Origin of the sequence: Burkholderia sp. AU4i, assembly GCF_000466765.1 — a bacterium.
GTDB classification, from domain to species: Bacteria; Pseudomonadota; Gammaproteobacteria; order Burkholderiales; family Burkholderiaceae; genus Burkholderia; species Burkholderia cepacia.
The window spans coordinates 1-40,744 of the sequence record NZ_ASSI01000126.1 but is presented as its reverse complement, the minus strand read 5'-3'; the positions used below and the strand labels follow the sequence as shown (position 1 = coordinate 40,744).

Annotated in this window: 40 protein-coding genes; 29 read left to right on the top strand and 11 right to left on the bottom strand. The window is 67.7% G+C overall.

The window, feature by feature from the left end:
• The 4 genes from L810_RS27165 to L810_RS27150 all read left to right on the top strand — a co-directional run.
• Positions 1 to 221 (top strand): PDZ domain-containing protein (locus L810_RS27165; protein ID WP_042976375.1); only part of this gene is annotated, 221 nt, incomplete at its 5' end.
• 98 nt (positions 222 to 319) lie between these two features.
• Positions 320 to 799, top strand: a complete 480-nt coding sequence (locus tag L810_RS27160) for a hypothetical protein (RefSeq protein ID WP_021161520.1) — start codon at positions 320 to 322, stop codon at positions 797 to 799.
• A 101-nt stretch (positions 800 to 900) separates the two neighbouring features.
• A complete protein-coding gene (tecA, locus tag L810_RS27155) occupies positions 901 to 1,380 on the top strand; it encodes a type 6 secretion system effector deamidase TecA (RefSeq protein ID WP_021161519.1) in 480 nt (159 codons plus the stop codon).
• Between the two features lie 268 nt (positions 1,381 to 1,648).
• Positions 1,649 to 2,542, top strand: coding sequence for an IclR family transcriptional regulator (locus L810_RS27150; RefSeq protein WP_042976374.1), 894 nt, complete (start codon positions 1,649 to 1,651; stop codon positions 2,540 to 2,542).
• Between the two features lie 103 nt (positions 2,543 to 2,645).
• On the opposite strand, the gene L810_RS27145 is transcribed toward L810_RS27150, so the two are convergent.
• Positions 2,646 to 3,725, bottom strand: coding sequence for a porin (locus tag L810_RS27145; protein ID WP_042976372.1), 1,080 nt, complete (start codon positions 3,723 to 3,725; stop codon positions 2,646 to 2,648).
• A gap of 24 nt (positions 3,726 to 3,749) precedes the next feature.
• Between L810_RS27145 and L810_RS47545 the strand changes: the two genes are divergently transcribed.
• From L810_RS47545 to L810_RS27070, 16 genes are all read left to right on the top strand, one after another.
• Positions 3,750 to 4,076, top strand: coding sequence for a hypothetical protein (locus L810_RS47545; protein WP_155836385.1), 327 nt, complete (start codon positions 3,750 to 3,752; stop codon positions 4,074 to 4,076).
• A 94-nt stretch (positions 4,077 to 4,170) separates the two neighbouring features.
• Positions 4,171 to 4,488, top strand: coding sequence for a non-heme iron oxygenase ferredoxin subunit (locus L810_RS27140; RefSeq protein ID WP_021161517.1), 318 nt, complete (start codon positions 4,171 to 4,173; stop codon positions 4,486 to 4,488).
• Positions 4,489 to 4,491: 3 nt separating this feature from the next.
• Positions 4,492 to 4,803 (top strand): recombinase-like helix-turn-helix domain-containing protein, encoded by a 312-nt coding sequence (locus L810_RS27135; RefSeq protein WP_021161516.1) that lies wholly within the window; start codon positions 4,492 to 4,494, stop codon positions 4,801 to 4,803.
• A gap of 68 nt (positions 4,804 to 4,871) precedes the next feature.
• Entirely contained in the window at positions 4,872 to 5,942 is a 1,071-nt protein-coding gene (locus L810_RS27130; protein ID WP_021161515.1) for an aromatic ring-hydroxylating dioxygenase subunit alpha, read from the top strand.
• Entirely contained in the window at positions 5,935 to 6,705 is a 771-nt protein-coding gene (locus L810_RS27125) for an SDR family oxidoreductase (protein ID WP_021161514.1), read from the top strand. The genes L810_RS27130 and L810_RS27125 overlap by 8 nt, the downstream gene beginning before the upstream one ends.
• Positions 6,706 to 6,738: 33 nt before the next feature.
• The gene (locus L810_RS27120) at positions 6,739 to 7,266 is read left to right on the top strand and encodes a cupin domain-containing protein (protein ID WP_021161513.1); all 528 of its coding nucleotides are present in this window, start codon (positions 6,739 to 6,741) and stop codon (positions 7,264 to 7,266) included.
• An 18-nt stretch (positions 7,267 to 7,284) separates the two neighbouring features.
• Positions 7,285 to 8,181, top strand: a complete 897-nt coding sequence (locus tag L810_RS27115; RefSeq protein ID WP_021161512.1) for an alpha/beta fold hydrolase — start codon at positions 7,285 to 7,287, stop codon at positions 8,179 to 8,181.
• Positions 8,178 to 9,035: an IclR family transcriptional regulator gene (locus L810_RS27110; protein ID WP_021161511.1), complete on the top strand. Its 858-nt coding sequence runs from the start codon at positions 8,178 to 8,180 to the stop codon at positions 9,033 to 9,035. Before L810_RS27115 ends, L810_RS27110 begins: the two co-directional genes overlap by 4 nt.
• A complete protein-coding gene (locus tag L810_RS27105; protein ID WP_021161510.1) occupies positions 9,032 to 9,829 on the top strand; it encodes an SDR family oxidoreductase in 798 nt (265 codons plus the stop codon). The genes L810_RS27110 and L810_RS27105 overlap by 4 nt, the downstream gene beginning before the upstream one ends.
• Complete coding sequence (locus L810_RS27100) at positions 9,822 to 11,489, top strand: thiamine pyrophosphate-binding protein (protein ID WP_021161509.1); 1,668 nt, start codon at positions 9,822 to 9,824, stop codon at positions 11,487 to 11,489. Before L810_RS27105 ends, L810_RS27100 begins: the two co-directional genes overlap by 8 nt.
• Complete coding sequence (locus L810_RS27095; protein ID WP_021161508.1) at positions 11,482 to 12,309, top strand: aspartate dehydrogenase; 828 nt, start codon at positions 11,482 to 11,484, stop codon at positions 12,307 to 12,309. The genes L810_RS27100 and L810_RS27095 overlap by 8 nt, the downstream gene beginning before the upstream one ends.
• 72 nt (positions 12,310 to 12,381) lie before the next feature.
• A complete protein-coding gene (locus tag L810_RS27090) occupies positions 12,382 to 13,872 on the top strand; it encodes an aldehyde dehydrogenase (RefSeq protein WP_021161507.1) in 1,491 nt (496 codons plus the stop codon).
• An 18-nt stretch (positions 13,873 to 13,890) separates the two neighbouring features.
• The gene (locus L810_RS27085) at positions 13,891 to 14,853 is read left to right on the top strand and encodes a VOC family protein (RefSeq protein WP_021161506.1); all 963 of its coding nucleotides are present in this window, start codon (positions 13,891 to 13,893) and stop codon (positions 14,851 to 14,853) included.
• Complete coding sequence (locus L810_RS27080; RefSeq protein WP_021161505.1) at positions 14,850 to 16,094, top strand: NAD(P)/FAD-dependent oxidoreductase; 1,245 nt, start codon at positions 14,850 to 14,852, stop codon at positions 16,092 to 16,094. Before L810_RS27085 ends, L810_RS27080 begins: the two co-directional genes overlap by 4 nt.
• Positions 16,095 to 16,124: 30 nt before the next feature.
• Complete coding sequence (locus tag L810_RS27075; RefSeq protein ID WP_021161504.1) at positions 16,125 to 17,525, top strand: MFS transporter; 1,401 nt, start codon at positions 16,125 to 16,127, stop codon at positions 17,523 to 17,525.
• A gap of 138 nt (positions 17,526 to 17,663) precedes the next feature.
• Complete coding sequence (locus tag L810_RS27070) at positions 17,664 to 18,212, top strand: GNAT family N-acetyltransferase (RefSeq protein ID WP_021161503.1); 549 nt, start codon at positions 17,664 to 17,666, stop codon at positions 18,210 to 18,212.
• A gap of 119 nt (positions 18,213 to 18,331) precedes the next feature.
• On the opposite strand, the gene L810_RS27065 is transcribed toward L810_RS27070, so the two are convergent.
• Entirely contained in the window at positions 18,332 to 19,258 is a 927-nt protein-coding gene (locus L810_RS27065; protein WP_021161502.1) for an ADP-ribosylglycohydrolase family protein, read from the bottom strand.
• A 169-nt stretch (positions 19,259 to 19,427) separates the two neighbouring features.
• Positions 19,428 to 20,330, bottom strand: a complete 903-nt coding sequence (locus tag L810_RS27060; protein WP_042976370.1) for a hypothetical protein — start codon at positions 20,328 to 20,330, stop codon at positions 19,428 to 19,430.
• Positions 20,331 to 20,644: 314 nt separating this feature from the next.
• On the opposite strand from L810_RS27060, the gene L810_RS27055 reads away from it, so the two are divergent.
• Positions 20,645 to 21,058, top strand: a complete 414-nt coding sequence (locus tag L810_RS27055) for a PPC domain-containing DNA-binding protein (RefSeq protein ID WP_042976367.1) — start codon at positions 20,645 to 20,647, stop codon at positions 21,056 to 21,058.
• 124 nt (positions 21,059 to 21,182) lie between these two features.
• On the opposite strand, the gene acnB is transcribed toward L810_RS27055, so the two are convergent.
• Entirely contained in the window at positions 21,183 to 23,768 is a 2,586-nt protein-coding gene (acnB, locus tag L810_RS27050; protein ID WP_042976365.1) for a bifunctional aconitate hydratase 2/2-methylisocitrate dehydratase, read from the bottom strand.
• A 709-nt stretch (positions 23,769 to 24,477) separates the two neighbouring features.
• On the opposite strand from acnB, the gene L810_RS27045 reads away from it, so the two are divergent.
• On the top strand, positions 24,478 to 25,233 hold the full coding sequence (locus tag L810_RS27045) for a BPL-N domain-containing protein (protein ID WP_021161499.1): 756 nt from the start codon (positions 24,478 to 24,480) through the stop codon (positions 25,231 to 25,233).
• An 11-nt stretch (positions 25,234 to 25,244) separates the two neighbouring features.
• On the opposite strand, the gene L810_RS27040 is transcribed toward L810_RS27045, so the two are convergent.
• The 3 genes from L810_RS27040 to L810_RS27030 form a co-directional block, all read right to left on the bottom strand.
• The gene (locus L810_RS27040; RefSeq protein ID WP_021161498.1) at positions 25,245 to 25,718 is read right to left on the bottom strand and encodes a nuclear transport factor 2 family protein; all 474 of its coding nucleotides are present in this window, start codon (positions 25,716 to 25,718) and stop codon (positions 25,245 to 25,247) included.
• A gap of 304 nt (positions 25,719 to 26,022) precedes the next feature.
• The gene (locus L810_RS27035; protein ID WP_021161497.1) at positions 26,023 to 26,271 is read right to left on the bottom strand and encodes a hypothetical protein; all 249 of its coding nucleotides are present in this window, start codon (positions 26,269 to 26,271) and stop codon (positions 26,023 to 26,025) included.
• A gap of 604 nt (positions 26,272 to 26,875) precedes the next feature.
• Positions 26,876 to 27,310, bottom strand: a complete 435-nt coding sequence (locus tag L810_RS27030; RefSeq protein WP_021161496.1) for a universal stress protein — start codon at positions 27,308 to 27,310, stop codon at positions 26,876 to 26,878.
• Between the two features lie 368 nt (positions 27,311 to 27,678).
• Between L810_RS27030 and L810_RS27025 the strand changes: the two genes are divergently transcribed.
• The 6 genes from L810_RS27025 to L810_RS27000 all read left to right on the top strand — a co-directional run bounded on the left by L810_RS27025 (position 27,679) and on the right by L810_RS27000 (position 33,098).
• A complete protein-coding gene (locus L810_RS27025) occupies positions 27,679 to 29,163 on the top strand; it encodes an amidase (RefSeq protein WP_021161494.1) in 1,485 nt (494 codons plus the stop codon).
• Positions 29,164 to 29,976: 813 nt separating this feature from the next.
• A complete protein-coding gene (locus L810_RS27020) occupies positions 29,977 to 30,663 on the top strand; it encodes a hypothetical protein (RefSeq protein WP_042976363.1) in 687 nt (228 codons plus the stop codon).
• Between the two features lie 120 nt (positions 30,664 to 30,783).
• Complete coding sequence (locus tag L810_RS27015) at positions 30,784 to 31,614, top strand: arylamine N-acetyltransferase family protein (protein WP_042976361.1); 831 nt, start codon at positions 30,784 to 30,786, stop codon at positions 31,612 to 31,614.
• 87 nt (positions 31,615 to 31,701) lie between these two features.
• Positions 31,702 to 31,878 (top strand): ribbon-helix-helix protein, CopG family, encoded by a 177-nt coding sequence (locus tag L810_RS27010; RefSeq protein WP_021161490.1) that lies wholly within the window; start codon positions 31,702 to 31,704, stop codon positions 31,876 to 31,878.
• A 1-nt stretch (position 31,879) separates the two neighbouring features.
• A complete protein-coding gene (locus L810_RS27005; protein WP_021161489.1) occupies positions 31,880 to 32,230 on the top strand; it encodes a VOC family protein in 351 nt (116 codons plus the stop codon).
• A 7-nt stretch (positions 32,231 to 32,237) separates the two neighbouring features.
• On the top strand, positions 32,238 to 33,098 hold the full coding sequence (locus L810_RS27000; RefSeq protein WP_021161488.1) for a class I SAM-dependent methyltransferase: 861 nt from the start codon (positions 32,238 to 32,240) through the stop codon (positions 33,096 to 33,098).
• A 69-nt stretch (positions 33,099 to 33,167) separates the two neighbouring features.
• On the opposite strand, the gene L810_RS26995 is transcribed toward L810_RS27000, so the two are convergent.
• The 4 genes from L810_RS26995 to L810_RS26980 all read right to left on the bottom strand — a co-directional run bounded on the left by L810_RS26995 (position 33,168) and on the right by L810_RS26980 (position 40,095).
• The gene (locus L810_RS26995; RefSeq protein WP_021161487.1) at positions 33,168 to 38,009 is read right to left on the bottom strand and encodes an NAD-glutamate dehydrogenase; all 4,842 of its coding nucleotides are present in this window, start codon (positions 38,007 to 38,009) and stop codon (positions 33,168 to 33,170) included.
• A 196-nt stretch (positions 38,010 to 38,205) separates the two neighbouring features.
• On the bottom strand, positions 38,206 to 38,394 hold the full coding sequence (locus tag L810_RS26990) for a 4-oxalocrotonate tautomerase (protein WP_021161485.1): 189 nt from the start codon (positions 38,392 to 38,394) through the stop codon (positions 38,206 to 38,208).
• A gap of 56 nt (positions 38,395 to 38,450) precedes the next feature.
• Positions 38,451 to 39,227, bottom strand: coding sequence for a class II aldolase/adducin family protein (locus L810_RS26985; protein WP_021161484.1), 777 nt, complete (start codon positions 39,225 to 39,227; stop codon positions 38,451 to 38,453).
• Positions 39,202 to 40,095: an urea transporter gene (locus L810_RS26980; RefSeq protein WP_021161483.1), complete on the bottom strand. Its 894-nt coding sequence runs from the start codon at positions 40,093 to 40,095 to the stop codon at positions 39,202 to 39,204. The genes L810_RS26985 and L810_RS26980 overlap by 26 nt, the downstream gene beginning before the upstream one ends.
• A gap of 256 nt (positions 40,096 to 40,351) precedes the next feature.
• On the opposite strand from L810_RS26980, the gene L810_RS26975 reads away from it, so the two are divergent.
• On the top strand, positions 40,352 to 40,744 hold a 393-nt coding region (locus L810_RS26975), incomplete at its 3' end, for a putative glycolipid-binding domain-containing protein (RefSeq protein ID WP_042976378.1).

The window sequence follows — 40,744 nt, the reverse complement described above, 5'->3', positions numbered from 1 at the left end:
GCCAGCGGCTCGGCGTCGGCCAGGCGCTCGTCGTCGAGCAGGCGAGCGGCCAGGCCGCGCGCGCGGGGTTGCAGGCCGGCGATATCGTGCTGTCGGTCAACGGCACGCCGGTCGCGAACATTGGCGCGCTGATGACCGAGATCGATGCCGCGCGCGGCAACGTCGCGCTGCTCGTCCAGCGCGGCGGCACGCGTCTGTATGTGCCGATCGAGATCGGTTGAGCGGTTGATCGGGTGGGCGGTTGATCGGGTGGGCAGGTGGGCGGCTGCGCGGGCGATGTCACGCGGCACGACGGCTCATCGTCGAAACGGGAGGCGGAATGAAGCGAAGGCAGGAATGGCGCGTGTCCGGCGGGTGGCGGGCGATCGTCGTCGCGTGGGCGCTTGTTTTGGGTATCGCGCCGGCCGTCGCGCAGACGACCGACGTGCCGCAGGCATGGATGCGCTACGGACAGCTTGCCGGGCAGCAGTTCCAGACGTGGCTCGAAGCTGACGGCGACGCGGCCGATCGGCTGCACCGCTATCTCGAGGCGCGCGTGCTGAACGCGAGCGCCGCCGCGCCGCCGCCCGCGATCGTCGTGCGCGCGTGGATCGGCCCGAACGGCGCCGTCACGCGTGTCGAATTCGCGTCGCTCGGCGATCCCGATGCAGACGCGACACTGCGGCAACTGCTCACGGCCGGCCCGCTGGCGGAACCGCCGCCGCCCGACATGCTGCAGCCGTTGCGCGTGCGCCTGCGGCTCGCGCCGAATCCCGATGCGGCCGCTGCCGCGCCGGCATCGGCCACCCGCATGCCGTGACGCCCGGGCCGGAATGCCGGCGTGGCCGGATATCGTAATAACATATGACGTTATTGCGTCGGCAGGACGATGACGTCCTGCTTCTTCACGAGGAGCCACCCATGCAACTGAGCCAGTTAGGCGGGCATGTCGCCCAATCCGGTTTCGCCGAACGGCAGAAGCACGCGCAGGCGCTGATGTTCGGCATGGCCGACATCAACGAGTACGTGTCCGGCGGCGTCTGTTACGACGCCGCGGCCTATGTCCGGTATCTGCTGCGCAGCGACGCGATGATCGCGCCCGGTGCGCTGCTCGACACGATCGGCCAGCACTGGCGGACCCGCTTCAACTTCGAGACCGGCGGCGAATGGGACGGGCGCGCGAGCATTCCGGCCGGAACCGCGGTCGGCTTCTCGCGGGGCGGCACCGTTTTTCATGCCGCGATTGCCGTCGGCGGCAGCCGGATCCGGGCGATCAACGGGGGCCGTCTCGGCAGCGGCTGGATGTACGCGGTCGACCTTGCGCGGGTGCTCGAGCCGGACGCGGCCGGCGGATTCACGTATGACCGCGCGAACATCCGGGTTCACCTGTCGCGCCTGTAGGCGGCGCGGCTTCGGCTGCCACGCCGGCCGCCGCGCGCCGCGCCCACGGCCGGCATCGCGTCGTTCGGCGATTTCCGCATGGCGCCGCGCTGTCCATCGCTGCTATCCTCTCGACCGTGAATGACTATTCGTGGGGCCGTGGAAGCGCATGCTGCGCCGCGGCGATTCACGCGGGTGCGAGCCCGCGTGCGCGCCGGGGTCGCATGGCCGCCTGCCCACGACGATCCATGACCCGTTTCGTGATTGATTTCCTTCCGTCCATGTCCACATGGCCAAGACAACGATGAGCGACGCGCCTGAATCCGCGGCGCCCGGCGACGACGAATCGTCCGGCGGCGCATCGTCCTACCTGGTGCCGGGGCTCGAACGCGGGCTGCGGATCCTCGCCGAATTCTCCGCGCGCGAGCCCGTGCTCGGCGCGCCCGAGTTGTCGAAGCGCATCGGCATTCCGCGCACGACCACGTTCCGCCTGCTGCAGACGCTCGAAGCGCTCGGTTTCCTCGAGCGCGTGAACGGCGACCGTTATTTCCGGCTGGGCGTCGGCGTGCTGCGGCTCGGCTTCGAATACCTGAATTCGCTCGAACTGACCGATCTCGGCACGCCCGTGCTCGAGCGGCTGCGCGATACGACGGGCCTGTCGACGCATCTGCTGATCCGCGACCAGCGCGACGTCGTGTTCGTCGCGAAGGCGCAGAGCAACGCGTCGATGTTCGGTTCGGTGAAGGTGCACGTCGGCACGCGCCTGCCCGCGCATGCGACCGTGCACGGCCACGTGTTGATGGGCGACCTGACGCGCGACGCACTGCGCCAGCTCTATCCGGAGAAGAAACTCGAACAGTTCACCGAGCGCACGCCGGGCACCGTCGACGAACTGTACGAGCGCGTGCGTCATTACGCGCGGCTCGGTTATGCGGTCAGCGAGGCGGCGTTCGAGAGCGGCATTTCGGCGGTCACGGCGCCCGTGCGCGATCATTCGGGCTCGATCGTCGCGGCGATCACCGCGACGGTGCCGCGCTCGGAGATCGGCGAGGCCGGCGAGAAGGAACGGCTCGTCGAAGCCGTGTGCGGCGCGGCGGTCGACCTGTCCCAGCGCCTGAACTATCGTCCGCTCGAAAGCGACCCGACGTTCGCGCACGCGCGCCACAAGGTCGCGATGTTCTGACGCCGACTTGTCGGGCGGGCCGCCGCACGCGGCACCGCAATCAAAAAAACGAGGGGCCCGCGGGCCCCTCGTTTCGTTTCAGGCACCGGCTGCCTGGCGCCGTTCAGAACGAGTGGTGGATCCCGGTGAGCACGACCACCTGGTTCGCGGTGCTCGACACGCCGGCCGTGAAGAACGCGGCCTTTGCGCCGCCCGAACCGTGCTCGTACAGCACGTTCGCATAAAGCTGCGTGCGCTTCGACAGCGAATAGATGTCGCCGAGTTCGACCTGCGTCCAGCGGCGGCCGGCCAGCGTCGTGGTTGCCGCGCCGCCCGCGATCGTGTTGAACGCGCTGCTGCGATAGTTCACGCCCGCGTCGTAGCTCTGGAACGTGTCCGAATAGCCGTTCGACTGCATTTTCGTACGCGTGTACAGGCCATGCACGAGGAAGTCGCCGAACTGGTAGGACGCGCCCGCGCCGATGTTCTCGACCTTGTTCGCGATGTAGCCGTTCGCGGTGTTCTGCCCCTGGAAGGACGTGATGCCGGTCGTGCTGATCAGGATCGAACGGTCGTGCTCGTTCGAGTACACGGCCGACGCCTTGAACGGCCCGTTCGCATAGTTCAGCGCGACGCCGACCGACTTGCCGGTCGAGAAGTTCGTCGTGTTGCCGAGCGCCATCGTCGCCGCGGCCGAGAAGCCCGCGAAGGTCGGCGAACGATACTTGACCGCGTTGTTGTACGGCACGTTGCCGGTCGCGGCGAGCCCGTCGATGTTGCCGGGGTGGAACGCATACCAGCTCATCGCGAGGTAGGCCGTGCTGAGCGGATCGAGATAGTCGAACGACAGCGGCGTCTGGCGGCCGAGCGTCAGCGTGCCGTAGCGTTCCGAGCTGAGGCCGACGAAGGCCGCGCGGTTCCAGATCGTGTTCGCGGTCGCGAACTGGCCGTTGTTCGTATAGAAGCCGTTTTCGAGCTGGAAGATCGCCGACAGGCCGTCGCCGAGGTCTTCCTTGCCCTTCAGGCCCCACCGGTCGGGCTGCGTATTGCCCTGGATCATCGCCCATTTCGCATGGCCGCCGACGTTGTTCACGTACGCGACCCCCGCATCCATGCTGCCGTACAGCACCACGCTGCTCTGCGCCCACGCGCCCGACACGGCGCCCAATCCGATCACTGTTGCTGCTACCGCATGCTTGACCATTTGATCTCCTGAATCTCCAACCTGATGAAAACGTGCCGTGGCGGCCTGCGCGGGAACGGCCTGCCGTTGCGCGTCTTCGCCATCGAGCGGGCATTTTTTATGTTCCATACAAGGAACAACGTGCCTCTGATGGAATGGAGTATAGGGGCGTCGAGCGCCGTATCAAAAATAATTTTTTCGGGACGGATGGAATTCGTGCCGGTGCCCGGTTGCGGTGCACGACGCCCGAAAAAAGGCCGTAAATGCCCGCTACACAACAAAGAATTACATTTGGCAAGGCAGGCGGAAGTGACTGCCGACCCGATGGTCGGTGTTTTCCCTAGGGCGTGCAGCTTTTTGTTTTACTCGTGAAAAGTCGCTCCTATAATCACCATCCATAAACTGCTGTTCCGGGTATGGAACAAATCGGAACAAACCGAGAGTCGATCAGAAGGAAGGGTGTGAGATGTCTGAACAATGGGTTTGCGCCGGGCACGCCGGCGCGCTGTCGGAAGACACGCCGATCGAGTTCAAGCGGACCGACGGCGTCGAAATCGGGATCTACCGCGTCGGCGACGACGTGTATGCGCTCGAGAACGTGTGCCCGCATGCGTACGCGCTGCTGACGCAGGGGTTCGTCGACGAAGGCACGGTCGAATGCCCGCTGCACGAGGCCGTGTTCGACATCAGGACGGGCGAATGCCTGAAGGGTCCGGGCGGGCGCGCGCTGAAGCAGTACGCGGTGCGCCTTGCCGGCGAGGAAATCCAGATCAAGGTGGAGTAACCGATGAAAGAAGCGACCGTCAACTTCAATCCCTTCCTGAAGCCGTGGGTGGCGCCGCAGCCGAACAACGTCGCGGGCAAGGGGCAGATCGAGATCCCCGGCCAGGCCGAGAACCAGGTCTGGCAGAACCGCAAGGCCGCCCCGACCCAGTACGAAAACGACCTCGGCGATGCGCTCGAGCGCGTGTTCGAGAGCGGCGCGACCGAACTGGACGATGTCGTCGCGGGCCTGAACCGCATCGGCTTTCGCGCGCCGGACGGCACGGTTTGGACACCTGAGCGTTTCCGCGCCGAAATGGCCTCGCTGGCGGAATGAGCGCAGCGACCGCGCCGCGCGCGTGAGCGCCTGAGCGCCGACCCGACAACCGCATCCGGAGCACACTGATGACGTCCCCCGTACAACACGCAGTCCAACACGACCCGGTCCGCGACTATCTCGACCGCGGCATCAAGAACTACTGGTATCCCGTCGCGCCGAGCTGGCAGGTGTCGAACGCACCCGTCGGCCTCACGCGCCTGTCCGAGCAGATCGTGCTGTGGCGCGATCACGAGGGCAAGGTTCACGCACTCGAAGATCGCTGCCCGCACCGCGGCGCACGCCTGTCGCTCGGCTGGAACCTCGGCGGCAACATCGCGTGCTGGTATCACGGCATCGAAGTCGACGGCGGCGGCACGGTCAACCGCGTGCCGGCCGTGTCGAACTGTCCGCTCGAAGGCACGAAGTGCGTGAAGTCGTATCCGGTCGAGGAGAAGGCCGGCGCGATCTTCCTGTGGTTCGGCGATGAAGCGCACGGCGAGCCGGCGCCGCTGAACCTGCCCGAGGAACTGGTCGCCGACGAGTACGGCCACTTCCTGTGCGTGTCGAACTGGAAGTGCAATTACCAGTACGCGATCGACAACGTGATGGACCCGATGCATGGCGCGTACCTGCACGCGACGTCGCATTCGATGGCCGAAGGCGACAAGCAGGCCGACATGCGCGTGCGCAAGACGGAAACAGGCCTGATGTTCGAGAAGATCGGCCAGCGCGACGTGAATTTCGACTGGGTCGAGCTCGGCGAAACCGGCTGCCTGTGGATGCGCCTTGCGATTCCGTACAAGCAGAAGTTCGGCCCCGGCGGCAACTTCGGGATCATCGGCTTCGCGACGCCGGTCGACGGCGACAACTGCCAGGTCTATTTCTGGCGCACGCGCAAGGTCAGCGGCTGGCAGCGCGACGTGTGGCGCTTCATGTACCGCAACCGCCTCGAGGGCCTGCACTGGGACGTGCTCGAGCAGGACCGCTACGTCCTCGAAAGCCTCGCGCCGCACGCGCGCGATCACGAATACCTGTACCAGCACGACGTCGGCATCACGCGCGTGCGCCGGATGCTGCGCCAGCGTGCGCAGGAGCATCTTTCCGCGCTCGACGCGCATCGTGCGGCGCAGGCCGCGGCGGAGCCCTCGCATGGCTGAGCGCGCTCCGGTCGTGTCGCTGCCGGGGCGCCGCGTGCTCGTCACGGGCGGCGCGCGCGGGCTGGGCGCGGCGTTCGTGAAGGCGCTGGTCGCGGCGGGTGCGCAGGTCGCGTTCGGCGACGTGCTCGCCGAAGAAGGCCGCGCGCTGGCCGCGCAGCTCACGCAAGCCGGCCATACCGCGTTTTTCTTCACGCTCGACCTGGCCGATCCGGCGAGTGTCGACGCGTTTGTCGCGCAGGGCGCGGCGGCGCTCGGCGGCATCGACGCGCTGATCAACAACGCGGCGATCACGAATTCGGGCGGCAAATTGTCGACGGAGCTCGACGTGTCGACCTGGGACGACGTGATGAACGTGAACGTGCGCGGCGTGTGGCTCGTCAGCAATGCGGCGTTGCCGCACCTCGCGCAGTCGGGGCGCGGCGCGATCGTGAACCTCGCATCGGACACCGCGCTGTGGGGGGCGCCGAAGCTGCTCGCGTACGTCGCGAGCAAGGGCGCGGTGATCGCGATGACGCATGCGCAGGCGCGCGAATTCGGCGCGCACGGCGTGACGGTCAATGCGATCGCGCCGGGGCTGACGGAAGTCGAGGCGACCGCCTACGTGCCGGCCGAGCGCCACGCGTTCTACATGCAGGGCCGTGCGCTGACGCGCGCGCAGGTGCCCGACGACGTGACGGGCCCCGTGCTGTTCCTGCTGTCGGACGGCGCGCGCTTCGTGACGGGTCAATTGCTGCCGGTAAACGGCGGCTTCGTAATGAATTGAATTGAAGTTTTCACTCTGATGAAGGAGAGGACGATGGCGGACGCCGATCTCGAACGCAAGTCGTGGGACCAGCCGGAAGGCGCAAGCTTCAACGACTGGATGGAAGGGCGCGTTGCTCGCTACGCGACGCGGCGCTACGACTGGGACGCACTGAAGTTCCAGGCCGACTACGACCCGAAGTACCGCCGCGCGCAGATGCGCTACGTCGGCACGGGCGGCACGGGCGTCGCGAAGGACGTCAACACGGTGCCGGCCGGCAACTTCACGTTCTCGACGATGGTCATCCCGGCCGGCAACATTGGCCCGAGCCACATCCACATCGACGTGGAAGAAATCTTCTTCGTGCTGCGCGGCAAGATGAAGGTGATCTGCGAACGCGACGGCGAGACGTGGGAAGCGATCCTCGGCGAGCGCGACCTGATCTCGGTGCCGCCGGGCGTGTATCGCACGGAAATCAACATCGGCGAGGAAGATGCGCTGATGTGCGTGATGCTCGGTTCGCCGAAGCCGGTCACGCCGACGTATCCGCCCGATTCGCCGCTCGCGAAGATCAAGCGCTGAGACGGGACGGGTGAAGCAATGAGTGTCATCGACAAACGCGAGCGCGACCGCACCGCGGCGTTCGCCGCGCTGCTCGGGCAGTTTCCCGAGCAGCGTTGCGCGGCCGGCGCGGCGGGCACGATCGGTTACCGTGAGGCCGGCGCGCAGCATGCGGGCCGTGCGCTGCCCGTCGTGCTGCTGCACGGCATCGGCTCGGGCGCCGCATCGTGGGTCAGCCAGCTCGACACGCTCGGCGCATCGCGGCGCGTGCTCGCGTGGGACGCGCCCGGTTACGGCGTATCGACGCCCGTGCACGGCGCGTCGCCGGCCGCCGCCGATTACGCGGCATCGCTGAACGCGTGGCTCGAGGCACTCGGCATCGAACGCTGTGTGCTGGTCGGCCATTCGCTCGGCGCGATCGTGGCGGGCGGTCTCGCCCGCGTGATGCCCGCGCGGATCGCCGGCCTGCTGCTGGTGTCGCCCGCGGGCGGCTACGGCAGCGCACCGGCCGAAACGCGCGAATCGCGCCGCGACGCGCGGCTCGCGATGCTCGCCGAACTCGGCCCGGCCGGGCTCGCCGAGCAGCGCAGCGGCAACATGCTGTCCGGTTTCGCGAACGAGGACGCACGTGCGTGGGTGCGCTGGAACATGGCGCGCATCGTGCCGGCCGGCTATGCGCAGGCCACGCATCTGCTCGCGAACGCCGATCTCGCGGCCGATCTCGCCGGCTTTCGCGGTCGCACGGCCGTGGCCGTCGGTGCGAACGACGCGATCACGCCGCCCGCCGCGTGCGAGCGGATCGCCGCGGCTGCGCACGTCGGGCTGCAGGTGATTCCGCAAGCCGGTCATGCCGGTTATGTCGAGGCGCCGGCCGTCTATTCCGCGCTGATCGACACGTTCTGCCGTCAGTGCGACCAACAGCGGGGGCTGGCATGAACGAACCGCTGCAACGACCCGAACCCGAAAACGACAAGGCCGAAGCCAACTACGTGGTGCCCGGCCTCGAACGCGGGCTGCGGATCCTCGCCGAATTCTCGCCGCGCGAGCCCGTGCTCGGTGCGCCGGAGCTGTCGAAGCGGCTCGGCATTCCGCGCACGACGGTGTTCCGCCTGCTGCAGACGCTCGAATCGCTCGGCTTCCTCGAGCGCGCGGACAAGGATCGCAACTACAAGCTCGGCATCGCCGTGCTGCGGCTCGGCTTCGAATACCTGAGCTCGCTGGAGTTGACCGATCTCGGCCTGCCCGTGATCGAGAGCCTGCGCGACGCCACCGGCTTCACGACGCACATCGTGATCCGTGATGGCCGAGACGTGGTGTTCGTCGCGAAAGCACAGAGCCAGTCGCCGGTGTTCAGCTCGATCCGCGTGAACGTCGGCACGCGCTTGCCCGCGCATGCGACGACGCACGGCCACGTGCTGATGGGCGACCTGTCGCTGAAGGAGCTGCGCTCGCTGTATCCGGAAGGCACGCTGAACCGGATGACGAACGCGACACCGGAAACGGTCGACGCGCTGTACGAAGTGATCCGCGAGGATGCGCTGCGCGGCTACGGCGTCAGCAATTCGTCGTTCGAGCGCGGCATCTCGGTGGTCACGGCGCCGGTGCGCAACGAGACGCAGAAGATCGTCGCGTGCATCACGGTGACGGTGCCGCGTCCGGAAATCGACGCGGCGCTGATCGCGGACGGGCTGATCGACAAGGTGCAGCGCGCGGCGGCGGAACTGTCGCGGCGGCTCAATTACCGCTCGGATGACGAGCACACGTTCATGAAAGCATTAGGACTCCGATGATCCAGATCGATCTGACCGGGCAGGTGGCGGTGGTGACGGGCGGTTCGTCCGGCATCGGCCTCGCGACCGCCGAACGGTTCGTGCAGGCAGGCGCATCGGTCGCGATTTGCGGCCGCGACGGCGAGCGCCTGGCGCGCGCCGAGGCGATGCTCGACGAAAAATACCCGGGCGCGCAACTGCTCGCCGCGCGCTGCAACGTGCTCGACGAGCATGACGTCGCCGCGTTCGCGCAAGCGGTGTCCGCGCGCTTCGGCCGCGCCGACATGCTGGTCAACAACGCCGGCCAGGGTCGCGTGTCGACCTTCGCGGACACGACCGACGACGCGTGGCGCGACGAGCTCGAACTGAAGTATTTCAGCATCATCCGCCCGACGCGCGCGTTCCTGCCGCTGCTGCGCGATGCGCAGGCGCCGACGATCACCTGCGTGAACTCGCTGCTCGCGCTGCAGCCGGAGCCGCACATGGTCGCGACGTCGTCGGCGCGCGCGGGCGTGCTGAGCCTCGTGAAGTCGCTCGCGAACGAACTCGCGCCGCAGCGCATCCGCGTGAACTCGATCCTGATCGGCATCGTCGAGTCGGGCCAGTGGCGCCGCCGTTACGAAGCGCAGGCGCAGGCCGGCGAAAGCTGGGAGGACTGGACGGGCGCGATCGCCCGCACGAAGCACATTCCGCTGAACCGCTTCGGCAAGCCCGACGAGGCAGCCTGGGCACTTTTTTATCTCGCAACGCATCTGTCGTCCTACACGACGGGCAGCCATATCGACGTTTCTGGAGGCTTTGCACGCCATGTCTGAAAAAACCACGGTTGGCGAGCTGATTGCCGCCTTTCTCGAGCAGTGCGGCGTGAAGACCGCATTCGGTGTCATCTCGATCCACAACATGCCGATCCTCGACGCGATCAACTCGCGCGGCAACATCCGGTACGTCGGCGCACGCGGCGAAGCCGGCGCATTGAACATGGCCGACGGCCTGGCCCGCGTGTCGGGCGGCCTCGGCGTCGCGTTCACGAGCACGGGGACGGCGGCAGGCAACGCGGCGGGCGCGATGGTCGAGGCGCTGACGGCAGGCACCGCGCTGCTGCACGTCACGGGGCAGATCGAGACGCCGTATCTCGACCAGGATCTCGCGTATATCCACGAAGCGCCGGATCAACTGTCGATGCTGGACTCGATCTCGAAGGCCGCCTTCCGCGTGCGCACCGTCGAAACCGTGCTGCCGACGATCCGCGAAGCCGTGCGCATCGCGCAGACGGCGCCGACGGGCCCGGTGTCGGTCGAGATTCCGATCGACATCCAGGCAGCTGAAATCGAATGGCCGGAAGACCTCGCACCGGCACACGTCACGGTGCGCGAGCACGATTCCGCACGCGTCGCGAAGCTCGCCGATGCCCTCGCGGCGAAGCGCCGTCCGCTGCTGTGGCTCGGCGGCGGCGCGCGCCATGCACGCGCGGAAGTCGAGCGCCTCGTGAAGCTCGGCTTCGGCGTCGTGACGAGCGTGCAGGGCCGTGGCGTGCTGCCGGAGGATCACCCGGCGACGCTCGGCGCGTTCAACGTGCACGCGTCCGTCGAAGCGTTCTACAAGACCTGCGATGCGCTCGTCGTCGTCGGTTCGCGCCTGCGCGGCAACGAAACGCTGAAGTACAAGCTCGCGCTGCCGCAGCCGCTGTTCCGCATCGATGCCGACGCACTCGCCGACAACCGCGGCTATCGCAACGAGCTGTTCGTGCATGGCGATTCGAAGCGCGTGCTGGCCGAGCTGGCCGACCGGCTCGAAGGCCGCCTGTCGGTCGATCCGCAGTTCGCGGCCGATCTCGCGGCAGCCCGCGAGCAGGCGGTGGCCGACGTGTCGAAGGGCCTCGGGCCGTACAAGAAGCTGGTCGACACGCTGCAGGGTGCGGTCGGCCGCGACTACAACTGGGTGCGCGACGTGACGATCTCGAACAGCACGTGGGGCAACCGCCTGCTGAAGATCTTCGAGCCGCGCTCGGGCGTGCATGCGCTCGGCGGCGGCATCGGCCAGGGCATCCAGATGGGCATCGGCGCGGCGCTCGCGGGCGCGGCGGCGAAGACCGTCTGCCTGGTCGGCGACGGCGGCCTGATGGTCAACGTCGGGGAACTCGTGACGGCCGTGCAGGAAAACGCGAACGTGATGATCGTGCTGATGAACGACCAGTGCTACGGCGTGATCCGCAACATCCAGGACGCGCACTACGGCGGCCGCCGCTGCTTCGTGCAACTGCACCAGCCCGATTTCGCGCAGTTCTGCGCGAGCTTCGGCCTCACGCATTACCGGATCACGTCGCTCGACGACGCCGAGGCGATCGTGCGCGAAGGGATGGCCAAGGAAGGGCCGGTGATGGTCGAGGTCGACATGCTGTCGGTCGGCTCGTTCGCATCGCAGTTCGCGGGCCCGCCGGTGAAGAAGGAAGCGCCGACGGAGCGCCAGTATGCTTAACGGGCAAAAGCGGGCCCACGCCCCCGTCGACGTCGCGATGATCGGCTTCGGTGCGATCGGCGCGGCCGTGTACCACGCGGTCGAGCACGATGCGTCGCTGCGCGTCGCGCACGTGATCGTGCCGGAACACCAGCGCGCGGCGGTGCAGGGCGTGCTGGGCGGCGCGGTGGAGGTCGTGTCGTCGGTCGACGCACTGGCCCGCCGCCCCGAGTTTGCGCTCGAATGCGCGGGCCACAGCGCGCTCGTCGATCACGTCGTGCCGCTGCTGAAGGCCGGCACCGACTGCGCGGTCGCGTCGATCGGCGCGCTGTCCGACCTCGCGCTGCTCGACGTGCTCGCGCAGGCGGCCGACGAAGGCGACGCGACGGTCACGCTGCTGTCCGGCGCGATCGGCGGCATCGACGCGCTGGCCTCCGCGAAGCAGGGCGGCCTCGACGAAGTGCTGTACGTGGGCCGCAAGCCGCCGCTCGGCTGGCTCGGCACGCCCGCCGAGGAGATGTGCGACCTGCGCGCGATGAGCGAGGCGAAGGTGATCTTCGAAGGCACCGCGCGCGACGCCGCGCGCCTGTATCCGAAGAACGCGAACGTCGCGGCCACCGTGGCGCTCGCGGGCCTCGGCCTCGACGCGACGCACGTGCGTCTGATCGCCGATCCGGCGGTCGAGCGCAACGTGCACCGCATCACCGCGCGCGGCGCATTCGGCGAGATGTCGCTGGAAATGAGCGGCAAGCCGCTGCCCGACAACCCGAAGACGTCCGCGCTGACGGCGTACAGCGCGATCCGCGCGCTGCGCAACCGCGCGGCCCGCTGCGTGATCTGACCGGGCCATTGAATGTCCGCCCGCGCCACCGCGAGGGCGGACGTGCAGAGACAGATTTGTGGGACTTGTGACATGACTCCTTTCGATACGAGCCTCGTGCCCGACGGCAACATCCTGATCGGCGGCGAATGGCGGCGCGGCCGTGGCGCGCCTTACGCGAGCATCTATCCGGCCGACCAGTCGCTGAACATGGAAGTGTCGACGGCGAACGCGGAAGACGCGGCCGAAGCCGTCGTGGCCGCCGACGCCGCCTGGCGCCGCGCCGACTGGGCCGGGCTGAAGCCGCACCTGCGCGCGCAGGTGCTGTACCGCATCGCCGACCTGATCATGCAGCGCCACGAGGCGCTTGCGAACCTGCAGCGTCGCGACAACGGCAAGCCGATCGGCGAGACGCGCGTGCTGGTGGCGAGCGCGGCGAACACGTTCCGCTATTTCGCGGCGTGCCTCGAAACGCTCGACGAGGAACTGACGCCGTCGCGCGGCGACTACCTGACGATGAGCGTGCACGAGCCGATCGGCGTGATCGCGGCGATCACGCCGTGGAATTCACCGATCGCGTCCGATGCGCAGAAGCTCGCGCCGGCGCTCGCCGGCGGCAACGCGGTGGTGCTCAAGCCGGCCGAGGTCACGCCGCTCGTGTCGCTCGCGCTGGCCCGCATCTGCGAGGAAGCCGGCGTGCCGAAGGGCGTGCTGAGCGTGCTGCCGGGCAAGGGCTCGGTGATCGGCGACGTGCTCGTGCGCCATCCGCTCGTGAAGAAGGTGTCGTTCACGGGCGGCACGGAAGTGGGCCGCGGCATCGCGCGCATCGCGGCGGAAAAGCTGATGCCCGTGTCGCTCGAACTCGGCGGCAAGTCGCCGACGATCGTGTGCGACGACGCCGATCTCGATCATGCAGTGAACGGCGTGCTGTACGGCATCTTCAGCTCGTCGGGCGAAGCGTGCATCGCGGGTTCGCGGCTGTTCGTGCAGCGCGCGGTGTACGACGAATTCATGCAGCGCCTGGTCGCGGGCGCACGCAAGCTGCGCGTGGGTGACCCGACGCGCGCCGACACGCAGATGGGGCCGCTGATCACCGCGAAGCATCGCGAGTCGGTGGAGCGCTACGTGGCGCTCGGCCTCGAGGAAGGCGGCCGCCTGCTGTGCGGCGGCGAGCGGCCGTCGGGCGACGGTCGCGAGAACGGCTTCTTCTATCAGCCGACGATTCTCGAAGGCCTGCCGAACAGCGCGCGCATCTGCCAGGAGGAAATCTTCGGCCCCGTGCTCGTCGCGATGCCGTTCGACGACGAGGCGTCGCTGATCGCGCAGGCGAACGACAGCGTGTTCGGCCTGGCAGCCGGCATCTGGGCGCGCGACTACAAGCGCGCGTGGCGCATCGCGCGCGCGCTGGAGACGGGCACCGTCTGGATCAACACGTACAAGCTGTTCTCGATCTCCACGCCGTTCTCGGGCTGGAAGGAGAGCGGGATGGGCCGCGAGAAGGGGCGTCTCGGCATCCGCGAGTACATGCAGCAGAAGAGCCTCTACTGGGGCTTGAACGACGCGCCGCTGCCGTGGGCGAACTGAGCGAAGGGGAAAAACGCAATGAGCATTCTGGGAATCGAGCAGATCACGTACGGGGTCGACGATCTCGCCACCTGCCGGCGCTTTTTCGCCGACTGGGGGCTGAAGGAAGTCGAGCACGACGACACGCAGGCGCGCTTCGAGACGCTGAACGGCTGCACCGTGCTGGTCGTCAAGGCCGACGACCCGGCGCTGCCGCCCGCGTTCGAAGCGGGCCCGACGCTGCGTGAAGTCACGTGGGGCGTCGCGACGCAGCAGGAACTCGACGCGCTGCGCGGCAAGTTTGCAGGCCAGCCCGGCTTTTATGCGCGGAAGGATGCGCTCGGTTGCACCGACCCGAACGGGATGGCGATCCGCATCGAAGTCACGCGCAAGCGCGCACTCGACATCACGGGCTCGCCGTCGAACGTGTGGGGCCGGACGCTGCGCGTCGACCAGCCGAGCCCGATCTACGCGCGTGCGGAGCCGGTCGAGGTCGGGCATGTCGTGTTCTTCACGAACTGCCTCGACGCGCAGGAAAAGTTCTATCACGAGCTGCTGGGCTTCGAGACGTCGGACCGCTACCCGGGCCGCGGCGCGTTCATGCGCTGCGCGCCGCACGGCGGCCACCACGACCTGTTCCTGCTCGCGCTGCCGAACGGCAAACGTGGCCTGAACCACGTCGCGTTCACCGTGCGCGACATCCACGAAGTATTCGGCGGCGGCCTGCACATCGACCGCTGCGGCTGGGAAACGCAACTCGGGCCGGGTCGTCATCCGGTGTCGTCCGCGTACTTCTGGTACTTCCAGAACCCGGCCGGCGGCCTGATCGAGTATTACGCGGACGAAGACATGCTGACGCCCGAATGGCAGCCGCGCGAATTCGAACCGGGCCCGACGGTGTTCGCCGAATGGGCCGTCGACGGCGGCCTCGACGGCAACACGCGCCGGCAGAAGCACGCGAAGGCGCCGGAAGGCAAGTTCATGACGGAGCGCAAATCGTGAGCGAAGAGAACGCACAGGCGCACGCCGCGCCGGGCACGGTCGTCGTGATCGGCGGCGGCCAGGCCGCCGGCTGGGTGCTGAAGACGCTGCGCGCGGAAGGTTTTGCGGGCCGTCTCGTGATGATCGCCGACGAGCCGCATCTGCCGTACGAGCGGCCGCCGCTGTCGAAGGCCGTGCTGGCGGGCGACGCCGACATCGAAACCGTGCGCGTCGTGCGTCCCGACGAGTTCGATGCGCTGAACGTCGAGGCATGGCAGCCGGAACGCGCCGCGTCGATCGACCGTGCGCGCCGCGTGGTGCGTACCGAAAGCGGCCGCGAGATCGAATACGACCGCCTCGTGATCGCGACCGGCGGCACGTCGCGCCGCCTGCCGGACGCGCTCGTGAAGACGCCGAACCTGCATTACCTGCGCACGCTCGACGAAGCGGCCGCACTCGGCGAGAAGCTGCGCGCGAGCCGGCGCGTGCTCGTGATCGGCGGCGGCTGGATCGGCCTCGAAGTCGCGGCGACCGCGCGCAAGCTCGGCGTCGAGGCGGTCGTGGTCGAAGGCGCGCCGCGGCTGTGCGGCCGCTCGGTGCCGCAGATCGTGTCCGATTTCCTGCTCGACCTGCATCGCGCGAACGGCGTCGACGTACGGCTCGGCGCGGCGCTCGCGTCGCTCGACGCACAGCCGGACGATGCGTCGAAGGTACGCGCGACGCTCGCCGACGGCACGACGATCGACGCCGATTTCGCGGTGGCCGGCATCGGCCTTGCGCTGAACGCATCGCTCGCGAGCGACGCGGGGCTGGCGATCGACGACGGCATCGTCGTCGACGAATTCGGTGCGACGAGCGACTCGGCGATCTTCGCGTGCGGCGACGTCGCGAACCATCACAACGGCTGGCTGAAGCGGCGCGTGCGGCTCGAATCGTGGGCCAATGCGCAGAACCAGGCGATCGCGGCCGCGAAGGCCGTGCTGGGCGTGCGCGCACCGTACGCGGAGATTCCGTGGTTCTGGTCGGATCAGTACGACGTGAACCTGCAGATCCTCGGCGATCTGCCGGCCGATGCGCAGCTCGTCGTGCGCGGCGAGCTTGCCGCGCGCCGCGCGACGCTGTTTTTCGTGGGCGAAGGGCATGTGAGAGGTGTCATCGCCGTGAACAACGCGCGTGAGCTGAAGCTCGCGCGCAAGTGGATGAACCAGGGCCGGGCAGTGGATACGGAAGCGCTGGCAGACACGAGCAAGACACTGGCCTGACCGGGCGACGAAACCCAGGAGATCCCCCGTATGAGCACTTTCGACAATGTCGTGGCCGGTCGCGCCACGATGGAAGCTGCCGCCTCCACGCCCGGCGCGATCATCGCGCGGCTCGAGCGGCTTCCGGCCAACGCAATGCAGATCCGCGCCCGCGTGCTGATCGGCACCGCGACGTTCTTCGACGGCTTCGACGTGATCACGATCGCGGCCACGCTGCCGCTTCTGATTCACAAATGGGGGCTGTCGCCGACCCAGATCGGCCTGCTGATCGCGTCCGGCGCGATCGGCCAGCTGATCGGCGCGTTCCTGTTTCCCGCGCTGGCGGAGAAGCACGGCCGCGTGAAGGCGATCGCGTGGAGCTCGGCCGTGATCGGCATCACGAGCATCGCGTGCGGCTTCGCGCCGACGTTCGAGATCTTCGTGCTGCTGCGGATCCTGCAGGGCCTGGGGCTGGGCGGCGAGCTGCCGGTCGCCGCGACGTACATCAACGAGATCACGCGCGCACATGGCCGCGGCCGCTTCGTGCTGCTGTACGAGATCGTGTTCCCGATCGGCCTGCTCGTGTCGATGGCACTCGGTGCGTGGCTCGTGCCGCGCTTCGGCTGGGAGATCATGTACTTCGTCGGCGGGCTGCCGCTGATCCTGTCACTCGTGCTGACGCGCCTCGTGCCGGAATCGCCGCGCTGGCTCGCGTCGCGCGGGCGGCTCGCGGAAGCCGGGCGGGCGACGAGCGCGTTCGAAGCGTCGGTGCGCGGCGAGCTGCCGCCCGTCACGCAGGTGGCCGCGTTCGACGAGATGGTGCGCCAGCACCCGAAGCGCCGGATGAGCGACCTGTTCAGCGCCGCGTATCGCAAGCGCACGCTCGCGGTGGCGACGTTGTGGGCGACCTGCGGGTTCATCCAGTACGGGCTGTCGACGTGGCTGCCGACGATCTACAAGAACTTCTATCACGCGCCGCTGCAGCTCGCGCTGAACCTCGCGGTGACCGGCTCGGTGATGGGCGTGCTCGGGTCGCTGGCGTCGGCGCTGCTCGTCGACAAGCTCGGCCGCAAGCCGGTGATCGTGTGGTCGTTCGTGCTGTGCGCGCTGTCGCTGGCGTTCGCGGGTGTCTATCACGCGTCGTCGGTGTATGTCGTCTCGATCTTCTGCTCGCTGTCGCTCGGGTTGATGGCGTCGGGGTTCATCACCGCGTACGTCTATACGCCGGAGCAGTATCCGACGAGCATTCGCGCGTCGGGCTGCGGGCTCGGCAGCGCGTGGCTGAAGATCGCGTCGTTCGTCGCGCCGATGGTGGTGCCGCACGCGATCATCGGCGGGAATCTCGCGCCCGCGTTCTACCTGATCGGCATCGTGCCGCTGATCGCGGCGGTGACCGTGCACTTCGTCGGGATCGAGACGAAGGGGAAGGTGCTCGAAGCGCTCGAAGCGTAAGCGCGGCCGGCGGTAGCGGATGACGTGGTGAGGCCCGGGCGATGCCCGGGCTTTTTGTTTTTCGCGGTGATGTTGGCGTGGCCGACTCGAGGCTTGCGTGTTCTAATTCACGCTCCCGTTTTTCGATCGAGTGTCGTCATGCCCCTGTTCGAACCCGTCACGCTGGAAACATCCCGCCTCGTCCTGCGGCCGCTGCGCGAAGCCGACGCGCACGCCTTCTTCGAGATCTGGTCGGATGCGGAAGCGATGCGCTATTTCTCGTTCTCGCCGATGACGCACATCGAACAGGCCGTCGAGCGCGTCACGCGCAACCTGAACACGTCCGCGAGCGGGCAGGACCTGATCTGCGTGCTCGAACTGCGGGAAACCGGCGAAGCACTCGGCGAATGCGTGCTGTTCCATGCGAACGAGCAATGCCGGCGTGCGGAGATCGGCTTCAGCCTGCGGCGCCGGTACTGGCGCGGCGGCTACATGCGCGAGGCGGCGTCGGCCGTGATCGATCACGCGTTCGGCACGCTGCGGCTGAACCGGATCGAAGCCGATATCGATCCGCGCAACGTCGCGTCGGAGCGGCTGCTCGAACGGCTCGGCTTCGCGCGGGAAGGGTTGCTGCGCGAACGCTGGATCGTCGGTGACGAAGTGTCGGACAGCGCGCTGTACGGGTTGCTGGCGAGCGATCGCGGCTGATGTGGCGGCGGCGGTCTATTTCGCGGCGGAGACGATCGCGCATGAGTTGATGCAATTGCATGGCGCAATCGGGCTCGGCCCGCCAGGTTCGATTCGACGGCCGGCCGATGAGGTTGTATTCACAACTGTGCGAGCCAGCCCTCGACCTTGTCTTTCCCGCGCAGCGTCGCGACCCATCGGTCGGGCAACGCCCGTTCGCCGTACAGCACGCCGGCGAGGCTGCCGGCGATGGCTGCCGTCGTATCCGTGTCGTTGCCGAGCGCGATCGCGCGCTTCACGCAGTCCTCGTAGCTGCGCGTCGACAACAGGCAATGGATCGACGACCAGAAACTGTCGACCACGTAACCTGACCCTTGCGGCGCGTCGAAGCGGCCGTCGAGCACGATCTTCAGTTCGATTTCGTCGGCCGTGCCTTCGTAGCGCGCGAGCAGTTCGTCCTCGGCTGCGCGCACCGCATCGGGCGCGGGCTGGCCATCGACGATCCCCAGCGCCGTCAGGCAATAGAGCGCGCAGCAAAGCTGCGAACGCACGTGCCCATGCGTGACGACGCTCTGCTTGTGCGCGAGCCGGATTGCGTCGTCATAGGACGCGGCGACCATCACGACCGGGAAGCAGCGCATCAGCGAACCGTTGCCGTTGTCGCGCTCGTCGCGGGGCCCGGCGGCTGCGGGCGCGGCGCCGGCCGCCAGCGCATGGAATGCGCGTCGCGTCTGCAGGCCGACGTCGAATACGCGGCCGTCCGGCGTGAATGCGCCGCGATGAAACCAGTCCAGCAGGTTGCCGGCGAACGTATCGAGATTCAGGTCGCGCTCGTGCAGCAGTGCGTCGAGCAGCGCGAGCGCCTGCGCACCGTCGTCGCTCCAGGTGCCGGGCGGTACGCCGTCGTGCGCGCGCGCGAAGCCCGGCGGCGGGGTCATGTCGATCGCGGCAGGGGGCGGAATCGAAGCGGCGTCGTGGAATTCGTACGGCACGCCGAGCGCGTCGCCGATCAGCAGGCCAAGCAGGCCGCCGCGCAGGCGGGATCGTCGGTTCGGAATCGGTGTCATCGAAAGGAATTCGGGTTGGGGCGGCTCGCGTCGCGGAAGACCATGCACAAGACCTTGAGTCGAACCCCGGCATTATGCCGTCGCCGCCAATTGTCGTACTTATCGGACTGTTCGCCGGGCGCCTTCGCGCGGTGGCGGCCGCAGTCGTCGTTGAAACGACCCGCGACGATTACGTCAACGCTCGCCCGGCCGGCACGTCGACAGGCACTTCGCGCTCCAGTGCCTTGGCGGCGAGTTCCCCGACCCAGTCTGCATCGGCGGGGTCGACGACGCCATATTGGTCCGGCGGAAAAAAAGCATGGTGGTGAGCCGCCGCAGACAGACGCTCACATTCGGCGCGAGCCAGCAGATAGGATGTCACGGCCAATGGCGCCGCCGGTCCACTCCATCTCAATCCGATGCGGACATGGGTGCGCGGCGCAAATGCGATTGCCAATTCTCGCCGCGGGATCAATCGTTTCGTCTCCGGCGGGAACGTTGGCGGCGCGTACCAATTGTCTGCCGCAATTCGATGATCCAGCACCAGCCAATGACCGACGGACGTTCGGGCCAGGATCCACTGCCTGAGTCGGGTCCTGCTGGATTTGAGCTTGCCGTCGATCCATTCGTCGACGTAGAGGGGTTCCGGATCGTAGTCGTCCGACCACACGACGATTGCCGAACATAGCGTATGGCGCTCCAATTCGACATGTCCGTTGGACGGCATTTCGCGCCAGTACCGCTGTCGGGTGCCGTACGTCGCGACGCACCAGTTCAGGCCGATCCACGCCGCGATGAAGAGCGCCGTGACCCATATGATGGTGACGGCTGTTCCGTCCACCGCACGATCCATGTCGAAGGTCGGATCGACCGTTCCGTGGTAAGCCAGCATACCCAGCAAATACGCGAGCACCGGGATCACAGGCCCGACTACGACCGGCAGCATCAGAATGGCGAGCCAGCTTCGGACATGCACGGTCCCCGCCGACCTGGCGCGCGCACGCTCCTCATCGCTCATCGCCGCGACTTCCCGCGCGGCAATGTCGTCGCTCGGGGTGTGGAACCGCTCATACGTATTCGGGCATTCGGGCATTCGACGGGGCGTTCGGTGAAGGGGGCGATAAAGCAGGGATTTCCTCGAGGAACTGATTCTTGCATACGTCAGGGGCGGTTCTCAGACGGACGCGTGTGTGTTTCATACGGAAAACAAAAACGATGCGCTGCGGCCGGTGCGAAACCATGCGGCAGGGGCCCGTATGCGCGGGTGGCCCGGGGTCGAACGACATCGGATGAAACGACGCCGGGAAGACACCGACGCACGGGATTATCGAGCGCGGATGACTTGCCGGATTCACGGGACGAACGTACGCTGGGTCGATACCGCGATCGACCCACAGGTTCTCGACCATGCAAGCCCATCCTTTGCGTCTTTCCCCCGGCGACGATCTGCGCGGCGCCATCGAGGCAGCGCTACACCAGCATGAAGCGCATGCGGCCTTCGTGATCCAGGGCATCGGCAGCCTGAGCGTCGCGCAGTTGCGTTTCGCCGGCGTCGATCAGCCGACCGAGCTGCGCGGCGACCTCGAAATCCTGACGCTGGCCGGCTCGGTGTCGCCGGACGGCGCGCATCTGCATATGTCGATTTCCGATGCGGCCGGCCGCGTGACGGGCGGCCATGTTGCGAGCGGCTGTGTGGTGCGCACGACGGCCGAGATCCTGCTCGCGCTGCTGCCCGCGCATCGCTTCTCGCGCGAGCCCGACGCGGGCACCGGCTTCAACGAACTGGTGATCCGTAGCGAGCCGGGCGGCGACACCCTATGAATGCGACTATGCATCGATCGCTGCGTCCGTTTCTCGCCGCATAAAAAAGCGCCGCGGCCTTTCGGCCCGCGGCGCCTTCCAGTGCGCTGCGACGTCGACCACCCGCCGCAGCCCGACTGCGTGCTTACACCTGCACGGTGTCGGCCACTTCCTTGAAGTCCTCGATCTGGTCGAAGTTCATGTACTGGTAGATCTTGTCGCCGTTGGCGGTGAGCACGCCCATGTCGGCCATGTACTCTTCCTTGGTCGGGATCTTGCCCAGACGCGAGCAGATGGCCGCCAGTTCCGCCGAGCCGAGATACACGTTCGTGTTCTTGCCGAGACGGTTCGGGAAGTTGCGGGTCGACGTCGACATGACCGTCGCACCTTCGCGCACCTGAGCCTGGTTACCCATGCACAGCGAGCAGCCCGGCATTTCGGTACGCGCACCGGCCGTGCCGAACACGCCGTAGTGGCCTTCTTCCGTCAGCTGCTTCTGGTCCATCTTGGTCGGCGGCGCGACCCACAGCTTGACCGGAATGTCGCGCTTGCCTTCGAGCAGCTTCGACGCGGCGCGGAAGTGACCGATGTTGGTCATGCACGAGCCGATGAACACTTCGTCGATCTTGGCGCCGGCGACGTCCGACAGCGTCTTCACGTCGTCCGGGTCGTTCGGGCAGGCGACGATCGGCTCGTGGATGTCGGCGAGGTCGATCTCGATGACGGCCGCGTATTCGGCGTCGGCATCCGGCGACAGCAGTTGCGGGTCGGCCAGCCACTGCTCCATCGCCGCGATACGGCGCTGCAGGCTGCGCGGATCCTGGTAGCCCTGCGCGATCATCCACTTCAGCAGCGTGATGTTGCTGTTCAGGTATTCGATGATCGGTTCCTTGTTCAGGCGCACCGAGCAACCGGCGGCCGAACGCTCGGCCGACGCATCCGACAGCTCGAACGCTTGCTCGACCTTCAGGTCGGGCAGGCCTTCGATTTCGAGGATGCGGCCCGAGAAGATGTTCTTCTTGCCTTGCTTGGCGACCGTCAGCATGCCTTGCTTGATCGCGTACAGCGGGATTGCGTTGACGAGGTCACGCAGCGTGACGCCCGGCTGCATCTTGCCCTTGAAGCGGACCAGCACCGATTCCGGCATGTCCAGCGGCATCGTGCCGGTGGCGGCCGCGAATGCGACCAGGCCCGAGCCTGCCGGGAAGCTGATGCCGATCGGGAAACGCGTGTGCGAATCGCCGCCGGTGCCGACGGTGTCGGGCAGCAGCATGCGGTTCAGCCACGAGTGGATCACGCCGTCGCCCGGGCGCAGCGCGATACCGCCACGCGTGCTGATGAAGTTCGGCAGCGTCTGGTGCGTCTTCACGTCGACCGGCTTCGGATATGCGGCGGTGTGGCAGAACGACTGCATCACGAGGTCGGCCGAGAAGCCGAGGCAGGCGAGATCCTTCAGTTCGTCGCGGGTCATCGGGCCCGTGGTGTCCTGCGAGCCGACCGAGGTCATCTTCGGTTCGCAGTACGTGCCCGGGCGCACGCCCTGGCCTTCCGGCAGACCGCATGCGCGGCCGACCATCTTTTGTGCGAGCGAGAAGCCCTTGCCGCTGTCGGCCGGCTGGTGCGGCAGGCGGAACAGCGTCGACGGTGCGAGGCCGAGCGCTTCACGTGCCTTCGCGGTCAGGCCGCGGCCGATGATCAGCGGAATGCGGCCGCCGGCGCGCACTTCGTCGAACAGCACGTCCGACTTCACCTGGAATTCGGCGATGACCTTGCCGTCCTTCAGCGCCTTGCCTTCGTACGGGCGCAGTTCGACCACGTCGCCCATTTCCATCTGCGACACGTCGAGCTCGATCGGCAGCGCGCCGGCGTCTTCCATCGTGTTGTAGAAGATCGGGGCGATCTTGCCGCCGAGGCACACGCCGCCAAAGCGCTTGTTCGGCACGAACGGGATGTCTTCGCCGGTGAACCACAGCACCGAGTTGGTGGCCGACTTGCGCGAGGAGCCGGTGCCGACCACGTCGCCCACGTAGGCGACCAGGTGACCCTTTTCCTTCAGCGATTCGATGAACTTGACCGGGCCGCGCTTGCCGTCTTCTTCCGGCGTGATGCCCGGGCGTGCGTTCTTCAGCATCGCCAGCGCGTGCATCGGGATGTCCGGGCGGGTGGTGGCGTCCGGGGCCGGCGACAGGTCGTCGGTGTTGGTTTCGCCCGTGACCTTGAACACGGTGATGGTCAGGCTTTGCGGCACTTCCGGACGGCTCGTGAACCATTCGGCGTCGGCCCAGCTTTGCAGCACGGCCTTTGCGTGCGCGTTGCCCTTGTCGGCGAGTTCCTTGACGTCATGGAACTGGTCGAACATCAGCAGGGTTTTCTTCAGTGCGTCAGCGGCGACGGCAGCGACTGCCTCGTCGGACAGCAGTTCGATCAGCGGCTGGATGTTGTAGCCGCCCAGCATTGTGCCGAGCAGTTCGGTCGCGCGTTCGCGCGAGATCAGCGGGCAGGCGGTCTCGCCCTTGGCGACGGCGGCCAGGAAGCCGGCCTTCACGCGGGCGGCTTCGTCGACGCCGGCCGGCACGCGATGGGTGATCAGGTCGACGAGCGTCTGCTCTTCGCCGGCGGGCGGGTTGGTCAGCAGTTCCACCAGTTCGGCGGTCTGCTGAGCCGTCAGCGGCAGGGGAGGAATACCGAGCGCGGCGCGGGCGGCCACGTGAGCACGAAAGTTTTCAAGCATGGGGAGACCTGCTGATATTGCGTTTGAGGGGAAGGCCTTGCCGGCACTCCGGGGCTGTTCCAGGCACTGCTTTGAGCGGGATTCTAATCTCAATGATCTGTAACGTCAAATGTCTTATGTCTTATATAAGAGTTGAGGGTTGAGGTGCGGGAAAGTGCGATGGCGCGGGAGAGCCGGTGTTTGCGGACGTGTTTCGGCGGCGCGCCGGGGCATGCCTGCGGGCGAGGTGTCTCGGGTGTCCCGACTGTTGATGGGAGAAGCGGGGGCGGCGGTGTGCGTGAGCGGGATCCGGGGGGGCGTCCGTCTGCGCCGGGTCGCCCGCGTTGCGGCGCCGGCCGCTGTCGTGTGAACAGGCAAGGGGCGCCCGAGGCTGCGGCCCGCGCGGGGGCGCTACCGGTAGCCCGGGAGCACGGGAGCACGGGAGCACGGAAGCCCGGAAGCCCGGAAGCCCGGAAGCCCGGAAGCATGGGAGCACGGGAGCACGGGAGCACGGGAGCACGGAAGCACGGAAGCACGGAAGCACGGAAGCCGGCAGTGCACATTTCTGTACAAGCACACAGGAAACGGTACACACATACCGCTTTCGGGCGCCTACGCTGTATTTCACGTGCCTTTCAGCAAGATTTCAAAGCACGGCGGCATTGGCGCGTGCCGGTTGCTTCGTCGTGAACGGCCGACCGCGAACCCTCGAGTCCCGTCAATCCGGAACATGCGATCCAGAGAATCGATTTTCGTTGTCCTGTCGCTCGTCGCGTCGTCGCTCGTTCATGCGGCGGCGGCCGACGACGAAACGCGCGGCTCCGACAGCCGCCCCGTCGCACTGGTCTATCGCGGCCCGGCCGCATGCGACGGTTGCCCCGAGACGATTGCGAGGCGCCTGCGGGAATCGGAGCACAAGTTCCGGGTGCTTTACGTCGGGCCGGCGGAAAAACGCCGGATCACGCCTGCCGTCCTGTCCGGCGCCGCGCTGTATGTCCAGCCCGGCGGCGGGCAGGACATCCCCGGCGCGGCGGCCAGCATCGGGAAAGACGCGGTCGAGGCCGTGCGCCAATACGTGTCGAACGGCGGGCGCTATCTGGGCATCTGCATGGGCGCCTACCTGGCAGGCGACCCGGGTTTCGGGCTGGTCGCGGGCGAGATCGACTCTGAGGTCGACCGGCCGCGCTCGACGCTTCACGGTATAGCGGACACGGTGACGCCGGTGGTATGGCGCGGGAAAAAACGCTGGATCTACTTCCAGGACGGCGCAATGCTCCCGGCCGCCCCCGGCGCGGCCGTGCTGGCGATCTATCCGAACCGCGACATCGCAGCCGCGACCTATCGCTACGGCAAAGGGCGTGTCGGGCTCGTCGGCCCGCATCCCGAAGCCGACGAAAGCTGGTATCGCGAGTACGGTCTCCGGAATCCGGACGGCGTTCTGCCGGACATGGCGTACGACCTGATCAACGCGACGATGAAGCCATGACGTTGTGCGAGCTAATTCCGCCGTGCGCGATACGCGTCGAGGTTCTTCCGCGCCTGTGCGCGGATCGCGCGTTGCACGAAAGGCGTCCAGCCGAGCAGTGCGCCTTTCAGTCCAAGCGCCTGACGCGCCCAGCGCCAAAGGTCGAAACTGTCGCGATGCTCGACGATGCGCCTGTCGCGAAACCGGAACCGCGCGTCGATCCGGTTGACCACCATCCGGCCGGTCGTGGTGAACCGGTAATGGGCGATCCATTCGGCGCGCCCGGCCTGCTGATCCGCGGCGACGTCGCTGAACGTCAGGGAAAAGTCCTGCGCACGCGCGACCAGCATGCGCCACATGTCGCGTGCGAGGTCACCGCGCAGCTCGCCGAACGCGGGATCGCTGAAGACGACGTCATCGGCATAGCAGGCGAGCATCGCGTCGATGTCGCGCTGCTGGAACGCCGTGTAGAAGCGCTGGATCAACTCGGTGTGCGGATGGCTCATCGTTGGGTGGGGTGTCGTTGCAGATGAAACGGAGTCTCGACGGAGTCGCCGGACGTTCGACCGGTTGATCGACGGGGGCATGCCATACGGCAGGAATGCCCCGATCGAGCGGATGTCGACGTGTGTTCCACGCGACGATGCAGGTCACGTGCGGGCGTTCGGCATGACCGCCGTCCTGAACGTGACCTGCGTCGCGGCATGTCGCGATATCGATCGAAACAAGCGGGAAGGGATGAGGGCGTGCGCGGCTCCTCCGGTTCAGCCGTCGCGACCCGAGCCCGGCCGGAGCGTCGGCGAATGCACGTCAGCGGTTCGCCAGCGCGACGTCCTGGTTGCCGCGCCCCGTCACCAGGCAGCCCGACATGAATGCCTCGCCCTGGCTGCTGGCCGCTGCTTCGCCGAAGCCGCGGCCGAGCGCGTCGACCTTCACTTGCGCGGCGCCCTGTTCGCACGCGAGCGGGCTGGTGTCGCGGCCCTGCGCATGCAGGATCGCGCGATCGCCGATGAGGTACGCCAGCAGCGCGAAAACAGCGATATGTACGGCTCGTCTCATGGTTCGTCTCCTCGTCGCACAAGCGTAACGCGGACACGTTCGACGAAGCACTTGGGGGTTCCCCCGGTAAACGTCTGCTGAATCGGGGGCGGCCGGGGTGATCGTGTCCCGTTTTTCGCGTGTTGCGGGCGGAGCGAAGGCAAGGTTTCCATGCGGCCGGCGGGCGAAACCGGACGGGCGGCGAGACATTCGCGCGAGTTTGACGAATGTCAGGAGACGGGCGGGAGGGGGCGGCCGGACGGCCGTTCACAGCGATAGCATGAACGCATGATTTGACGGAACGCGATCGCGGAGGAATGCATCGGTTCCGGCAAGTAGGTGCGAATTGAACATCGCTGTCGAAATAGTGAGGAATCCAAATGCTTAACGTCTCTTCCGTTCTGATCAGCCTCGCTCCGATGTGGGCCATCCTGCTCGTTGCGTCTTCGGCAGCCGCCTATTTCGTGTTCTGGCGCAAGGTCATCAAGTAAGCGCGGCGGGAACGCCGGTGCGGGCGTGGGCGGTAACGCGGAACGCGGTAACGCACACCGGTGTCGCACGGCTCGCTGCAAACGCACGGTCCGTCAGCGAACGGCCGCCGTCGCGTTGCCGCGCGTCATCGCCGTCATTGCACGGCCGTGACCGGCACGTTCGTAATCCGCACCAGCCGGCTCATCACGCTGCGGCGGAACACCGACATCAATGCATGTAACGGATCGTGCCGCGGCGCGGCGACCACGATCTCGTCGCACCCCGTCTCGGCCGCCACGGCCGCGATCGTATCGGCCACCGGGCCGACCTTCATCACGACGCTGTACTTGACGCCGGCTTCCTGCAGGATTCGCTCTGCCATGGCCAGGTCGGCGGACGCGAACTTCTCCTCGATCGAACGCAGCCGCGAAAGCGGATGGTAGGCCTCGAGCCGCGTCGATTCGAGCGGCGCCTGAACGTTGATCAGTACGATTTCCGACGCGCACCGTTCGCGATACAGGAATGTCGCGTGGCGAACCGCCTGAAGCGAGCGGGGCGAGTGGCCGACCGGAACCAGCAGCTTGAGCATGAACGTTGTCCAGGAAACGAGATGATTCCAGCGTAGCGTGCGGCCGGGACGAACGATCTAAAGAGAACGGGCGGCCGCGTAAAAATGTCGTTAACGCGCACCGTCTCGTCCCGCACCTGATAGAAATATAAGAAATTTAAGTTTATGCGCATAAACGATTTCATCCGCGCGGGCGGCGCGTGCGAAGCGCGGCCTGTCGCCCCGATTCAGTCGGAACCGCAATGAATCGCGGCGGAAAATATCGGAGGTTGCCGATCCGGCGTCGCGTAGAGTAGTGCATCGGCCGCGGCGCGGCCCCGCCCGGCCGTTTCGGGGGGCGTCCGCCGCCAAACGGCCCGCCATTCCATTCCGATTCCAGGAGACTCCGCATGCCGCACGGCGCCCCGCAGCTTCTCGCTCCCGCTTCCATCCCCGTCGACCCGATCGTGCGCCTGTCGGCCGGCGAACTCGCGTCGGCGATCCGCGGCAAGGCCGTGTCGTGCGTCGAGACGATGCGCGCGTATCTCGATCACGTCGAGCGCGTGAACGGCGCGGTCAACGCGATCGTCGCGCTGCGCGATCGCGACGCGCTGCTCGCCGAAGCCGCGGAAAAGGATGCGGCACTGGCGCGTGGCGAGTACCACGGCTGGATGCACGGGATGCCGCAGGCGCCGAAGGACCTGGCGATGACGAAGGGGCTGCGGACGACCTACGGCTCGCCGATCTTCCGCGAAAACGTGCCGCAGGCCGATTCCGTGTGCGTCGCGCGGATGCGCGCGGCCGGCGCGATCTTCATCGGCAAGACCAACACGCCCGAATTCGGGCTCGGCTCGCACACGTTCAACGAAGTCTACGGCGCGACGCGCAACCCGTACGACCTGACGAAGAGCGCGGGCGGCAGCAGCGGCGGCACGGCGGCGGCGCTCGCGTCGCGGATGCTGCCGGTCGCGGACGGCAGCGACTTCGGCGGTTCGCTGCGCAATCCGGCCGCGTTCTGCAACATCTACGGCTTCCGCCCGTCGCAGGGGCGCGTGCCGCGCTGGCCGGGCGTCGACGTGTTCGTGCAGCAGCTCGGCATCGAAGGGCCGATGGGCCGCACGGTCGGCGACGTCGCGCAGCTGCTCGCGATCCAGGCCGGCTACGACCGCAACGATCCGCTGTCGCTCGCGGAGGATCCGGCCGTGTTCGCGCAGCCGCTCGACACCGATCTGCGCGGCAAGCGCATCGCGTGGGTCGGCGACTGGAACGGCTATCTCGCGACCGAGGCCGGTGTGCTCGCGCTGTGTGAACAGGGGCTGGCGACGCTGCGCGAGATCGGCTGCGACGTCGATGCCGCACTGCCGGCGTTCGCGCCCGACCGGATCTGGCGCCTGTGGCTCGCGCACCGGCACTTGTTGTCCGGCGGCGGGCTGCTGGCGCACTATCGCGACCCGGCGCGGCGCGCGTTGCTGAAGCCCGAGGCGATCTACGAGGTCGAAGGGCTGCTCGCGATGCAGGGCGCGGCCGTGTTCGAGGCGAGCGTCGAGCGCACCGCGTGGCATCAGGCCGTGCTGAGCTTCTTCGACCGCTACGACTTCATCGCGGCGCCGACCGCGCAGGTGTTCCCGTTCGACGTCGACCAGCGCTGGCCGACGGAGATCGCGGGCCGCGCGATGGATACCTACCACCGCTGGATGGAAACGGTCGTGCCGTGGACGCTGGCCGGCTGCCCGGTGATCAGCGTGCCGGTCGGCTTCAACGACGCGGGGCTGCCGATGGGGATGCAACTGATCGGGCGTCCGCGTGCCGATCTCGCCGTGTTGCAGCTCGCGCGCGGCTACGAGCAGGCGGCCGGATGGGTGGACGGGCGGCTGCCGGCGTGGATGGCGGGGTGATACGGCGGCCGGGCGATAGCCGGTTGCGGAGGGGGGATGACCACGCGGGCGGCGGCAAGCCGCTCGTTTTGCTTTTGTTTCCGAACGTGTTGCCGGGGCATGTCACGCCGAGCCCGTGGCGCGGGCGCGTTGCGCGACGGCGTGGCGTCATGTCAATGACGTGGCACGGCATGTTTCGCGTCACGCTGCGCCGTGCTGTTCGTCGGCGCGCATCACGCTGATCCCGGCACGGGCGCATGTGCGCGACGGTCTGGCGTCATGTGATTGACGCGGCCCGGCGCGTTCCGCGTCACGCTGCGCCGTGCTGTTCGTCGGCACGCATCACGCTGATCCCGGCACGGCGCATTTGCGCGACGGCGTGGCGTCATGTGATTGATGCGGCCCGGTACGTTCCGCGTCACGCTGCGCCGTGCTGTTCGTCGGCGCGCATCACACTGATCCCGGCACGGGCGCATGTGCGCGACGGTGTGGCGTCATGTGATTGACGCGGCCCGGCACATTCCGCGTCACATGCCGCCGGTCGATGTTGAATCCGACGTGCGGTTCAAGACGTGCGACGGCTGGCAGGCCACCGGCCGCGTCACCGTGCAGACGCCGACTTTCGCCGCCATTGATGCGCCTCAAGAACGAATGTCGGCACACGCTCGATATCGCGCGGCAAACAGGGACAAATCCGCTCGAGCGCGTACGCCGGCCGCGGAATTGCAAGCCTTCGTGCCTCGTGATTTCGTTTCGATGTGTTTCAGTCATTGCGGCGGCGCGCGGCGCGCTTCGACAATATTGGCCTCGATCATTCCGGCACGAGGAACACACATGAAACACATTCGCGCGACGGGCCGGTACCTGGCCTCGGCAGGCATCGCGTTCGGCATCCTGGCAAGCGGCGCCGCGCACGCGCAGCTCGACCTGCAGTCGCTCGGCGCGTCGCTGCTCGGCGGCGGGCAGCAGCAGGCGGCGCCCGCGCAGGGCGGCGTTTCCCAATTGCTGCAGGCTTACGTCGGCGCGAACCAGCAGGTGCTGACCGGCCAGTCTTCGCTCGCGTCGGCGATGGGCCTGACCGGCGCGGCCGGGCAGGCGCAGCAGGCCGCGAGCCAGCTGGCCGGCGGCGATGGGCTGACGCCGGCCGCGCTGTCGCAGATGGGCGGCGCGCAGCAATCGGTGTCGCAGGCGCTCGGCCAGGCGTTCGCGAGCGGCGGCGCGACGCACGGGCCGATCGACAAGCAGGCGTTCAGCAACGGCCTCGCGTCGCTCGGGCAGGGGCTCACGCAGTATTCGCAGCTGCAGTCGGGGCTCGGCAATCTCGGCTCGACGAGCGCGGCGTCGCTGTTGCAGTCGGGCCTGAACCCGCAGAACATGCAGGCTGCGTCATATATCGCGCAAAGTGCGCCGGGCCAGCTGCAGTCGCTCGCGGCGACGCTCAGCCAGGCCGTGCAGTTCGCGACGAGCCAGGGCATTTCGGTGCCGTCGGTCGCATCGTCCGCGCTGAAGCTGCTGCCGTAACGTTGCGCGGGGCCGCGCGATGCAGTGCCGGCATCGCGCGCGACGGCGAAGATCGCCCCGCACAACATGGGGATTTCGCGCGATGTTATCGTGGCGTGTCCCTTTTTTCGGTGCAGGTTCATGACTGACTCGTTCGACCTCTCGCGCTATTTCTCCCGCATCGGCTACGACGGCCCGGTCGAGCCGACGCTCGACGTGCTGCGCCGGCTGCACCTGCTGCACCCGCAAGCGATTCCGTTCGAAAACCTCAATCCGCTGACCGGCGCGCGCGTCGCGCTCGACCTGCCCGCGATCGTCGACAAGGTGATCGAACGCCGCCGCGGCGGCTACTGCTTCGAACTCAACAAGCTGTTCTACACCGCGCTCACGACGATCGGCTTTCGCGTGACGCCGATGATCGCGCGTGTGCGCTGGATGCAGCCGCCGGAAGTCGCCACCGCGCATACGCACATGCTGCTGCGCATCGATCTCGACGGCACGGCCTGGCTCGCCGACATCGGTTTCGGCAGCGCCACGCTGACCGCGCCGCTGCGGTTCGTGCCGGACGAGCGGCAACTGACGCCGCACGGCGCGTTCCGCGTCGTCGCCGCGCCGGTCGACGGTGAATTCGACATGCAGTTCGAGACGCCCGACGGCTGGCAGACCACCTACCGCTTCCAGTCGAAGCGGGTCGAATGGATCGATTACGACGCCGCGAACTGGTTTACGTCGACGTATCCCGAATCGATCTTCCTGCACAACCTGATCGCATGCCGCGTGCTGCCGGGCGGCCGCGCTGCGCTGCGCAACACCACGCTGACGATCCGCGATGCGGCGGGCGCCGGGCAGTCCGTCACGTTCGACGATGCGGCCGCATGGGGCGCGTGCCTGCGCGACACGATCGGCATCGATACGACGGGATTCGATCTCGACGCGCTGTTCGCGCGGCTGGCGGCGCGCGTCGCGACGTAACGCGGGCTCACGGTACCCGATCGCAGCCCGCGCAGATGGGCTGCACCCGCACTTGATTTTTGCTAGATTGCTAGCATACTAGCCATCATGACCGACGAAGAAGTGAAGCAATTCAACGTGTATCTGCCGCTGAGCCTGATCCGGCAGGTCAAGCATCGCGCCATCGAAACGGAGCAGTCGCTGTCCGCGCTGGTGGCCGATGCATTGCGCGCGTACCTGGCCGCGCCGCAGCCGGGCGCGGGGCCGTCCATCGAGGAGGAGTGACATGTCATCCGAGCGAATCGAAGCCGTGTACCTGACGACGCACAACTGGGGCAAGTCGGCGAAGTTTTTCCAGGCGCTGGGCTTTACGCTGGAGTTCGAAACCGATCACAACTCGGGCCAGCTGCGTCATGGCGACGGCCCCTTCCTGTTCATCGCCGAAGTGCCGCCGGGCGAAACGCCGGACATGCAGGTCGTGCTCAAGGTGCCGAATGAACAGGCGGTGCAGCCGCAGCCGATCGTTGACGTCGTCACACCGTTCGAGGATACGCACTGGGGCACGCGCGACATGACCGTACGCGATCCGGACGGTCGCGTGTGGCGCCTGCAGGCGCCAGGGCAGCAGGGCGCGTGAGGCCGACATGACCGAACCCCGTGAAAGCGCGCCCGACAGCACCGCCGCGCGCGTCGCGCTGTGGCGTGCGCTGCACGTCGAACTCGATGCACCGCCGCATGTGCTCGCCGACGAAGTCGGGCGGCAATTGCTCGCACCGGAACCCGGCTGGCAGCAGCGCGGTGACATGGATCCGCAGTTCACGCGGCCGTTTCGCGCGTCGATCGTCGCGCGGGCGCGCTTCATCGAGGATCTCGTGGTGGAGCAGGCCGCGCGCGGCGTGAGCCAGTACGTGATCCTCGGCGCAGGGCTCGACAGCTTCGTGCAGCGCCGGCCCGACATGGCGTCGCGTGTGACCGTCTTCGAAGTCGACCAGCCGGCGCCGCAGCGCTGGAAGCAACGGCGCCTCGTCGAGCTGGGCTTCGGCGTGCCCGACTGGCTGCGTTTCGTGCCGGTCGATTTCGAGGCGAAACAGTCGTGGCGCGCGGCGCTCGTCGGTGCGGGCTTCGATGCCGGCAAGCCGGCGGTCGTCGTGTCCACCGGCGTCAGCATGTACCTGACGCGCGAGGCGAACGCGGCGGCGTTGCGCGAAGTCGCCTCGCTCGCGCCGGGCTCGACGCTCGCGATGACGTTCCTGCTGCCGCTGGAAAATGCGGATCCGGACGTGCGTCCGGGGCTGGAAATGGCCGCGAAGGGCGCGCGCGCAAGCGGCACGCCGTTCATCAGCTTCTTCATGCCGGCACAGATGCAGGCGCTCGCGCGGGAGGCCGGCTTCACGAAGACCGAGCACGTTGCGGCTGCCGAACTGACGCGTCGGTATTTCGCGGATCGTGCGGACGGACTCAGGCCGCCGAACAACGCGGAGGAACTGCTGGTCGCGACGGTCTAGCCTCGCGCGTACGCAAGCATGCCGGCAGCGAGCGCGCCGGTTCCGGTCACGCGGAACCGGCCAGCCTGGTCACGCGCGTTCGAGCACGGCCATTTCCCGCACGACCACGAGCAGCACCGCGAGGCTGGCGCCGCCGGACGCGCGCAAGTCGGCGAGCAGGTGCTCGTAGCGTGCGAGCGCGGCTTCGCGGCGCGCGCGCCACGCGCCGACGATCGTCTCCGGCGTGGTCGAATCCGGCGATTCCGCAAGCGCGCTCGCCGCGAGCGTGCGCTTGAGGCGCGCGACTTCCGCGAGTGCGGCCGCGCGCGCCAGCATGTCCCAGTGCGTCGGGGTCGGCAGCGTCGCCGCGCGCTCGCCGATCCAGCTGTAATTGAGCAGCGTGCCGAGCGAGAAATACACACCCGCGACGAGTTCGAGGCTGCGGTTGCTGGTCGCGGCCACTTCGGCGATGTCGAGCAGCGCGGCCGAGATGTCGCCGCTCGCGACGCGCACCGCGAGCGCGCTGTCGACGCCGGCTTCGACCAGCACGCGCTGCCGCCCGGACAGCGCTTCGAGATCGTCGGCAGGCAACAGCGACGGCAGTTGCGGCGCAAGCCGCTCGGCCGCGTCGCGGCAGCGCGCGATCAGCTCGGCGACGCCGCCGTCGGCCACCGCGCCGGATTGCAGATGCCGCAGGAACCACAGCGCCGCGCGCTCCAGCAGCCGCGCGACGTCGACGAACATGCGCGCCTGCACGTCGTCGGCGACGCGGTTGTCGAGCGCATCGATGTCGCGCCACACCGCATCGAGGTCGAACACGTCGCGCGCCATGATGCACGCCCGCACGATGTCGCCGGGCTTCGCGTCGGTTTCTTCCATCAGCCGGTGCACGAATGCGCAGCCGACGCGGTTCACGAGCGCGTTGGTCAGATGCGTCGCGAGGATCTCGCGGCGCAGCGGGTGGCGGCGCATCGGTTCGCTGAAGCGCTGCTGCAGCGGCTTCGGGAAGTAGTCGACGAGCATCGCGGCAACCAGCGGATCCTCGGGCACGTCGGATTCGAGCAGCGCGTCGTACAGCCACATCTTGCTGTACGCGAGCAGCACCGCGCGTTCCGGCGACGTGAGGCCGAGCTTCGCGGCTTGCCGTTCGGCGACTTCGTCGTCGGTCGGCAGGAATTCGATCACGCGGTTCAGGCGGCCCGCGCGTTCGAGCCAGCGCATCAGGCGCGCCTCCGCATCGAGCAGCTCGACCGCATAACGGCCGGCGATCGACAGCGCCTGCGTCTGGTAGTAGTTGTCGCGCAGCACGAGCAACCCGACTTCGTCGGTCATCTCCGCGAGCAGCGCGTTGCGCTGCTTCTCGGTCATCTCGCCGTCGGACACGACGAGCCCGAGCAGGATCTTGATGTTGACTTCGTGGTCCGAACAATCGACGCCGGCCGAGTTGTCGATCGCGTCGGTGTTGATGCGGCCGCCGCGCTGCGCGAACTCGATCCGGCCAAATTGCGTGCAGCCGAGGTTGCCGCCTTCGCCGACGACCTTGCAGCGCAGGTCCGCGCCGTTCACGCGCACCGCGTCGTTCGCGCGGTCGCCCACTTGCAGGTGGGTTTCGCGCGCCGCCTTCACGTAGGTGCCGATGCCGCCGTTGTACAGCAGGTCGACCGGCGCCTGCAGGATCGCGCGGATCAGCTCGGCCGGCGGCAGCGCGTGCGCGTCGATGCCGAGCGCGGCCTGCACGGCGGGCGACAGCGGGATCGTCTTCGCGGTGCGCGGATAGATACCGCCGCCCGCCGAGATCGCGGCCGGATCGTAGTCGGCCCAGCTCGAGCGTTCAAGCGCGAACATGCGCGCGCGCTCCGCGAAGCTCGTCGCGGGATCGGGGTTCGGGTCGAGGAACACGTGCCGGTGATCGAACGCGGCGACGAGCCGGATATGCGGCGACAGCAGCATCCCGTTGCCGAACACGTCGCCCGACATGTCGCCGACGCCGACCACGGTGAAGTCGGTCGTCTGCGTATCGATGCCCATCTCGCGGAAGTGGCGCTTGACCGATTCCCACGCGCCGCGCGCGGTGATCGCCATCTTCTTGTGGTCGTAGCCGACCGAGCCGCCGGACGCGAACGCGTCGTCGAGCCAGAAGCCGTATTCGTGCGAGATCGCGTTCGCGTAGTCGGAGAAGGTGGCCGTGCCCTTGTCGGCGGCGACCACCAGGTACGGGTCATCCGGATCGTGACGCACGACGTCGGGCGGCGGCACGATCGCGTTGCCGGCCAGGTTGTCGGTCAGGTCGAGCAGGCCGCGCAGGAAGGTCTGGTAACACGCGATGCCTTCGCGCATCCACGCTTCGCGATCGCTCGGCGGCGGCGGGTTCTTCACGACGAAGCCGCCTTTCGAGCCGACCGGCACGATCACGACGTTCTTCACCATCTGCGCCTTCATCAGCCCGAGCACCTCGGTGCGGAAATCCTCGCGGCGATCCGACCAGCGCAGGCCGCCGCGCGCGACGCGCCCGCCGCGAAGGTGCACGCCCTCGACACGCGGCGAGTATACCCAGATCTCGAACATCGGCTTCGGTTCGGGCAGCCCGGGCACCTTCGCCGGATTGAACTTGAACGACAGGTACGGTTTAGATTCGCCGTTCGCGTCGACGAGGAAGTAGTTCGTGCGCTCGGTCGCGTTGATCACGCCGAGGAACTGCCGCAGGATGCGGTCTTCGTCGAGGTTCGGCACCTGGTCGAGCGCGCCTTCGATCGCCTTCAGCAGCCGCTCGGCCTGCACGTCGCGCGTGTCGCCGGTGGCCGGGTCGAAGCGCAGCAGGAACAGCTCGACGAGCTGCCGTGCGATCGCCGGGTTGCCGGTCAGCGCGCGCTCGATATACGCGTCGCTGAAGGTCGAGCCGACTTGCCGCAGATACTTCGCATACGCGCGCAGGATCGTCACTTCGCGCGCACTCAGATGGGCGCGCAGCACGAGGCGGTTGAAGTCGTCGTTCTCGATCCGGCCGCTCCAGATCTGGTCGAACGCATCCTCGAACAGGCCTTTCACGCGCTCGATGTCGAATTCGGTGTCGTCCGCGAGCTCGAGGCCGAAGTCGTGCACCCACGCATGCGCGGCGTCCTGCGTCTGGATCCGGTACGGCCGCTCCTCGTCCACGCGCACGCCGAGATGCTCGAGCATCGGCAGGCTGCGCGACAGCGCGATCGGGTCGCCCGCGCGATAGACCTTGAAGCGGAACGCGCGCGCTTCCGCCTCGATCGGCCGGTACAGGTTCATCGCGAGCTGCCCCGAATCCTTCACCCGCTCGATCAGCTCGATGTCGCGCACGGCCGTGCGCGCCGGATAGTCGTCGCGGTAGCCGGCCGGGAACGAATCGGCATAACGCTGCAGCAGCCGGTTGCCTTGCTCTTCACCGAAGGCGTCGAGCAGCGCGTCGGCGAGATCGTCCTGCCAGCGGCGCGTGACCTGCACGAGCCGCGTTTCGAGCTCGCGCGTGTCGACGTCGGGCATCGTGCCCGGTTCCGCATGCACGACGAAATGAATGCGCGCGATCGCCGATTCCGACAGCAGCGGCGTGAATTCGACGTTCACGCCGTTGTACGCATCGACGAGCAGCTTCGCGATGCGCCGGCGCAGGTCGGTGTTGTACTTGTCGCGCGGCACGAACACGAGGCACGACACGAAGCGGTCGAAGCGGTCGCGCCGCACGAACAGGCGCGTGCGCTGGTGTTCCTGCAGCCGCAGGACGCCGAGCGCGATGTCGTAGAGCTGGTCTTCGTCGGCCTGGAACAGTTCGTCGCGCGGATAGGTTTCGAGCACCGTCACGAGCGACTTGCCGAGATGGCCCTTCGGCAGGAAGCCCGCGCGCCGCACGATGTTCGCGCACTTGCGGCGCACGATCGGGATCTCGGTATACGAACCGAAATAGGCGGTCGACGTATAGAGCCCGATGAAGCGGCGCTCGCCGGCGACCTTGCCGTCGGCGCCGACGAGTTTCACGCCGACGTAGTCGAGATAGCCGGGCCGGTGCACGGTCGCGCGCGAATTCGCCTTGGTCAGGAAGATCGGCCAGGGGCCGGTGATGATGTCGGCGGCGGCCTGCGGCAGCGGCGTGACGTCGGGGGCGCCGGACGTGCGCAGCGATTCGCGCAGGATGCCGAAGCCGGTGCCCTCGATGCCGCGCAGCCCGAAGCCCGTGCCGTCGGACACGAGCGCGTAGTCGCGCTGGCCGAGGAACGTGAAGTGATCGGCGGCCATCCATTCGAGGAACGCGCGCGCCTCGATGTCTTCCGCAGTCGATTCGCGCGCCTTCATCTCCTTGATCGTCGCGCGGGCGATGTCGACGATCTTCGGCCAGTCTTCCACCGATGCGCGCACGTCGCCGAGCACGTGCGCGATGTCGTTGCGCAAGGTGTTGAGCAGCGCGGCATCGCCGCAGCGATCGACTTCGAAATGGATGAACGACGCGAGCTGCGACTGGCCGTCGCCGGGCGTCGCGCCGCCCGCATCGACGCGCTCGATGCCGCCATCGGCGCCGCGCCAGATGCGGAACACCGGGTGCAGTGCCGAATGCAGCGCGAGCCCGAGGCGGTTGACGGCCATCGTCACCGAATCGACGAGGAACGGCATGTCGTCGTTGACGATCTCGATGACCGTGTGGTCGGAATGCCAGCCGTGCTGTTCGAGGATCGGGTTGTACACGCGCAGCCGCTCGCTGCCGGGCACGAATTTCTGGGCGGTCTGCCAGTGCGCCATCGCCGCGCCGTAGAGATCGGCGATGCTGCGGCTCTGCAGATCGTCGGCATCGGCGAAGTCGTAGTAATGACGCAGGAAGGGTTCGACGATCCGGAACGTGGCTTCGGGCAGGCGCCCGCGCGCGAATTCGACGACGTCCGAGAGCAGGTGTGCGACGACTTCCTCGTTCTTCGCTTCCATGGCGGTCTCCTCGTCGGGTGGCCATCGGCTGCTGCGTCTGAGCCGCATTATATGCACCGATCGCGTGACATTGCGATGTGCGCGCGCACAACGGGAGGCGGAGAAGGAAGCCGCCTGCAGCGCCGCCGGGCGGGCGCCGCAGGGGATGAATCAGTGCGATGCGGGCGGGGTGCTCAAGCATCGCCGGGTGTGACGTTCAGCGCTCGTCGCTCCACAGCTTCCCGGCCGTCGCCCAGTTCTCCTTCTTCACGTCGGTGAGGATGATGTCGACCGCGCCCGGCTCGCAGCCGAGCGTCTCGCACGTGACGCGCGTGATTGCTTCGACGAATTCGCGCTTCTGTTCGACGGTGCGGCCTTCGAAGAGCTGGATATTGAAAGTCGGCATGACAAGTGCTCCGGTTGAGTGTGTCGGGTTCGGCCGCGATCGCGGCCAGGGATGCGTCAGTCGCGATACGACGGATCGATCCGGTCGAGCCGGCGCAGCAGCGCCGGCCATTCCAGTTCGCCTTCGATCGCGCCGCCGTCGCGCAGTTGTTCGGCGGTGCGGTCGGCCACTGCCGGGTCGGGCAGCACGAGCGGCCCGCCGCCGGCCTGCGCGCGCACCTGGATATCGCAGGCCTTGATCAGCGTGTCCATCAGCACATAGGCTTCGGCGACGGTGCGGCCGACCGTCAGTGTGCCGTGGTTGCGCAGCAGCATCGCGGATTTCGCGCCGAGGCTCGCGGTAAGCCGCGCGCCTTCCGCCGGCGAGAACGCGAGCGCCTCGTAGTCGTGGTACGCGAGGTCGCCGTGGAAGCGCAGCGCGTGCTGCGACGCGGGCAGCAGCCCGTCGCGCTGGATCGATACGGCGATGCCGGCCGTATTGTGCAGATGCATCACGCAGACGGTGTCGGCGCGGGCGGCATGCACGGCCGCATGCAGCGCGAAGCCCGTCACGTTGACCGCGTGCTCGCCGGCGCCGATCCGGTTGCCGGCCAGGTCGATCTTCACGAGGTTCGATGCGCGGACCTCGTCGAACGTCAGGCCGAACGGATTGATCAGGAAGTGGCCGGGCTCGCCGGGCACGGTCGCGGAAAGATGCGTGTAGATCAGGTCGTCCCAGCCGTTCAGCGCGACGAGCCGGTAGGCGGCGGCGAGGTCGACGCGCAGCCGGCGTTCGGCGTCCGAGATCGGGCCGCCGGGTTTCACGGCATCAGGACGGTGTGCGAATGACGACATCGGGTTCTCCGAAGGTGAGGCGGCGCGCGACGGCTACGGTCACCCACGATGCAAGGGCGAACGGCGCCGTGAACACGGGGATGCCGGCACGCATCGCAAGCCACTGGATCAGCGCGGCGAGTGCGGCGCCTGCAAGTGCCGCGCGCGGGCCGCGCGACATCAGCGCCAGTGCGGCGAGCGCGCCGTTGAAGCCGAGCAGGCCGTCGGCGAACGGCGCGCCGTTCGCGCCGAGCATGAGCAGCAGCACGGTCGACACGATCGCGCCGCCGAGCGCGAACGCGGCCGCGCGGCGCGACGCGACGGCGAGGCCCGCGACGATCAGCGCGCCGGCCCATGCGCCTTGCGCGAAGGTGGTCTGCGCAACTCCCGACAGCAATGCGTCGGTGACGGACGACGGCGTCAGTGCCATGCCGGCCGTCGCGTCGGTCGCGTGTTGCGGTGCGACAAACGGCAGCCACAGCGCGGTGACGGCGAGGCACGGGCTCGAATACGGGCACTGGCGCCAGCGGGCGAGCGGGGTGCGCATCGCGCGCTGTACGAGCGCCGCGCCGATCGCGGCCAGCGGCGCCAGCGCGACGGCTGCAAGGGAAGCGGGCGCGAACAGCGCCGCGATCAGCGCGGCGAGCGCGCCGTTGAAGCCGTGCAGCCCCTGTTCGACGTCGTGGCGCGCGGCGCCCGTCAGCACGGCGGTCATGCTGGCGGCGGCCGAGCCGAGCAGCGCCGCGCATGCCAGCCGCAGATCGGTCAGCGCCAGCGCGGCGAGCAGCAGCGCGCCGGTGAGCGCGTTCGCCTGCAGTACGATCTGACCGATGCCGCGCAGCAGGATGCGCAGGTCGATTGACGGCGAGGCGGAGCGGGCGGTAGGCATGATGGCGGCGGAACAGGACGAGCCGCGAGCATAGGACACAATCCGATGCACCGGAATAGGGAATTCTGGATAGTCAGGATTTGTCGGCGCTGCCCCGAAATGGGGAATGCGGGTGGTTGGCCGTGTCCAGGCGGGTGCCGCATGGCGTTTTTCGGGGCGGACGTTCCGTGGTGAGGAAATTCAGGCATCCGCCGGCGCTTTCGTCGGCGGATTCGTGCGACAGTGTCCCGCAGCGGGGAAACCGGGAGGGGAAACGATGCGTGAAGTGCGATGGGCGTCGCTCGAAGGCGACGGGGTCGAACATCTGACGTTCGACCGGAGCGGCGGCGGGATCGTCGTCGAAAGCGCGGTGGTCGGCCAGCGGTACGGCCGTGCGTACGGGCTCGCGTATCGCGTCGAGTGCGACGCGCACTGGCGCGTGACGTATGCGGTGTTGAAGGTGATGGGCGGCGGCACGCTCGAACTGCGCGGCGACGGCGAAGGCCACTGGCGCGACGGCGCGGGCCGTGCGCTGCCCGAACTCGACGGCTGCATCGACATCGACATCGCGGCGACGCCGTTCACGAACGCGCTGCCGATCGGCCGCCTGGGGCTCGTGCGCGGCGAGCGGCGGCCGAGCGACGTCGCGTACTCGCGCCGCCGCAGGCCG

What these genes read in the sequence shown, in the direction of transcription:
- L810_RS27160 (WP_021161520.1), top strand. Translation starts at nt 320, where the DNA reads ATGAAGCGAAGGCAGGAATGGCGCGTGTCCGGCGGGTGGCGGGCGATC.
- tecA (WP_021161519.1), top strand. Translation starts at nt 901, where the DNA reads ATGCAACTGAGCCAGTTAGGCGGGCATGTCGCCCAATCCGGTTTCGCC.
- L810_RS27150 (WP_042976374.1), top strand. Translation starts at nt 1,649, where the DNA reads ATGGCCAAGACAACGATGAGCGACGCGCCTGAATCCGCGGCGCCCGGC.
- L810_RS27145 (WP_042976372.1), bottom strand. Translation starts at nt 3,725, where the DNA reads ATGGTCAAGCATGCGGTAGCAGCAACAGTGATCGGATTGGGCGCCGTG.
- L810_RS47545 (WP_155836385.1), top strand. Translation starts at nt 3,750, where the DNA reads ATGAAAACGTGCCGTGGCGGCCTGCGCGGGAACGGCCTGCCGTTGCGC.
- L810_RS27140 (WP_021161517.1), top strand. Translation starts at nt 4,171, where the DNA reads ATGTCTGAACAATGGGTTTGCGCCGGGCACGCCGGCGCGCTGTCGGAA.
- L810_RS27135 (WP_021161516.1), top strand. Translation starts at nt 4,492, where the DNA reads ATGAAAGAAGCGACCGTCAACTTCAATCCCTTCCTGAAGCCGTGGGTG.
- L810_RS27130 (WP_021161515.1), top strand. Translation starts at nt 4,872, where the DNA reads ATGACGTCCCCCGTACAACACGCAGTCCAACACGACCCGGTCCGCGAC.
- L810_RS27125 (WP_021161514.1), top strand. Translation starts at nt 5,935, where the DNA reads ATGGCTGAGCGCGCTCCGGTCGTGTCGCTGCCGGGGCGCCGCGTGCTC.
- L810_RS27120 (WP_021161513.1), top strand. Translation starts at nt 6,739, where the DNA reads ATGGCGGACGCCGATCTCGAACGCAAGTCGTGGGACCAGCCGGAAGGC.
- L810_RS27115 (WP_021161512.1), top strand. Translation starts at nt 7,285, where the DNA reads ATGAGTGTCATCGACAAACGCGAGCGCGACCGCACCGCGGCGTTCGCC.
- L810_RS27110 (WP_021161511.1), top strand. Translation starts at nt 8,178, where the DNA reads ATGAACGAACCGCTGCAACGACCCGAACCCGAAAACGACAAGGCCGAA.
- L810_RS27105 (WP_021161510.1), top strand. Translation starts at nt 9,032, where the DNA reads ATGATCCAGATCGATCTGACCGGGCAGGTGGCGGTGGTGACGGGCGGT.
- L810_RS27100 (WP_021161509.1), top strand. Translation starts at nt 9,822, where the DNA reads ATGTCTGAAAAAACCACGGTTGGCGAGCTGATTGCCGCCTTTCTCGAG.
- L810_RS27095 (WP_021161508.1), top strand. Translation starts at nt 11,482, where the DNA reads ATGCTTAACGGGCAAAAGCGGGCCCACGCCCCCGTCGACGTCGCGATG.
- L810_RS27090 (WP_021161507.1), top strand. Translation starts at nt 12,382, where the DNA reads ATGACTCCTTTCGATACGAGCCTCGTGCCCGACGGCAACATCCTGATC.
- L810_RS27085 (WP_021161506.1), top strand. Translation starts at nt 13,891, where the DNA reads ATGAGCATTCTGGGAATCGAGCAGATCACGTACGGGGTCGACGATCTC.
- L810_RS27075 (WP_021161504.1), top strand. Translation starts at nt 16,125, where the DNA reads ATGAGCACTTTCGACAATGTCGTGGCCGGTCGCGCCACGATGGAAGCT.
- L810_RS27070 (WP_021161503.1), top strand. Translation starts at nt 17,664, where the DNA reads ATGCCCCTGTTCGAACCCGTCACGCTGGAAACATCCCGCCTCGTCCTG.
- L810_RS27065 (WP_021161502.1), bottom strand. Translation starts at nt 19,258, where the DNA reads ATGACACCGATTCCGAACCGACGATCCCGCCTGCGCGGCGGCCTGCTT.
- L810_RS27060 (WP_042976370.1), bottom strand. Translation starts at nt 20,330, where the DNA reads ATGCCCGAATGCCCGAATACGTATGAGCGGTTCCACACCCCGAGCGAC.
- L810_RS27055 (WP_042976367.1), top strand. Translation starts at nt 20,645, where the DNA reads ATGCAAGCCCATCCTTTGCGTCTTTCCCCCGGCGACGATCTGCGCGGC.
- acnB (WP_042976365.1), bottom strand. Translation starts at nt 23,768, where the DNA reads ATGCTTGAAAACTTTCGTGCTCACGTGGCCGCCCGCGCCGCGCTCGGT.
- L810_RS27045 (WP_021161499.1), top strand. Translation starts at nt 24,478, where the DNA reads ATGCGATCCAGAGAATCGATTTTCGTTGTCCTGTCGCTCGTCGCGTCG.
- L810_RS27040 (WP_021161498.1), bottom strand. Translation starts at nt 25,718, where the DNA reads ATGAGCCATCCGCACACCGAGTTGATCCAGCGCTTCTACACGGCGTTC.
- L810_RS27035 (WP_021161497.1), bottom strand. Translation starts at nt 26,271, where the DNA reads ATGAGACGAGCCGTACATATCGCTGTTTTCGCGCTGCTGGCGTACCTC.
- L810_RS27030 (WP_021161496.1), bottom strand. Translation starts at nt 27,310, where the DNA reads ATGCTCAAGCTGCTGGTTCCGGTCGGCCACTCGCCCCGCTCGCTTCAG.
- L810_RS27025 (WP_021161494.1), top strand. Translation starts at nt 27,679, where the DNA reads ATGCCGCACGGCGCCCCGCAGCTTCTCGCTCCCGCTTCCATCCCCGTC.
- L810_RS27020 (WP_042976363.1), top strand. Translation starts at nt 29,977, where the DNA reads ATGAAACACATTCGCGCGACGGGCCGGTACCTGGCCTCGGCAGGCATC.
- L810_RS27015 (WP_042976361.1), top strand. Translation starts at nt 30,784, where the DNA reads ATGACTGACTCGTTCGACCTCTCGCGCTATTTCTCCCGCATCGGCTAC.
- L810_RS27010 (WP_021161490.1), top strand. Translation starts at nt 31,702, where the DNA reads ATGACCGACGAAGAAGTGAAGCAATTCAACGTGTATCTGCCGCTGAGC.
- L810_RS27005 (WP_021161489.1), top strand. Translation starts at nt 31,880, where the DNA reads ATGTCATCCGAGCGAATCGAAGCCGTGTACCTGACGACGCACAACTGG.
- L810_RS27000 (WP_021161488.1), top strand. Translation starts at nt 32,238, where the DNA reads ATGACCGAACCCCGTGAAAGCGCGCCCGACAGCACCGCCGCGCGCGTC.
- L810_RS26995 (WP_021161487.1), bottom strand. Translation starts at nt 38,009, where the DNA reads ATGGAAGCGAAGAACGAGGAAGTCGTCGCACACCTGCTCTCGGACGTC.
- L810_RS26990 (WP_021161485.1), bottom strand. Translation starts at nt 38,394, where the DNA reads ATGCCGACTTTCAATATCCAGCTCTTCGAAGGCCGCACCGTCGAACAG.
- L810_RS26985 (WP_021161484.1), bottom strand. Translation starts at nt 39,227, where the DNA reads ATGTCGTCATTCGCACACCGTCCTGATGCCGTGAAACCCGGCGGCCCG.
- L810_RS26980 (WP_021161483.1), bottom strand. Translation starts at nt 40,095, where the DNA reads ATGCCTACCGCCCGCTCCGCCTCGCCGTCAATCGACCTGCGCATCCTG.